30 protein-coding genes and 6 tRNA genes (1 of these 36 running past the window's edge) are annotated in these 57,671 nt (G+C 72.6%); 12 read left to right on the top strand and 24 right to left on the bottom strand.

The window, feature by feature from the left end:
- Positions 1-308: 308 nt before the first annotated feature.
- Positions 309-845 (bottom strand): MarR family winged helix-turn-helix transcriptional regulator, encoded by a 537-nt coding sequence (locus ACGFQ9_RS06640; protein ID WP_393572966.1) that lies wholly within the window; start codon positions 843-845, stop codon positions 309-311.
- 116 nt (positions 846-961) lie between these two features.
- Between ACGFQ9_RS06640 and ACGFQ9_RS06645 the strand changes: the two genes are divergently transcribed.
- Positions 962-2,431, top strand: coding sequence for an MFS transporter (locus ACGFQ9_RS06645; RefSeq protein ID WP_393572968.1), 1,470 nt, complete (start codon positions 962-964; stop codon positions 2,429-2,431).
- Here ACGFQ9_RS06645 and ACGFQ9_RS06650 read toward each other — a convergent pair.
- A complete protein-coding gene (locus tag ACGFQ9_RS06650; protein WP_393572970.1) occupies positions 2,334-4,031 on the bottom strand; it encodes a SpoIIE family protein phosphatase in 1,698 nt (565 codons plus the stop codon). The genes ACGFQ9_RS06645 and ACGFQ9_RS06650 overlap by 98 nt on opposite strands.
- Positions 4,032-4,230: 199 nt before the next feature.
- Positions 4,231-5,664, bottom strand: coding sequence for an NAD(P)/FAD-dependent oxidoreductase (locus ACGFQ9_RS06655; RefSeq protein ID WP_393571900.1), 1,434 nt, complete (start codon positions 5,662-5,664; stop codon positions 4,231-4,233).
- A 339-nt stretch (positions 5,665-6,003) separates the two neighbouring features.
- On the opposite strand from ACGFQ9_RS06655, the gene ACGFQ9_RS06660 reads away from it, so the two are divergent.
- Together ACGFQ9_RS06660 and ACGFQ9_RS06665 are read left to right on the top strand one after the other, a co-directional pair.
- Positions 6,004-6,774 carry a TetR/AcrR family transcriptional regulator gene (locus ACGFQ9_RS06660; protein WP_393571902.1) on the top strand — a complete coding sequence of 257 codons (771 nt, stop codon included), beginning with the start codon at positions 6,004-6,006 and terminating at the stop codon, positions 6,772-6,774.
- Positions 6,775-6,991: 217 nt separating this feature from the next.
- Complete coding sequence (locus ACGFQ9_RS06665) at positions 6,992-9,028, top strand: sigma-70 family RNA polymerase sigma factor (protein WP_393571904.1); 2,037 nt, start codon at positions 6,992-6,994, stop codon at positions 9,026-9,028.
- Positions 9,029-9,584: 556 nt separating this feature from the next.
- Here ACGFQ9_RS06665 and ACGFQ9_RS06670 read toward each other — a convergent pair.
- Positions 9,585-11,756, bottom strand: coding sequence for an asparagine synthase-related protein (locus ACGFQ9_RS06670; RefSeq protein ID WP_393571906.1), 2,172 nt, complete (start codon positions 11,754-11,756; stop codon positions 9,585-9,587).
- 598 nt (positions 11,757-12,354) lie between these two features.
- Here ACGFQ9_RS06670 and ACGFQ9_RS06675 point away from each other — a divergent pair.
- The 4 genes from ACGFQ9_RS06675 to ACGFQ9_RS06690 all read left to right on the top strand — a co-directional run bounded on the left by ACGFQ9_RS06675 (position 12,355) and on the right by ACGFQ9_RS06690 (position 18,062).
- The gene (locus tag ACGFQ9_RS06675) at positions 12,355-14,103 is read left to right on the top strand and encodes a sporulation protein (RefSeq protein ID WP_393571908.1); all 1,749 of its coding nucleotides are present in this window, start codon (positions 12,355-12,357) and stop codon (positions 14,101-14,103) included.
- A gap of 141 nt (positions 14,104-14,244) precedes the next feature.
- Positions 14,245-15,441, top strand: coding sequence for an L-2-hydroxyglutarate oxidase (lhgO, locus tag ACGFQ9_RS06680; protein WP_393571910.1), 1,197 nt, complete (start codon positions 14,245-14,247; stop codon positions 15,439-15,441).
- Positions 15,442-15,748: 307 nt separating this feature from the next.
- Complete coding sequence (trmB, locus tag ACGFQ9_RS06685) at positions 15,749-16,549, top strand: tRNA (guanosine(46)-N7)-methyltransferase TrmB (RefSeq protein ID WP_393572972.1); 801 nt, start codon at positions 15,749-15,751, stop codon at positions 16,547-16,549.
- A 103-nt stretch (positions 16,550-16,652) separates the two neighbouring features.
- Entirely contained in the window at positions 16,653-18,062 is a 1,410-nt protein-coding gene (locus ACGFQ9_RS06690; RefSeq protein ID WP_393572974.1) for a PrsW family glutamic-type intramembrane protease, read from the top strand.
- Here the strand turns inward: ACGFQ9_RS06690 and ACGFQ9_RS06695 are convergent.
- The 4 genes from ACGFQ9_RS06695 to ACGFQ9_RS06710 all read right to left on the bottom strand — a co-directional run bounded on the left by ACGFQ9_RS06695 (position 17,968) and on the right by ACGFQ9_RS06710 (position 21,213).
- On the bottom strand, positions 17,968-19,056 hold the full coding sequence (locus ACGFQ9_RS06695; protein WP_393571911.1) for a M23 family metallopeptidase: 1,089 nt from the start codon (positions 19,054-19,056) through the stop codon (positions 17,968-17,970). The two genes, ACGFQ9_RS06690 and ACGFQ9_RS06695, sit on opposite strands and share 95 nt — an antisense overlap.
- Positions 19,057-19,337: 281 nt before the next feature.
- Positions 19,338-20,477 carry a PP2C family protein-serine/threonine phosphatase gene (locus ACGFQ9_RS06700; protein ID WP_393571913.1) on the bottom strand — a complete coding sequence of 380 codons (1,140 nt, stop codon included), beginning with the start codon at positions 20,475-20,477 and terminating at the stop codon, positions 19,338-19,340.
- 116 nt (positions 20,478-20,593) lie between these two features.
- Positions 20,594-20,667, bottom strand: a tRNA-Met gene (locus ACGFQ9_RS06705).
- Between the two features lie 57 nt (positions 20,668-20,724).
- Positions 20,725-21,213, bottom strand: a complete 489-nt coding sequence (locus tag ACGFQ9_RS06710) for an FBP domain-containing protein (protein WP_393571915.1) — start codon at positions 21,211-21,213, stop codon at positions 20,725-20,727.
- A gap of 80 nt (positions 21,214-21,293) precedes the next feature.
- On the opposite strand from ACGFQ9_RS06710, the gene ACGFQ9_RS06715 reads away from it, so the two are divergent.
- Positions 21,294-21,875, top strand: coding sequence for a TetR/AcrR family transcriptional regulator (locus tag ACGFQ9_RS06715; RefSeq protein WP_393572976.1), 582 nt, complete (start codon positions 21,294-21,296; stop codon positions 21,873-21,875).
- A 95-nt stretch (positions 21,876-21,970) separates the two neighbouring features.
- Here ACGFQ9_RS06715 and ACGFQ9_RS06720 read toward each other — a convergent pair.
- From ACGFQ9_RS06720 to ACGFQ9_RS06785, 14 genes are all read right to left on the bottom strand, one after another.
- Positions 21,971-22,046: transfer RNA gene (locus ACGFQ9_RS06720), tRNA-Ala, on the bottom strand.
- A gap of 142 nt (positions 22,047-22,188) precedes the next feature.
- A tRNA-Lys gene (locus ACGFQ9_RS06725) sits at positions 22,189-22,261 on the bottom strand.
- Between the two features lie 77 nt (positions 22,262-22,338).
- Entirely contained in the window at positions 22,339-25,281 is a 2,943-nt protein-coding gene (locus ACGFQ9_RS06730) for an FG-GAP repeat domain-containing protein (RefSeq protein ID WP_393571917.1), read from the bottom strand.
- Complete coding sequence (locus ACGFQ9_RS06735) at positions 25,281-28,223, bottom strand: FlgD immunoglobulin-like domain containing protein (RefSeq protein ID WP_393571919.1); 2,943 nt, start codon at positions 28,221-28,223, stop codon at positions 25,281-25,283. Before ACGFQ9_RS06735 ends, ACGFQ9_RS06730 begins: the two co-directional genes overlap by 1 nt.
- A 142-nt stretch (positions 28,224-28,365) precedes the next feature.
- Positions 28,366-31,350, bottom strand: coding sequence for an FG-GAP repeat domain-containing protein (locus tag ACGFQ9_RS06740; RefSeq protein WP_393571921.1), 2,985 nt, complete (start codon positions 31,348-31,350; stop codon positions 28,366-28,368).
- Positions 31,350-34,292, bottom strand: a complete 2,943-nt coding sequence (locus ACGFQ9_RS06745) for an FG-GAP-like repeat-containing protein (RefSeq protein ID WP_393571923.1) — start codon at positions 34,290-34,292, stop codon at positions 31,350-31,352. Before ACGFQ9_RS06745 ends, ACGFQ9_RS06740 begins: the two co-directional genes overlap by 1 nt.
- Positions 34,293-34,484: 192 nt before the next feature.
- On the bottom strand, positions 34,485-37,439 hold the full coding sequence (locus ACGFQ9_RS06750) for an FG-GAP-like repeat-containing protein (protein WP_393571925.1): 2,955 nt from the start codon (positions 37,437-37,439) through the stop codon (positions 34,485-34,487).
- Positions 37,440-37,452: 13 nt separating this feature from the next.
- The gene (locus tag ACGFQ9_RS06755) at positions 37,453-40,455 is read right to left on the bottom strand and encodes an FG-GAP-like repeat-containing protein (RefSeq protein WP_393571927.1); all 3,003 of its coding nucleotides are present in this window, start codon (positions 40,453-40,455) and stop codon (positions 37,453-37,455) included.
- Positions 40,455-43,400: an FG-GAP-like repeat-containing protein gene (locus ACGFQ9_RS06760; RefSeq protein WP_393571929.1), complete on the bottom strand. Its 2,946-nt coding sequence runs from the start codon at positions 43,398-43,400 to the stop codon at positions 40,455-40,457. The genes ACGFQ9_RS06755 and ACGFQ9_RS06760 overlap by 1 nt, the downstream gene beginning before the upstream one ends.
- Positions 43,401-43,912: 512 nt before the next feature.
- Positions 43,913-47,044 carry an FG-GAP-like repeat-containing protein gene (locus tag ACGFQ9_RS06765; RefSeq protein ID WP_393571930.1) on the bottom strand — a complete coding sequence of 1,044 codons (3,132 nt, stop codon included), beginning with the start codon at positions 47,042-47,044 and terminating at the stop codon, positions 43,913-43,915.
- Between the two features lie 213 nt (positions 47,045-47,257).
- Positions 47,258-49,549 carry a DEAD/DEAH box helicase gene (locus ACGFQ9_RS06770; protein ID WP_393571932.1) on the bottom strand — a complete coding sequence of 764 codons (2,292 nt, stop codon included), beginning with the start codon at positions 49,547-49,549 and terminating at the stop codon, positions 47,258-47,260.
- A gap of 958 nt (positions 49,550-50,507) precedes the next feature.
- Positions 50,508-50,876 carry a fluoride efflux transporter FluC gene (locus ACGFQ9_RS06775; protein ID WP_393571934.1) on the bottom strand — a complete coding sequence of 123 codons (369 nt, stop codon included), beginning with the start codon at positions 50,874-50,876 and terminating at the stop codon, positions 50,508-50,510.
- A complete protein-coding gene (locus ACGFQ9_RS06780) occupies positions 50,873-51,367 on the bottom strand; it encodes a fluoride efflux transporter FluC (RefSeq protein WP_393571935.1) in 495 nt (164 codons plus the stop codon). The genes ACGFQ9_RS06775 and ACGFQ9_RS06780 overlap by 4 nt, the downstream gene beginning before the upstream one ends.
- Positions 51,364-51,714 (bottom strand): metallopeptidase family protein, encoded by a 351-nt coding sequence (locus tag ACGFQ9_RS06785; protein WP_393571937.1) that lies wholly within the window; start codon positions 51,712-51,714, stop codon positions 51,364-51,366. The genes ACGFQ9_RS06780 and ACGFQ9_RS06785 overlap by 4 nt, the downstream gene beginning before the upstream one ends.
- 105 nt (positions 51,715-51,819) lie before the next feature.
- Here ACGFQ9_RS06785 and ACGFQ9_RS06790 point away from each other — a divergent pair.
- The 3 genes from ACGFQ9_RS06790 to ACGFQ9_RS06800 all read left to right on the top strand — a co-directional run bounded on the left by ACGFQ9_RS06790 (position 51,820) and on the right by ACGFQ9_RS06800 (position 52,101).
- Positions 51,820-51,892 (top strand) — tRNA-Glu (locus tag ACGFQ9_RS06790).
- A gap of 38 nt (positions 51,893-51,930) precedes the next feature.
- Positions 51,931-52,004: transfer RNA gene (locus ACGFQ9_RS06795), tRNA-Asp, on the top strand.
- A gap of 23 nt (positions 52,005-52,027) precedes the next feature.
- Positions 52,028-52,101, top strand: a tRNA-Phe gene (locus tag ACGFQ9_RS06800).
- A gap of 130 nt (positions 52,102-52,231) precedes the next feature.
- Here the strand turns inward: ACGFQ9_RS06800 and ACGFQ9_RS06805 are convergent.
- Both ACGFQ9_RS06805 and ACGFQ9_RS06810 read right to left on the bottom strand, forming a co-directional pair.
- Entirely contained in the window at positions 52,232-53,059 is an 828-nt protein-coding gene (locus tag ACGFQ9_RS06805; RefSeq protein WP_393571939.1) for a cytochrome c biogenesis CcdA family protein, read from the bottom strand.
- Positions 53,059-53,886 carry a DsbA family protein gene (locus ACGFQ9_RS06810; protein ID WP_393571941.1) on the bottom strand — a complete coding sequence of 276 codons (828 nt, stop codon included), beginning with the start codon at positions 53,884-53,886 and terminating at the stop codon, positions 53,059-53,061. The genes ACGFQ9_RS06805 and ACGFQ9_RS06810 overlap by 1 nt, the downstream gene beginning before the upstream one ends.
- A 117-nt stretch (positions 53,887-54,003) precedes the next feature.
- On the opposite strand from ACGFQ9_RS06810, the gene hrpA reads away from it, so the two are divergent.
- Positions 54,004-57,671 carry the 5' portion of an ATP-dependent RNA helicase HrpA gene (hrpA, locus tag ACGFQ9_RS06815; RefSeq protein ID WP_393571943.1) on the top strand. Its footprint extends 280 nt past the window's final position, so 3,668 of the gene's 3,948 nt are visible here — the first part of the coding sequence; it begins with the start codon at positions 54,004-54,006; its stop codon lies beyond the right edge, outside the window.

The following is a 57,671-nucleotide window of genomic DNA, read 5'->3' on the forward strand; positions in this document are numbered from 1 at the left end:
TTCCGGTTCCGGCGCTTTCGCGCTTTTCCCTTCCGGCGGTTCCGACTCTATCAGATCCTTTCGGGCCTGACTCCCAGTCAGCGGGTTTGTCTTCCGGGCTGTTGGGCCCTTCCGACTCCCGAACTCTAGCGGATTTCCCGGGCGGCTCATAATCGGGCCTCGGAAATAAATTCGGGCATGCCGAATTCGTTCCCTGTCGGGGATCGTGCTGAGTTGGGTTGCCGCTACGAGGCGGCGGGATGCGCTGTCGCAGAACCGTTACGGCCCCGCGGCAACTCGGAGTACTTTACGGACCGCCCAGGGGTGTGTCAACCCCGGGTCTGGAGGTCCTCCACCCGGTCCAACAGGCGGGTCAGGATGTCGCCCAGCAGGGCCCGCTCGGTGGTGGAGAGGTCCTGGAGCAGGTCCTCCTCGAAGACCGAGGCCATGCGCATGGCGTCGAGCCACTTGCTCCGGCCCTCCTGCGTGAGCTCCACGATCACGCGGACGCGGTTGGACTCGTCGCGCTCGCGGGTGACCAGCCCCTCCGCCGTCATCCGGTCGATCCGGTGGGTCATCGCCGCCGGCGTCAGTCCCAGCTGCTTCGCCAGCTCGCTCGGGCCCATCCGGTACGGGACGCCCGCGAGGACGAGGGCCTTGAGGACCTCCCACTCCGCGTTGCTGATGCCCAGGGCCGAGGTCTGGCGGCCGTACGCGACGTTCATCCGGCGGTTCAGCCGGCTCAGCCCCGACACGACCTTCTCCACCTGCGGGTCGAGGTCCTGGAACTCGCGCTGGTAGGCGGCGATCTGCTCGTCGATGGTCGGCTCGTTGACGGCGCCAGCGCCGTCGGGGGTCTCACCCATGGCGATGAGTATGGCACGCCTCATTGGCGTCGAACTCCTTCGATGTGTACTCTTCAATCTCGAAGTTTAGGTGTGAAGTCTTCAGCTCTAAGGGTGGGTGAGAAGTGACCAAGGTGATGGGCGCTGCGCTGCGGCGGATCCAGGCCGGCAACGCGCTGACGGCGTTCGGCATCGGCTTCACGGTTCCGTTCCTCTACATCTATGTGGCGCAGGTGCGGGATCTGGGATCCGTGTGGGCGACGGGCGCGTTCATCGCCTTCGCCCTCGGTGCGCTCGTCGCGCTCCCCTTCACCGGTCGCGTCATCGACCGCCGCGGTCCCGTGCCGGTGGTGATCGGCGCCGCGGTCGCCGCCTCGCTGGGTGCCCTGTCCCTCGGGCTGGCGACGGGCGTGCTGCCGATCCTGCTCTCCGCCCTCGCCCTGGGCGCCGGCCAGGCCGTGATGCAGCCCGCGCTGGCCACGATGATCGTGTGGTGTTCCACCCCGGCCACCCGGACCCGGGCCTTCGCGCTCCAGTTCTTCATGCAGAACCTGGGCCTGGGCATCGGCGGCCTGCTCGGCGGCCAGATCGTCGACGAGAACCGCCCCGGCAGCTTCACCCTGCTCTTCGGCATCGAGGCCGTGATGTTCCTGGTGCTGGCCGGGGTCATCCTCTCCGTGCGGATGCCGCACTCGCCCGCCATCAAGGACGCGCTCCCCAAGGACCCGGCGCAGTCCGCCGGCAGCGGCTGGAAGAAGCTGCTGCGGCACAAGGCGATGGTCCAGCTGTGCGTGCTCGGGTTCGTGCTGTTCTTCGCCTGCTACGGACAGTTCGAGTCGGGTCTGGCCGCGTTCGGCACCGAGGCCGCCGGGATCTCCCCCTCCACCCTCGGTTTCGCGCTGGCCGCCAACACCGGCGCGATCGTGCTCGCCCAGTTCGTCGTGCTGAAGATGGTGGAGAAGCGCCGCCGGTCCCGGGTCATCGCGCTGGTCGGCCTGATCTGGACGGGGGCCTGGGTGATCGCCGGGTTCGCCGGCCTCGGGCACGGCAGCTCCGTGATGGCGGCTGCTGCGTTCATCACGACGTACGGGCTCTTCGGCATCGGTGAGGCGATGCTGTCGCCGACGCTGGCCCCGCTGGTCGCGGACCTGGCTCCGGAGGGCTCGGTCGGGCAGTACAACTCAGCCTTCGCCCTGGTGAAGCAGATGGCCCTGGCGCTCGGCCCGCTGGGCGTGCCGCTGGGTGCCGGGCTGCCGATGCTCTACATCGGGATCTTCGTGACGGTCTCGCTGGGCATCGCGTGGCTGGGCCTGCGGCTGGGGAAGCAGCTGACGGCGGCGCAGGACAACCCGTGGTCGGTGCGGGCCGCGAAGGCTCCGGCCGTCCGGCGTGTGGAGGCCGAGCCGGGGTCGCCGCGTAGGGCCGGACGGGAATCGGAGAGAGACGTGCGGGGCCCGCTCCTACTGGAGCGGGCCCCGCACGTTTCGTTGCCTCCGTGGTGCCGGCGTTCTATTTGTCCTTGTCCGGCAGGGCGAACTCGCACCAGACGGCCTTGCCGCCGCCCGGGGTGCGGCGCGAGCCCCAGGAGGAGGCGATGGTCGCGATGATCGAGATGCCGCGGCCGGTTTCGTCGCCCGGTTCGGCGCGGCGGCGCCGCGGAAGGTGGTCGTCCCCGTCGGTGACCTCGACGATCAGACGGTGGTCGGTGCGGCGCAGGCGCAGCCGCATCGGCGGGGTGCCGTGCTGGAGGGAGTTCGCGACGAGTTCGCTGGCCGCCAGGACCCCGAGGTCGCACAGCTCGACCGGGAAGCGCCAGGAGGCGAGGACGCCCTGTGCGAAGGCGCGGGCGCGCGGGGCCGCCTCGACGCCGCCGAGGAGTTCCAGGGCGGCGTTGTGGAACAGCTCGGCGTCCGGGCCGGTGCGGGTGGGGTGCTGGAGGACGAGGACGGCCACGTCGTCGTCGTGGTCGGCGTCCACGCCGAGGGCGCGCATCAGGCGGTCGCAGATGACCTGCGGGGTGCCCTGGGCTCCGGAGAGGGCGCGTGCCAGGGCGGAGACGCCCTCGTCGATGTCCTCGCCGCGGCGCTCGACCAGGCCGTCCGTATAGAGGACGGCGGTGGAGCCGGGGCCGAGGGCGATGGTGCCGGAGGAGTGCAGCCAGCCTCCGGTGCCCAGCGGGGGGCCGGTGGGGTCGGCGGCGCGGCGCACGGTGCCGTCGGCGTCGCGGACCAGGATGGGCAGGTGGCCGGCGGAGGCGTAGGCCAGCAGGCCCTCGTTGGGGTCGTGGACGGCGTAGACGCAGGTGGCGATCTGGCTGGCGTCGATCTCGGCGGCGAGTCCGTCGAGGAGCTGCAGGACCTCGTGGGGCGGCAGGTCGAGGCGGGCGTACGCGCGGACGGCCGTGCGGAGCTGGCCCATGACGGCGGCGGCGCGGACGCCTCGGCCCATGACGTCGCCGATGACGAGGGCGGTGCGGCCGGCGCCGAGGGTGATGACGTCGTACCAGTCGCCGCCGACCGCGGCCTCGGTGCCGCCGGGCTGGTAGGTGGCGGCGATGCGCAGGTCGTCGGGCTGCTCCAGTTCCTGCGGGAGCAGGGAGCGCTGGAGGGTGACGGCGGCCTCGCGCTGGCGGCTTTCGCTGGTGCGGAGCCGGTCGACGGCCTCGGCGTGGTCGGTGACGTCGGCGAGGTGGATCATCACGCCGGTGCTGTCGGGGCCGGGGTAGGCGACGGGGGTGCAGGTGACGGTGTAGGAGTTACCGCCGCCGGGGGCGGTGCGGTTCTTGGCTGTGCGCGGCTTGCCGCTGCGCTGGACCTGGTCGAGGAGCGGGAGCAGGCCGAGTTCGCCGAGTTCGGGGAGGGCCTCGGCGGCGGGGGCGCCGACGGGGCGGGGGCCGAAGCCCGCGGTGTACGCGTCGTTGAGGTAGGAGACGCGGTGGTCGGCTCCGTGGACGAGGGCGACGAGGGCCGGGAGCCGGCCCAGGACCTCGCGTACGGAGAGCTCGTCGGGGGAGGGCACCGCGGCGAATGGGCTGCCGGTGCCGGTGCCGGAGACGGTGGGGTCGGCGGGACGGCCGTCCGGCGTGGAGACGCGGGCAGCGGGGACGGAGCCTTCGCCTCGTTTGGCCTGGGCGGCGGCGTGTTCGGTCCGGGCGGCGGCGCGGCGTTGCGTTCCGGGAAACCGGGCGCTCCAGCGCGTGAAGTTCACTGCGTTCAAGCCTCGTGGTGTCGCTCGTGGTCGCTGTGTTGTTCAGGGACGGTCGCTGGGCGGTGGGGGTTCCCCGCCCGGGCGGATCCGGGAGCGGGGCGGTGTGCCGGCATGGTGCGCCGTCACGCCGTGGTCACTCTGCGCAGGTGTGGGCACACCTATGGTCACACGTCCAGTGTGGCCGACCGCACTGCCTGCGTCAGCCCTCGCCCGGCTTCTGGAGGTGCGGCCGGGGCCGGTGGTGGCGGATGCCCGCGGCGAGTTCGAATTCCGCGCGGGGGTGTTCGAGGGATCCGAGGGACACGATCTCGCGTTTGAACAGGCCGGCGAGGGTCCATTCGGCCAGGACGCGCATCTTGCGGTTGAAGGTGGGGACCCGGCTGAGGTGGTAGGTGCGGTGCATCAGCCAGGCCGGGTAGCCCTTGATCTTCCGGCCGTAGATGTGGGCGACGCCCTTGTGCAGGCCGAGGGAGGCGACGGAGCCGGCGTACTTGTGGGCGTACTCGGTGAGGACCTCGCCGCGGAGGGCGGCGATCAGGTTGTCGGCGAGCGCCTTGGCCTGGCGTACGGCGTGCTGGGCGTTGGGGGCGGTTTCGACACCGGGTTCCTTGGCGGTGATGTCGGGGACGGCGGCGGCGTCGCCGGCGGCCCAGGCGTGCTCGACTCCTTCGACGGTGAGGAAGGCGGTGCAGACGAGCCGGCCTCGTTCGTTCCTGGGCAGGTCGGTGGCGGCGAGGACCGGGTTCGGTTTGACGCCCGCGGTCCAGACGACGGTGCGGGTCGGGAAGCGGCTGCCGTCGCTGAGGACGGCCACGCGGTTCTCGCAGGAGTCAAGGCAGGTGTCCAGGCGTACGTCGATGTTGCGGCGGCGGAGCTCGCTGACGGTGTACCTGCCGAGTTCGGGGCCGACCTCGGGGAGGATGTGGTCGCTCGCCTCGACCAGCACCCACTTCATGTCCTCGGGCTTGATGTTGTGGTAGTAGCGGGCGGCGTAGCGGGCCATGTCCTCCAGTTCGCCGAGGGCTTCGACGCCGGCGTAGCCGCCGCCGACGAAGACGAAGGTGAGGGCGGCGTCGCGGATGGCGGGGTCGCGGGTGGAGGAGGCGATGTCCATCTGCTCGATGACGTGGTTCCGCAGGCCGATGGCCTCCTCGACGGTCTTGAAGCCGATGGCGTAGTCGGCGAGGCCGGGGATCGGGAGGGTGCGGGAGATGGACCCGGGCGCGATGACCAGTTCGTCGTACTGCAGGTGGTGCGGGCCGGCGCCTTCCTCGTCCGTGGCGAGGGTGTGGATGGTGGCGGTCCGCTTGGCGTGGTCGATGCTGCGGGCCTCGCCGATGACGATGCGGCATCTCGTCAGGAGGCGGCGGAGCGGGACGACCACGTGGCGGGGGGAGATGGAGCCGGCCGCCGCTTCGGGGAGGAAGGGCTGGTAGGTCATGTAGGGCTCGGGGGTGACCACCGTGACCTCGGCTTCGCCGGCTCTGAGCTTGTTCTGGAGCCGGAGGGCCGTGTACATGCCGACGTAGCCGCCGCCGATGACGAGGATGCGCGTGCGGGGCGGGGGTCCCCCCGGCGAAGCCTGGGGGAGGTTGTCGGGGGCCTCGCCCCGGGAGTTGGCAGCCTTCACCATCCCATGACGCATCGTGGCCGGGAGTTTGTCCACAGGCCCGTCCAATTGTGTGACCGGCGGAGGCTGTGGGGCGGTGTTGGCGGAAGGGGGCCAGGGGGTGCAAGGAGTGCAGGTCAGAGGCTCCGGAAGGGTCGGTTCCGGAGGGCCGAAACGGAAAAGTGGGGGTGAATGCTCCGATCGGGCGGTGGTCCGTACGGGGCTGCCTCTTCTGAATTGACTCTGGCTCAACTATGTTCGTAACTCGTCGAGAGTTGGACCGGGCCTCGATGACCACGGCCCACTCGACACGAAGGCGGGGAGTGTCTCCGGGGGGAGACGAATGATTACCGGGGGAAACATATGCACATTTCCGATTTCCATGGTTCTGCGACGGCGCTCTCGGACGGGGGCAGCCGCGTGATCGCGGGCGGCACCACCACCCATGGCGTGGGCCGTTCCACCCCGCTGCGCGTGGACGCGCAGCGCAATCTGGAGCACGTGCTGCGGGCAGCGCGTGAGGTCTTCGGGGAGCTGGGGTATGGGGCCCCGATGGAGGACGTCGCACGGCGGGCCCGGGTGGGCGTCGGCACCGTGTACCGGCGCTTCCCGAGCAAGGACGTGCTGGTCCGGCGGATAGCCGAGGAGGAGACCGCACGGCTGACCGAGCAGGCGCGGGCCGCGCTGGGCCAGGAGGAGGAGCCCTGGCAGGCGCTGTCCCGGTTCCTGCGGACCTCCGTGGCCTCGGGTGCCGGCCGGCTCCTGCCGCCGCAGGTGCTGCGGGTCGGCTCGGTGGCCGAGGAGGACGGCGCGGCTGTGACGGCCGTGACGGCCGAGGACGCCCGGGTGCCGCAGCAGCGGCAGCAGTCGGAGCTGCGGGTCGTCGGCTCGCGGCCGTCCGCGCCCGGCGAGCCCTCCGAGGACGCGGGTGCCGGAGCGCTGCTCGAGGTGGTCGGCAAGCTGGTGGAGCGGGCACGGGCCGCGGGTGAGCTGCGGGCGGACGTCACGGTGGCCGATGTGCTGCTGGTCATAGCGACCGCCGCGCCGGCGCTGCCGGACCCGGCCCAGCAGGCCGCGGCCTCGGCCCGGCTGCTGGACATCCTGCTGGAGGGTCTGCGCTCGCGGACGGCGTGACGGCACGCGCCTCGGCGTCACCCGTGCGTGTGGGAGCTGCCGAGGCGCGCCGGATCCCTCGAACGACCGACCGCTCGAACGAGTGAGGACACGCGGGGCTGTTCCCCGGGGCGTGCCCGGATGAGTGGAAGGCGCGGAGAGGGGTCCGGCGCGCGCCCCCCGTGTGCCACGCTTGCCGGCGTGTACCGGTTCAGGGTGTCGTGCGAGGGCTTCCACGATGGGCGTTGACGGTCGGAACGAACCACACGGTGGCGCCGGGGGCGATGTCGAGGCGGGCGGCCTGCCCGCACGGCAGGTACCGGCACAGCGGGAGCACGGCAGCGGAGCCACCTCGGCCGAACTGCCGCCGTCCGACGGTGACCTGATCGCCCGGGTGCGCGGCGGCGACGACAGCGCCTACGAGGAGCTGTTCCGCCGGCACTCCGATGCCGTGCGCCGGTACGCCCGTACCTGCTGCCGGGACGGGCACACGGCGGAGGACCTGACCGCGGAGGTGTTCGCGCGGACCCTGCAGGCGGTGCGCGGCGGAGCCGGTCCGGACCAGGCGGTGCGGGCGTATCTGCTCACCACGGTCCGCCGGGTGGCCGCCGCGTGGACGAAGACCGCCAGGCGGGAGCAGCTCGTCGAGGACTTCGCCGTGTTCGCGGAGCAGGCGGCCGCGGGCGCGGCGGGCACCGGCGGCGCGGCCGGGCTGTCCGGCGAGGACACCCTGGAGCCGGCCGCGGACGTCCGGGCCATGCACCTGGCCGAGCAGTCCCTGGCGATGCAGGCGTTCCGGAGCCTGCCGGAGCGGTGGCAGGCCGTGCTGTGGCACACCACCGTCGAGGACGCGTCGCCCAGCTCGATCGCGCCGTTGTTCGGACTGACCGCCAACGCGACGGCGGTGCTGGCGGGCCGGGCCCGGGAGGGTCTGAAGCAGGCGTACCTGCAGGCTCACGTCAGTACGGCGCTCGGCGAGGGCGGGGAGTGCGCGCGGTACGCGGACCGGCTGGGCGCGTTCGCGCGGGGCGGGCTGCGGATGCGCGCGGAGCGGGGGCTGCGCAGGCACCTGGAGGAATGCGCGAAGTGCCGGCTGGCCGTCGGCGAGCTCAGCGATGTCAACACGGGCATTCCGGCGCTGCTTCCGGTCGCGGTCATCGGGTGGTTCGCGGCGGGGTACGCCGCCAAGGCCGCCGGGGTGGTGGCCGGGGGCGCCGTCGCCGCAGGCGGCGCGGGGGCGGCGGCGGCCGCGACGGGGGGTGCCGGAGCGGGGGCCGGTGCGGGGGCCGGTGCGGGGGCCGGTGCGGGGGCTGGTGCGGGTGCGGGCACTGCAAGTGCTGCGGGTGCCGGAGCGGGGGCCGGTGCGGGAGCTGGTGCGGGAGCTGGTGCGGCCGGCGGGTCGGGGGCGGCCGGCGGGTCCGGGGTGGGTGCCGCCGCGGCCTCCGAGGGGCTCGGGCTGCCCGCGAAGGCCGCGCTCGCGGCCGGGATCGCGGTGGCCGCGGCCGCCGGGGTGGTGTTCGCCTTCGCCGGTGACGAAGTGGAGCCAAAGGCCGGGGCGAAGCCCGCGCCGAGCGCGGCGGCCCCCGCGCTGCCGGACCGCCCGGCCCCGCCCGTGCCCTCGCCTTCCCCCACGCCCTCACCGAGCCCGGCCGAGCCGGAGCCGCCCGTACCCGCACCGCGTGCCGAGCGGCCGTCACGCACGCAGAGCCCGAGTGCCCGGCCGGCGCCCCCGGCCCCGCCGAAGCGGTCCCCCCAGCCCACTCCTCCGCCCACTCCTTCACCCACTCCTCCTTCGCCTTCGCCGAAACCGGCTCCGCCGCCCGTCCCCAAGCCGCCGACGGGGTACCAGCTGGCCCGGCTCGGGTACGCGGTGCTCGGCGACCACAGCCGGCCCGAGCTGGACGCGTGGCGCAGCAGCTGGGTCTGGCAGCGGTGGGGGCTGCGGGTCGGCGGGCAGCGCTTCGAGCAGGGCATCACGGTCAACGCCCGCTCCCGGGTGGAGATCCGGCTCAACCGGCAGTGCACGGCATTCTCCGCGAGGGTCGGCGTGGACGACCTGTCGCTGCCGAGGGGGGCGGGATCGGTGCGGTTCTCCGTCTACGCGGACGGCAGACGCGTCTGGCGCTCCGCACCGGTCGGCCATGGCGACGGCGCCGTGCCGGTGGGGGTCGGGCTGGCGGGAGCGGAGCGGCTGCGGCTGGTGGCCGAGCCGGTCGGGGGGGCTGGGCGGCCGATGCTCGTCGCTTGGGCGGACGCGGTCATCAACTGCCGCTAGTCCTCGGCTCGGCCGAGGTGTGGACAGGCGTTCCGCAGGGCTCTGCCCCCGCCCTGCCGGGGCGTGGGCGCTGCTCCGCAAAAGGTGTGGGCAGGCGTTCCGCAGAGCTCTGCCCCGCCCTGGCCGGGGGGCGGCACCACCGAGGTGTGGGGGCGGCTCCGCTGAGGTGTGGGCAGGCGTTCCGCAGGGCGATGGGGGTCCCCCCTGCTCGAGCGAAGTCGAGAGCTTGGGGGAGGGTGGGCACACCGGAACGCCGCTCCGCAGGCTCGCTCCCGCCCCACCGAAGCCATGGCCGGGCCCGGCCGCAGCCGCTGCCCCGGGGCCCGGGCGGGGCTCCGCCAGGCCCGGCACCGCCCCGGAGCGGAGCTCCGCCCGGACGGGGTCCGACCCGTCTGCGGGGTCGGGGTGCGGGGACACGCTGCGCGTCCGGCGCGGGCCGGTGTGCCGTGTGCCCACCCGTGCCGCCCCAGCGGCACGACTGCCCACACGGCCGGTGGCGGCGCGGCACCGCCTGCCCACACGGCCGGTGGCGGCGCGGCACGCACGGTCGGCGGCGTCAGGACAGCGCGGCGCGGCGGAGGGGGACGCCTGTGGGGACGGCGCGGCGGCGGGGGGTGGAGGTGCCGGTCCAGCACGTGCCGCGCCGGGCCAGCAGGCGCCGCAGCCACAGCTCCATGGAGACCAGGTCGGCGAGGCCGTCCAGCGGGACCGGGTGGCCTTGCGCCGCGTCCGTCAGGGCCTGCTGGACGACCCGCGCGTCGACCAGGCCCGCGTCCGCGAGGTAGGGGGAGGCGAAGAGGAGCAGCAGGTCGGGGAGGGCGGTGCGCAGGCCGAGGCGGGTGGCCGTTTCGTTCGGGGTGTGGGTCACCGCGCCCCACCCGGGCGGGAGTTCGCGGACGCCGGTGCCCGAGAGCACCTCGCGCAGGATGGTCGCCCGGGCACCCGGCTGGACGCGCAGGGAATCCGGGAGGGCCCGGGCGGCCCGGACGACCTGGTTGTCCAGGAAGGGGGCGTGCAGGCGCTGGCTGCGGACCTCGGCGGCCTGCTCGAAGACGCGGTGGTCCGCCGCGTGCCGGGCCAGCGCCGAGCGGGCACGGGCCTCGCCGGGCCGGAGCGACAGCGGCGGCCGCCCGGCCGCGGCGCTCAGCCGGATCGATACTTCGGCCAGCGCCTCGCCGGTGAGCCAGCGTGCCGCCGGCCCCGGCCGGCACCAGGCGAGGGCGGAGAGGGAGGCGTTCACCGGGCCGTCCGGGGCGGTCGGCAGGCGGCCGTCGCGGAGTTGGCCGGCCACCGCCTCCACTCCCGCGCGGTACGGCGTACGGGCGAGGCGGCGCGCCGCGGAGTACACCGTCAGCGGGACCAGGAGCGAGGTGCCCTCGGCCGCGGCCGAGCGGGCCAGCGCGGCCACCGGGCGGAGGAGGGGCCGGCGGCGGCGGTCCATCAGCAGGTCGGCCAGCCGGGCCGGGTGTGCGTCGAGGACCTGGCGGGCGCCGTGACCGACGAGGTGGTCGGCGGAGCCGGCGGCCAGCCGGCGCCGTTCGCGGGCGGCCACGACCAGTCCGGGGCCGGGTTCGTCGGTGAGCGGGCCGTCCAGGTCGGCGTACGGGAGGGCCTCGTCGGAGGCGGCGACCACCACGTGGTGCAGGCGCGGGTCGGCGGCGATCGCGCGGGCCCGTTCCAGTTCCGGCTCCCGGCCCTGCGGGGTGGTCAGGTCGTTGAAGGTGACGGCCAGCAGCCGTTCGCCCGCGGCGGTGGCGCCGTGCCCGAGGAGGGTGCCGGGGGCGCCGGGGAGTCCCGCGGCGAGCAGCGCGAGGGTGGCGGAGGAACTGCCCCCGGAGAGGTCGGCGCCGATGCCGGGGACCGGCGCGGGCATGCCGCGGGCCGCCCGCCGGTCCTCCGGCCCCATCCCGGGGACCGGTCCGGGGTCGTACGGCAGGGTGTCGGGAGCATGCCGTGGCGCCGTGAGCCGGGCGCGCACCGCATCCACCAATGCCTCCCGTACGCCCTCCACCGCCGGCCCCGCCTCGAGCTCCGGCGCGGCCACGGCGAGGGAGGCGACCGGCTCGTAACCGGTGATCTCGCGGGAGCCTTCGCGCAGGATCAGCGCGTGGCCGGGCGGGATCCGCCGGACCCCGGCGTACGGGGTGCCGTCGCCCAGTGCCTCCGGGCTGTCCGGGCAGGCCAGGAGGGCGGCGAGGTGGCCGATGTCGAGCTGTGCCTCGATCAGGTCGGCGAGCGGCAGCGCGGCCGTCGCGTACGCGGTGCCGCCCGCCCAGGGGGTGTAGAACACGGGCCGGGCTCCGGCCAGGTCGCCGAGGACGGTGATCCGGCGGCCGGTCTGCACCACGACGGTGTGGCTGCCGGGCCAGGAGGTCAGGTGGCGCAGGGCGCCGCCGCGGGCGGTGTAGAGGGCGCGGCGGAGTTCGTCGTCGTCGGCGCCGCAGCAGCCGAGCACGGCGAGCCGGGTGAAGGGGTCGGCGGGGTCGGCGGTGACGGTGCGGATCTCGTCGGCGCGCCAGTCCCCGACCGCCCACAGCGGGTCGGGGTCGCCCCAGAGCAGCTGGGCGCCGACGGGGTGGACGGTCCGTTCGGCGTCCTCGGCCGGGTCATCGGGATGGGCGGCGTCGGCCAGGCCCCCGCGGAGCACGCCGTCGTGGCCGGCACCGGTCACGCGACCGGCCGTGCCGAAACTCGCGGCGATACTGCTCCACCCCACCAACCAGCGCATCGCCGCCTCCCCGCTACCAGCTTCGTGGGCACCTGTGGGACGGGGTCCATGCTGCCACGAGAGAGGCGCACAAGGGTCGGCAAAGGGGGCGCACAGATGAGTGAGTGCGCGCCGCTGATGCCGCATTTGACGCTCCGTGACCGGAATCCCGGCGCGCACCACCGTCGGGTTTCAGCCATTCTTCGGGCGCGCGACGGCCGGGTGTTGGCCGTAAGACGGCGGCGCGGGGCGCGGCCCGGGAGGCGCGGCCCACCTCCCGGACCGGTCCGCCACCCGCGGGGATTGAGGCGGCGGTGTCCCCCGGCCCACCGGATCCGCGCAGCGGGCCGACCCACGCACCGCACATCGAATCGCCGGGCTCTCGGCCGGGCCAGAGCGCACGGCCGGGCGCACGGCCACACAGCCGGAGCACGGGTACGGGCGTGCGCCCCCGGCGCTCGGACGGCGCGCGTCCGTGTGCACGGACAACAATCCCGCCATAGGGAAGGCAGGCCCTTAACGCTTGGCATGCGGCGAACTACGCTGGGTTTACGAATGCCGGGCGCCTATGCCCGGCGGCCGGCTTGTGTGGTGCGTTCCGCGTGACGAGGGGTGGCGCATGTCCAGGGAGCTCCGCGAGCCCAACGAGAAACTCGGCGCCGTCCTCGCCCTCGCCGGCATCAGCAACGCGGGGCTGGCCAGGCGGGTCAACGACCTCGGCGCGCAGCGGGGCCTGACGCTCCGCTACGACAAGACCTCCGTGGCCCGGTGGGTGTCGAAGGGCATGGTGCCGCAGGGTGCCGCCCCGCATCTGATCGCGGCCGCGATCGGCGCCAAGCTCGGGCGCCCGGTGCCGCTGCACGAGATCGGGCTCGCCGATGCGGATCCGGCGCCCGAGGTGGGTCTGAGCTTCCCGCGCGACGTGGGGGCGGCGGTGCGTTCGGCCACCGATCTGTACCGGCTGGATCTGGTGGGCCGGCGCGGCGGTGGCGGGATCTGGCAGTCCCTCGCCGGGTCCTTCTCGGTGTCGGCGTACGCGGTGCCGGCCTCCCGGTGGCTGATATCGCCGGCGGACAGTTCGGTGGCGCGGGAGCCCTCGCCGCCGACCGGGCCGACGGCGACAGCGGCGCCTGCGCCGACGGACGGGGCCGCGTCCGGACCGGTGCCCCTGCAGACGCCGCGGGCCGGGCGGATGGGCCGGGGATCCCGGCGGGCACCCGGACAGGCGCCTGCGCAGACGTCCGCGCAGACGTCCACGCAGACACCCGCCCACACGCCCGCGCAGACGTCCGCTCCTGCCGCTGCCCGTGCCGCCGCTGCTGCCGCCGCTCCTGCCGTGTCCACATCGCCACCGCCGTCGCCCGCGCCGTCGCCGACCTCCGTTGTGCCCTCGCAGCCGGGACCCGAAACGCGCGGCGGCCCGGCGCTGCTGCTGTCGGACGCGACACCGCAACGGGTCGGCCACAGCGACGTGGCCAAGCTGCGCGAGGCCGCCGAGGACGCCCGGCGCTGGGACTCCAAGTACGGCGGCGGGGACTGGCGTTCGTCGATGGTCCCGGAGTGCCTGCGGGTGGACGCGGCACCGCTGCTGCTCGGCTCGTACAGCGACGAGGTGGGCCGGGCCCTGTTCGGCGCCACCGCCGAACTGACCCGGCTGGCCGGGTGGATGGCCTTCGACACCGGACAGCAGGAGGCGGCCCAGCGGTACTACATCCAGGCGCTGCGGCTGGCCCGCGCGGCGGCCGACGTACCGCTCGGCGGGTACGTGCTGGCGTCCATGTCCCTGCAGGCCACCTACCGGGACTTCGCGGACGAGGGAGTGGACCTCGCGCAGGCCGCCGTGGAACGGAACCGGGGCCTGGCCACCGCCCGCACCATGAGCTTCTTCCGGCTGGTGGAGGCGCGGGCGCACGCCAAGGCGGGGGACTCCCAGGCGGCCGGCTCGGCGCTGCGGGCGGCGGAGGGCTGGCTGGAGCGGGCGCGCGAGGGCGACCCCGATCCGACCTGGCTGGGTTTCTACTCCTACGACCGCTTCGCGGCGGACGCGGCGGAGTGCTACCGGGACCTGAAACTGCCCCGGCAGGTACGGCGGTTCACCGAGCAGGCCCTGTCCCGGCCGACGGAGGAGTACGTGCGCTCGCACGGACTGCGCCTGGTGGTCAGCGCCGTCGCCGAGCTGGAGTCCGGCAACCTGGACGCGGCCTGTGCGGCGGGGACCCGGGCGGTGGAGGTCGCGGGGCGGATCTCGTCCGCCCGCACCACCGAGTACGTACGGGACCTGCTGCACCGGCTGGAGCCGTACGGGGACGAGCCCCGGGTCGCCGAGCTGCGGGAGCGGGCGCGTCCGCTGCTGGTCACGCCCGCCTGACGGGCGCGCCGGGGCCGCCTGACGAGTGGGCCGGGGGCCGCCTGACGGGTGGGCCGGGGGCCGGTTTTCGCCTGCTCCGTGGTGCCCCGGCGCTTGGCTGTCAGTGGCACGGTGCAGTATCAGGGGTGGGAGGTGGCGCGAGTGGGCAGCCTGGACTGCGATGTGCTGGTGATCGGCGGCGGGATCGTCGGCCTGTCGACCGCGCATGCGCTCTCGCGGCTCGCGCCGGGCACGCGGGTGGTGGTCCTGGAGAAGGAGGCCGGTCCGGCCCGGCACCAGACCGGCCGCAACAGCGGAGTGATCCACAGCGGGATCTATTACCGTCCGGGCTCGCTCAAGGCCCGGTTCGCGGTGCGCGGCGCGGCCGAGATGGTGAAGTTCTGCGCGGAGCACGGCATTCCGCACGAGGTGACCGGGAAGCTGATCGTCGCGACGGAGCGGTCGGAGCTGCCGCGGCTGCACGCACTGGTCCAGCGCGGCCGGGAGAACGGCATTCCGGTGCGGGAGCTGGGCCCGGCACAGATCGCGGAGTACGAGCCGGAGGTCCGCGGCCTGGCCGCGATCCACGTCGGCACCACCGGCATCGTGGACTACGGACGGGTCGCCGGGCAGCTGGGCGAGGCCTCGGGGGCGGACGTGCTGTACGGGGAGCGGGTGGAGCTGATCTCCCGCCGTCCGTCGGCGGTCGCGGTGCGCACCTCGTCGGGCCTGGTCGTACGGGCGAAGGCGCTGGTGAACTGCGCGGGGCTGCAGTGCGACCGGGTGGCGCGGCTGGCGGGCGACGACCCGGGCATGCGGATCCTTCCCTTCCGGGGGGAGTACTACGACCTCGCGCGGCCTTCGCTGGTGCGCGGCCTGGTCTATCCGGTGCCCGACCCGGCCTTCCCGTTCCTGGGGGTCCATCTCACCCGGGGCATCGGCGGCGGCGTGCACGTCGGACCGAACGCGGTGCCGGCGCTGGCCCGCGAGGGGTACGGCTGGTCGGTGGTCCGCCCGCGCGACGTGGCCTCGGAGCTGGTCTGGCCGGGGACCTGGGCGATGGCGCGACGGCACTGGCGGTACGGCGCCGGGGAGATCCACCGCTCGCTCTCGAAGCGGGCCTTCACCGAGGCCGTGCGCAGGCTGCTGCCGGGGGTCGAGGAATCGGATCTGCGGCCGGCCGAGGCGGGTGTGCGGGCGCAGGCCGTGCTGCGGGACGGCACGCTGGTGGACGACTTCCTGATCCGCGAGGCACCGCGGACGGTGCACGTGCTGAACGCGCCGTCCCCCGCGGCGACGGCCTCGCTCCCGATCGGCCGCGAGGTCGCCCGGCGGGCGCTGGACGCGTTGCGGGGCTGAGCGCGGCGCGGCCGGCCGGCCGGCCGGCCCCCGCGGTGTCGGGCTGCGGCCCCGGACCCCGCGCATCCGTTGGCTGGCCCTGCCCCCGTGCGGGCCGGCTGTGGCTGGTCGCGCAGTGCCCCGCGCCCCCAGGGGACAGAGCTCCGGCACCGTGCCGCGTCAGAGCCCGCGCCCTCCGGGGCGGGGGCGTCCAGCGCGCGCCGTCCCGTAGGGCGGAACGTAGAATCGACGCACTGTGTCTGAGTCCCTGAATCCCCAGCCCAGCGCCGACGGCGTGGAGCAGTCGAACCGCGTCGCGGACGTCGACATCGCCGACCTTCCCGTCGAGGCGCCGGAGGCGCCCCCGTACACGCCGCCCCGCTGGCGCACCGAGTCGCGCTTCGGCCCCGAGGGCCCCGCGCCCGACCCGGCCGGATCGCACCACGAGCGGCGGATCCGCAGCTTCCAGCCGCGGCGCAGCCGGGTGACCACCGGCCAGGAGGACGCCCTGCGGCGGCTCTGGACCACCTGGGGCCTGGACATCGACGGCCGGTCCGTCATCGACCTCGACGTACTGTTCGACGGCCTGCCCGTGGTCCTGGAGATCGGCTTCGGCATGGGCGAGGCCACCGCCCAGATGGCCGCCGACGACCCGGACACCGGTGTCCTCGCGGCCGACGTGCACACCCCCGGCCAGGGCAACCTGCTGGCCCTGGCCGAGCGGAACGGCCTCACCAACGTCCGCGTCGCCAACGGCGACGCGATCATCCTGCTCCGCGAAATGCTGCCGCCGGCCTCCCTCGCCGGGATGCGCGTCTACTTCCCGGACCCGTGGCCCAAGAAGCGGCACCACAAGCGCCGGCTCATCCAGCCCGAGTTCCTCTCCCTCGCCGCGACCAGGCTGGCGCCCGGCGCCGTGCTGCACTGCGCCACGGACTGGGAGCCGTACGCCGAGCAGATGCTCGAAGTCCTCACCGCGCACCCCGACTTCGAAAACACGCAGGAGGACGGCGGTTTCGCACCGCGTCCGCCGTTCCGGCCGCTCACCCGCTTCGAGGGGCAGGGGCTCGACAAGGGGCACGTCGTACACGACCTCCTCTTCCACCGCACCCCGAACGACGGGAACTGACCCCGACCGGCGAATCCGAGGTCTCGTCACCGCGCGTGTCAGAGGCGCTCGTTACTGTGATGGTGTGGAGGTCCGAGCGCTGGGCGGCGCGGCGGTCCGTGTCCTGCGTGCCGTCCGTGACGTTCTCGCGCGCCCGTCGGGCACGGTCCGTACGTGTGTGCTCCTCGGCCTGCTCGCCGTTTCCGGGGCGGCCATCCTGGAGCTGGTCCGGGAGGAGACCGGCACGCCCGGGTTCTTCGTCGGGCTGGGTCTCGCCCTGCTGCCGGTGCCGGTGCTCATGGCGGCGTTCCGGTGGCTGGGCCGGGTCACGCCCGGCCCCTGGCCTTACCTGCTGTACGCGTTCGGCTGGGGTGCCTGCGCCGCGGCGCTGATCGCCATACTGGCCAACAGCTTCGCGACGGAGTGGATAGCCGGTGCCACCGCCGACCCCTCCGACGCCGATCAGCTCGGCTCGATCGCGATCGCCCCGGTGGTGGAGGAGTCCGCGAAGGCGGCGGCCCTGCTGCTGGTGTTCCTGTTCCGGAGACAGCGGCTGTGCGGTATCGCCGACGGGATCGTCCTCGCGGGGTTCACCGCCACCGGCTTCGCCTTCACCGAGAACATCCTCTATCTGGGCAATGCCTTCGGTGAGGACCTCGGCAGCGGCATCGGCGTACTGGACTCGCTGACCGCCGCGACCTTCTTCGTGCGGATCATGCTGTCGCCGTTCGCGCATCCGCTGTTCACCGTGCTCACCGGTATCGGTTTCGGCGCGGCCGCGCTGTGCGCCCGGCGTCCGGGGCGGGTGGTGCTCCCCCTGTCGGGCCTGACGCTCGCGATGGGCGTGCACGCGCTCTGGAACAGCTCGTCGGAGCTGGGCGAGTACGGCTTCTACGTGGTGTACGGCTCCGTGATGGTCCCGGCCTTCGGGCTGCTGGTCTGGCTGGCCCTGTGGACCCGGCGGCGCCGGCTGCGCACCCTGGGCAGCGAGTTGGCGGTGTACGCGGCGGCGGGGTGGCTGGCTCCGGCCGAAGTCCCCGCGCTGGCCTCGATGCCGGCCCGCTCCCTGGCCCGCGTGCTGGCCCGGAACGCGGGCGGCCGTACGGCGGGGCGGGTGGTGGCGGCCTACCAGGCGGACGCGGCGGAGCTCGCGCTGCTGCGGCACCGCGCACGGCGAGGCGGCCCGGCCGGGGTGCCGGAATTCGTCGAGCGGGAGCGGGAGTTGCTGGACCGGATGTGGCTGTACCGGCCGGTGGCCGGTCCGGTGCTGGTCCGGGCGGCGGTGCTGGAGGAGCTGGTCCCGGCCCCGTCTGCCCCGTCGGGCCAGTCCGCTCAGGCGGGCGCCGCGGCGCGGCGCCTGCTGCCCGGCCCGCGGCCGGTGCCGGCCGCGGCCGTGCCCCTGGCGCGGCCCCCCGCCCTGCCCGTGGTGCTGCCCGTCGCTAGACGTTCAGGCCCCTGGACTCCAGCCAGGACAGCGGATCCATCGTCGAGCCCCCGGCCGTGCGCACTTCCAGGTGCAGATGGGCCCCGGTGACGTTGCCGGTCGCACCGACCCGCCCGATGGTCTGGCCGGTGCTCACCGCGCCGGAGGTCACCGACATCGAGGAGAGGTGGCAGTACCAGATCTGGGTGCCGTCCTCGAGCTCGAGCACGATCCGGTAGCCGTACGCCCCGGACCATCCCGCCGAGACGATCTTGCCGCCGTGCACCGCCTTGACCGGCGTACCCGTCGGCGCCGCGAAGTCGAGGCCGGTGTGGTGTCCGGAGGACCACATGGAACCGGCGTCGCCGTAGTGCGAGGTGAGCGTGTAGGAGGAGGTCGGCAGGGAGTACGAGCCCGTCGCCGGCTTCGGCGCCTGTTCCGCCGCCTTCTCCTCCGCCGCCTTCCGGGCGGCTTCCTCGGCCGCCGCGGCCTTCTGCGCCGCTTCCTCGGCCGCCTTGCGGGCGGCCTCGTCGGCCGCCTTCTGCGCGGCGTCCTGCTTGGCCTTCGCCTCCGCCGCGGCGGCGTCCTGGGCGGCGCGCTCGGCGGCGAGCAGTTCGGCGGCCGCGGCCGCGTCCTGCTGGGACTCGGCCTGCTGGAGGATGCGGTGGCGGAGCGCTTCACCGGCGTCGGCACCGGAGCCGGCGAGACGGTCGGCGGCGCCGTCCGCCTGCCGGGGGATGAACGGGGCGGGCCCGGCCTGCCGGCCGCCGGCACCGCTGTCGCCCGTGTCCCCGAAGCCGGCCTTGTCGGCCATGTCGGCGACCCCTCCGGCCACCTCTCCTGCCACGTCGCCCGCCACGTCACCCACGGAGTCCAGTGAGGGCAGGGATATCGCGACCTGGGGGCGGTCCTGTGCGGTGGCGATGCCGCTTGCGCCCACGGCCGCGATCACGCCGACGCCCAGAACGGTGGAGCTGCGGGCGAGTCCGCCGCGCTGGCGGGCCACCCGGTGCCGGCCGCGGACCGGACGGGCGGAGTCCTCGGTGGGGTTCCATTCACCCCAGGCACCGGCGGAGGGCTGCTCGGGGTTCTCGTTGCCTTCCACCGGGATGACTCCTTCCGGCGCGCACGCGCACGGTGCCGCCTGTTGCGACGGTTGGGACGACCGCGCTGCGTTATCGAACGGTAATAGACAGGGGTGCATGATTCCAAGCTGTTGCGATTGATCGTTCCCGCCAATCGGCCATCCCCTGGCGCAGTTTGGTCCGAACATTCCACCCATACCTGCCACCAATCAGGGCATTCGACCCCACCTTCCGGCACATTCCCGGCCATGAACAGCATCTGACGCAGCATCAGGCGTGATACCGGAGAGCACTTCTGCGACTACGCACCGTGTCGGGGCCGGGTGACCGCGAGCAGCGCCATGTCGTCCGTCGCCCCACCGCGCGTGTGCCGCCGCACGTCCGCACTGAGGGTCCCCAGCAGTTCCTCCGGCCCGGGGAAGATCCGCCCGCGCAGCCGGGCCTCCGGGTCGTAGAAGGCGCCTCGGGGGTCCCGCGCCTCGGTCACCCCGTCCGTGTAGAGCAGCAGCGTGGCCCCGGCCGGGAACTCCCACTCGCCGGCCCGGTCCGGCCAGGCGCCCAGCTCCCCCATGCCCAGCGGAAGGGCCGGCTCGTCCGGAGCCAGCCTCCGCACCCCCCCGTCCGCGCACAGCAGCAGCGGCTCCGGATGTCCCCGGTTCACCGTCCGCAGCACGGCCGCCCCCGCCGGGATCTCGGCGAGCAGGCAGGTCGTGAACCCCTCCACCGAGTCCAGCGAGTTCCGCCGGGTGCCCTCCCGGGCCAGCGCCCGCTCCAGCCTCCGCGCCACCCCCTCCAGGCTGGGCTCCTGTTCGGCGGCCTCCCGGAACGCGCCGAGCACCACGGACACGGCCTCGACGGCGCCCAGCCCCTTGCCCCGTACGTCACCCACCGCCAGGCGCACGCCGTACGGGGTGTCCTGGACGGCGTACAGGTCCCCGCCGATGAACGCGTCGGCCTCGGCGGCCTCGTAGCGGGCGGCGACCCGCAGCCCGCCGATGCGCTCGGCCGGCACGGGCAGCAGGGCCCGCTGCGCGACCTCGGCGATCCCGCGGGCGGAGGCGAGCCGCTCGCCGCTGCGCCGGACCACCCGGTTGATCAGGACCGCCAGCCCGGACACGGTGGCCACGGTGACCAGGTCGGTGAGCGACTCCACCGCCCAGGCGTCGCCGTAGTGCAGGTGCAGGCCGAGCACGGCGGCGCAGGCCAGCACTCCGGTCAGGACGGTCGCGCGCAGCGAGTAGAGGGGAGCGGCGACCAGCGGGGCGGCCGAGAAGAACGGCGATCCGGTGAAGCTGGGCGGGGACAGCAGGTCGAAGAGCAGTCCGAGCACGATCAGCAGGGCGGGCAGCACGCGGACGAGCCGCCGCGCCAGCCGGTTCCCGGCTCCGGCCCCGGTCCCGGCCTCACCACCCGCCACGGTCGCCTCCCATCCCTCGGTCAAGGCTGGGGCCACGGGAGGCGCGTGGGCGACCGGACGGGATCCGAACGAGTGATCACGAAAACGACGAAGGCCCGGGTCCTGATGCTCACGCATCGGGACCCGGGCCTCGTACTGAGTAGCGGGGACAGGATTTGAACCTGCGACCTCTGGGTTATGAGCCCAGCGAGCTACCGAGCTGCTCCACCCCGCGTCGGTGAACACCACCTTACGCCATCCGCGAGGCCTTCGTCGCCAATTAATGCCGCCGCTACAGCTTGGCCAGGAATCCGGCCAGGTTCCCGGTCATCCGGTCGACCTGCTGTTCCACGGTCAGCGACTCCTCGAACCGGCCGCCCGGCTCCGGCTGCTTCTTCCCCCGGACGTAGAGGGAGCAGGCCATGTCGGTGCAGAGGTAGATGCCGACCGAGTTCCCCTCGCGCCCCTCCTTGCCGCTCTTGCGGGCGGTCATCAGCGAGACCCCGCTGCCCGGGTGGGTGGTCAGACAGAGCGTGCACATGCTGCGGTGCAGGAAGCCGCGCTTCACCGACGGGAAGCGGAGCGTGATGCCGACGAGCCGGTCTTCGTGCTCGGTGACGAGATAGCTGCGGTCGGGTGCGGACAGATCGCGCCAGCCGAGGAAATCCAGGTCCTCCCAAGGGCGCTCGGCCAGGTCCCTGGGCATGGGCAGGCGGGCCGCCTCGCCCTTGGAGCAGTTGATGAACGAGCTGCGGATGTCGGTCTCGGTCAGTGCCTTCATGCCTGTCACGCTAGGCTGCCTAGGACCTCTAGGCAATTGATTAACAGGCCAAGCAAACACTCCAGGGAAGCGAGGTGTCCATGGCCGCACGGGCCGGACTCACACCCGAGCGCATCGTCGAGGCGACGGCCGGGCTGGCGGACTCCGCCGGCTTCGACAGGATCAGCGTCTCGGCGCTCGCCCGGCACTTCGGCGTCAAGGACGCCAGCCTGTACTCCCACATCCGCGGCCTCCAGGACCTGCGGGAGCGGCTCGCCCTCCGCTGCGCGGCCGAGTTCGCCGACCGCCTCGGCGCCGCCCTGGCCGGCCGCTCGGGCAGGGACGCCCTGGCCGGCTTCGCCACCGCCTACCGCGACTACGCCGCCGCGCACCCGGGCCGCTACGCCGCGACCCAGTTCCCGCTCGCGCCGGAGATCACCGCCGCCTCTCCCGGGCACCGCCTGATGACCGAGTACACGTACGCGCTGTTCCGCGCGTACGACCTCGCCGAACCGGACCTCACCGACGCGGTCCGGCTGCTCCGCAGCACCCTGCACGGCTTCGCCGCGCTGGAGGCCGCGTCCGCCTTCCTGGCGGCCCGCCCGGCGGACGCGTCCTGGCCGCGCGTACTGGAGGCGCTGCACCTGACGCTGACGAACTGGCCGCGGCAGGAGGCCGCCTGAGCACGGCACGGCCGCCGGAAACGCCGCAGCGCCCCGACCTGATCCCGGTCGGGGCGCTGCGGTGTGCTGCAGGAGTCCTGCTGCGAAGGAGTCGATGGGCGGGGCGGCCGGATTCGAACCGGCGTCCTCCTCCATGCTGTGTAGGCGCACTACCTCTGTGCTACGACCCCGCTTGCCGTGATCATCGCAGGCTCCCGGCCCGGGGTCCAGCTGTTTTCCCCCGCCCCCGCACGCGGAAGCGCCCCACCCGGAATACATCGGGTGGGGCGCTCCGGACGCAGGTCAGGGGAGGTGTCCCCCCGCCCGCGAGGTGTAGGCCATGTCGGACTCGAACCGACAACCAATGGATTAAAAGTCCACTGCTCTGCCAATTGAGCTAATGGCCCCTGGCGTGCTCTCCCCAGAGCATAGCCGGACCGCGCCCGTCAGCCGATTGGGTATCGGCTGACGGGTCGCGAGTGTGTCAGTAGAGGCGGTGCTTGGCGTAGCCGCCGGCCAACTTGGTGGTGGGGCCGAGGGCGGTGCCGCCCTTGGCGAGGTTCACCAGGAGATCGCCCGCGGAGTTGCGGGAGAGCAGGTCGGGGCGGCCGTCGCGGTTGATGTCACCGACGCCGATGACGGCGTTCCTGCCGCCGGCCCAGCCGGCGGCGTTCAGCTGGACAGGGGCCTTCAGGCTGCCGTTCTTGACGCCTTGGTGCACCCACATCGTGTTGGCCTTGTCGACGGTGACCACATCGCCGACGCCGTCGCCGGTCAGGTCGCCGGCACCGGCGATCTGGGTGTAGTTCTTCCACTTCGCGCCGATCCGGACCCGGTCGCCGAATCCGCCGGAGGCGTTCGACGCGTACAGGAAGAGGTCGCCGGTGACCGCCTGGCGGGCGATCAGGTCGGGGCGGTTGTCACCGGTCAGATCACCCGGGTGGCTGAGGACGTCGTACTGGCCCCAGCCCGGGCCGATCAGCCGCGAGGCGGACTCCTGGCTGAAGCCGTAGCAGCTGTCGTAGGCGCGCAGGTTGCCCTTCGCGTCGCGGACCAGGACCTCGTTGCACCGGTCGGTGTCGAGGTCGCCGAACGGGACGAAGGTCGTGCCGGCGGGCCAGTTGCCGAACGACCGGGACCAGACGTTCGGGTTGCCCTTGGCGTCGAGGGTGATGACTTCGTTCTTCAGTTCTCCGGTGGGGGTCGCCGCCAACAGCGAGGGGGACCCGTTGCCGCCCGCCGGGCTGTAGGAGCGCCGGGGTGGCGTGCCGGAGATCGTCACGGTGCCGGTCTTGGTCATGCCTGCTGCGAACTCGACCGGGCTCGCGGAGATGGTCCAGGTGTAGGTGCCGTTGGGGACGGCGGCGCCCCAGCCGGCGCCACCGCCGTGCCAGGTCGCCGTCAGGCGGCCCCGGACGTTGTTGTCGCTGCCGTCCTCGTCGTAGCTCTTGTACGTGTAGACCTGCTTGCCGGCCTTGTCCTTGATGGTCAGGGTCCAGGGTGTGATCGGCTGGTTGAGCCACCAGGTGGCCTTCCAGTCGCCCTGCTTGACCAGGTCCCAGGTGGTGGGGACGTCGGCGTCGACGGTGGCCAGGTCCGGCGGGGCCATCGCCGGGGTGACGCGGTGCGTGGAACCGCCCGCGTCGACGTAGACCAGCTTGTGCGTGTACCTGTCGACGGTCCAGCCGCGGCCGGCGGCCTGGTCGACCGGCTTGCCGACGTCCCTCGTGCCCCAGCTCCCGCGGAGGTCGGTGAACCGGAGGACGCCGCCCGCCTCCCAGGCCACGTAGCCGTTGCCGAGCCGCGCGCTGTTGTGGGCGGGCAGCTTCACGTTCTTCTTGGTGCCGGTGTCGTAGACGCCGGTGTCCTTGTCGCACTTCCAGTAGACGGAAGTGGCCCAGGCCTCCAGGGCCTTGATGTCGCAGCCCGCCACGGTGTCCGTACGCATGACCTTGCCGGTGCGGACGTCGGTGGCCTCCAGGACGCCGGCGGACTTCTCCCGCCACACCCAGGCGCCGGCCAGCGCGAAGGTGCCGCCCAGGGTGGGCAGGGTCCGGTTCTTCGCCTTCCGGTCGAGGTCGTAGACCTCCACCGGGCGGGTGGCGTCACCGGCCGGCACGTAGGCGGCGAACCGCCCGGACACCTGGACGCCGTCCTGGGTGGCCGGCTTGGCGCCGGGATAGCGCTTCCCGCTGCTCATCAGCTCGGTGGCACCCCGGTAGACCACCTTGCCGTCGCCGGTGGCGTTCATCACTCCGCAGCGGCCGTCGGGCGTGCAGAGCTCCGGCGGGCCGTCCGGTCCCCGACCCCGGTACGACTGCACCACGCTGAGCTCGCCGTTGGCCATCGTCATGGCGTGGATCTTCGGGAGGGGCAGGGGCACGTTCGCCGACTTCGCCGCCGCGGCCTTGCCGTCCGCTCCGGGAGCGATCACGTACGCGCCCCAGGCGCCGCCCTGTGTGGAGGTGGCGACCAGCCGGCCGTCGGCCAGGACCACGGACTGCCTGTCGATGCCGGCGTCCAGCAGCGAGCGGTAGCTCCCTCCGGCCAGCGGGATGGCCCGGAGCCGGTCGCCCTCGTCCTGGTAGACGATGTCCGTTCCGATGACGGCCACCACCGTGCTGCCGCGCTCGCCGGTCTCGGGATCCCGCACGACCTTCTTGTTCTCCGGCCCCCAGGGTCCCTTCAGGTCCCACAGCACGAAGTCGTACTCGTAACTTCCGAGCTGCTCCTGCTTGACCAGCCACTCCCCCTTGACCTCACTGCCGTGGGGGGCTTCCCGCACCTCACCCGAGTGGTCCACCCAGAGCCGGTCGTAGTAGTAGCCGAGGCCCAGGAGCGCGCCGTGGGTGTTGCCGCTCGCCGCCTGGACCTTGGTCGCCGCGGGGACGGTGGTGGTGACGGTCCGGTCGCGCTGCCCGCCCTGCTCCACCGTCAGCCAGTGGAGGGTCAGGGTCGGCCCGCCGGTCGTCGAGGTGAGCACCGCGTCGCCGTACACCCCGAGGAAGGTGTGGCCCTCCGGGCGGTTGATCGTCACGGTGCTGCCGTTGCGCATGTCGCGCAGGTGGACGGTGGTGACCTTCGCGGGATCCGGAGCGTGGAAGGCGACGGTGTGCCGTCCCGCACGGTAGGGGCGCAGCCCCGCGGCGGGCAGGGTCACGGGCTGGGCCGCGGTCTGGCCGTACGCCCGCCAGACGTAGCTGCCGACGGTGTCGCCGTCGAGCAGGTAGCCGGCGTCGGTGGCCGCGTACACGGGCCGGGGCTGCTGCAGCGGGAGGGGCGGGGTGACCGACTCCCAGTAGCCGGGGAAGCCGTCTGCCGCGGTGGCCGGGGCCGCCGCGAGCGGGACGGTGGTGGCGAGGGTCGCGAGGACGGTGGCCGCGAGGGCACCGTGCCGGATCCCCCGGTGGTGACGAACCGGTCGCATCAGTAGATCCCCTTGTAAGAGCCGAAACCGGTGGCGATCCTGGTGGTGGCCTGGAGGCCGCCCTTTCCGTCGCCGTTGTTGCGCAGCAGCTCGCCGGCCGCGTTGCGGGAGATCACGTCCGCCCTGCCGTCGCCGGAGATGTCTCCGACTCCGATCAGCAGGTTGCGGCCGTTCGCCCAGCCGGCTCCGTTGACCTGCACCCGCGCCTTGAAGGCGCCCGAGTCCTGACGGCCGGTGCCGTCGAACCGCCACAGGGTGCCCGCGGCGTCCACCGCGAGCAGGTCGCCGTGGCCGTCGCCGTTGAGATCACCGGCCCCGGCCAGCTGCTTGTACTGCTTGAAGTTGCCGGCGAGCTTCACGCGCGGCTTGAGGGTGGTGAGCCCGTCGTGTGCGTACAGGTAGAGGTCGCCGGTGCTCGCCTGCCGGGCGAGGAGGTCGGCGCCGCCGGGCGAGGTCAGCACGTCGTACTGGTTCCAGCCGGTGCCGAACGCGCGGGAGCGGGTGGCCGGGGTGGGGCCGGTGCCGCAGGCCGGGTGGTACGAGCGCAGCTCGCCCGAGGCGTTGCGGACCAGCAGGTCGTTGCAGCCGTCCCCTTCCAGGTCGCCCAGCGGTACGACCGCGGTGGCGCTGGTCCAGCCGGTGCCGGTGGCCTTGCCGCCGAGGCCGCCCTTGCCGTCGCCCTGGTGGAGGGAGAGCGTGCCCTTGGAGTCCAGGGTCACCAGGTCGCCGAAGCCGTCCTTGCCGACGAAGTCACGGCGCACGGCCGTCCCGCCGGTCAGCCGGATGGTGCCGGTCGATTTCAGTTCCGGGCCCTGGCCGCCGGCCGGCTTGCCGGTCAGCGTCCAGTCGTAGGCCCCGGTGGCGAGGAGGTCGCCGGCGTTGTCCGTGCCGTCCCAGGTCAGGCGGACCGCGCCGCGGGCTTCGCCGCCGCTGGTCGTGCGGACCACCGCGCCGCCCGCCCTGGCCCGGATCGTCAGGGTCCAGGAGGCGGCGGTCCTGTTCAGGTACCAGGCTCCCGACCAGGTCTTCGTTCCCCCGGCCACGTCGAAGTCCGCCGGGGTCTCGCGGTCGATCGCGGCGAAGGTTCCGGCCGGCACACCGGAGTTGAAGACGTGTACGGCGTACTGCCGGTCGGTGTAGGCGATCCGGCCGGACTGCCGGTCGACGGTCCAGCCCTCGCCGGGCGCCGGGTGCCGGGGCTTGCCGAGCGCTCGGGTGCCGGATGTGCCGCGCAGGGCGGTGGTGTTCAGTACGCCGTCCTTCTCCCAGGCGATGAAGCCGTCGCCGACGCGGGCCGTGTTGTGCGCCGGGAGGTTCTGGGTCTTCCTGGTGCCGGTGTCGTAGACCCCGGAGTCCTTGTCGCACTTCCAGTAGACGGAGGAGGCCCAGGCGTCGAGGACCTTGATGTCGCAGTTCGCGACGGTGTCGGTGCGGACCACCGAGCCGGTGCGGACGTCCACGGCCTCCAGCACGCCGGCGGACTTCTTCCGCCACAGCCAGGAACCGGACAGCGCGAACGTGCCGCCGGGGGCCGTGATTTTCCGGCCGTTCTTCCGCCGGTCCAGGTCGAAGACCTCCGCGGGGCGGGCCGGGTCGTCGGCAGCGACGTAGGCGGCGTAACGGCCGGATGCCTGGAGGGTGTTGCGGAGCGGGTGGGCGGTCCGGTTCCCGAGGTGCCGGTTGTCGGTGGTGGGCACGGTCAGCATCTCCGACTCCACCCGGCCGCCGTACACGAGCCGTCCGTCGCCGGTCGCCACGATGTCGGTGCACTGCTCCACGCCCGGACCGGTGTCGCAGCCGGCCTGGGACCAGCCACGGCCCTTGCGGGGGCCCGCGGCCGGGGCGCCCGCGGCGGGCATCACGTACTCGGTGATGTCCGTGTAGTAGGTGTTGGGGTAGGTCTCCGCGCTGTACAGGCGGCCGTTGTCCATGGCCATCTTGCGGATCTCCTGGAAGACGGCGGGGATGACGGACCGCTTGACCGCCGCCGCCCGGCCGTCGGCGCCGGGCTGCACGGTGTGGACTCCGGTCGCCATGCCGCCCTCGCGGACGGAGACGGCCGCCCCGCCGTCCGGGCCGCCGGCGACGCTGGTCACGTCCTGCAGGAGCACGCGGGACGCACCGCCGTCCAGTGGCACGGCATGGATCTTCCCGGAGTGGTGGAGCAGCAGGTCGCCGCCGGCGACACCGATCGTGTCGCCGCCCGATCCCACGAAGGGTTCCGGGATCCGCTTCGCCGAGGCGTCGTCGAGGGGGCCCCGGACGTCCCAGGCCGAGTAGGACCAGGGCTGGGCGTCGCTCCCGGGGGCGTGCGCCACGACGATCCAGTCCCCGTGGACCCTGGCGCCCTTGGGAGCGGGTCGGACGGTGCCGTCCCGGCCCACCCACCAGGACTTGCCCGCGTCGTCCGCGACCAGCGCGCCGCGCTGGTTGGAACCGGACGCCGAGAACCACGTCTTCGCGGTCAGCCCGGGGACCTTGACGTCCTTCGGCACCCCGCCGTCGAGGGTGAGCCAGTGCAGGACCTTCTGCCCGTTCTCCGTGACCGAGGTGAGCACGGCCTCGCCGGCGACGCCCTGCAGGCTCTGGCCTGCGGGTGCGGTGATCACCCGTTCGGTGCCGTCGGCCGGGGTGTGGAAGGTGACCTTCCCCGTGGTCCATTCCAGGAAGGCCACCGTGTCCGGGCCGGCCGGCCGCATCGCCGTCCGGTGGGGCACGGTCCTGGTCGGCGCGTCCTCGCCGTACTTGGTCCACACGTGCCCGTAGCCCGAACGGTCGTACCGCAGGAACCCGCCGGCCGTGACCCCGGTGATCGACGTGTAGGGATCCTCCTTCTGCCGGGCGGGTATGACGAAGTCCGCGGCGGCCGGGGCGGCGGCGAACGCGGTGCCGGCCGTCAGCGGCACCGCGGTGGCGAGGGCGGCGACGACGGCTGCGGCCACGGTTGTTCTTCGAATCAAGGAATCCCCCGTCGGACGGATGAGCCGGGCGCGTACGCGAGTCGCGTACGCGCCACGGAGTCAGACTCATCTGCGACACAAGGGGATGTACCGAGGAATAAAGTGCAAGCCGGGCTTCCGGTTGTCAGTAGAGACGGGGCTTGGCCCAACCGGTCGTGTACTGCTCGGTGTTGCCGACCGTCAGGTTGCCCCGCCCGTGGTTGACCAGGAGCGTGCCGTCGCCGTTGCGGGACACCAGGTCGTGGTGGCCGTCGCCGTTGACGTCGCCGACGCCGATGAACAGGTTGCGGCCCGCGCCCCAGCCCTTGCCGTTCAGCTGCACCGGGGCCTTGAACGTGCCGTTGCCGGTTCCCGGTTGGATCCGGACGGTGTTGGCCGTGTCCACGGTGAGCAGGTCACCGATGCCGTCGCCGTTCAGGTCGCCCGCGCCGGCCACCTGCTTGTACTGCTTGAAGCCCGGGGCGGCCTTCACCCGCGGCTTGAGGCCGCCCTTGCCGTCGGCGGCGTGGACGTAGAGGTCACCGGTGGCGGTCTGCCGGGTGACCAGGTCGGGACGGCCGTCACCGGTGACGTCGCCGGGGTAGGTCAGGACGTCGTACTCGTTCCAGCCGGGCCCGAGCAGCTTCTGCGCCGTGGAAGCGGCGCCCTTGCCGTCGGTGGGCTTGTGATAGACGCGCAGTTCGCCCTTGGTGTTGCGGGCCAGGAGGTCGGAGCTCCGGTCGCCGTTCAGGTCACCGAAGGGGACCATGGCGGACGTGGCGGGCCAGATGCCGGCGTCCGTCACCTTCTGCCGCTCTTCCCTGGGTGTGCTGATGCTCTGGAACTGCAGTTTCCCGTCCCCCCAGAGCTTCGCTACGTCGGGACGGTCGGCCGAGGAGAAGGTGCGGCGGTTCGCGTTCACGGGAACGTTGACTCTGATCGTCCCCTTCTTCGTCATCGGGGCCCCGCCGGTCCGGGCGACTCCCTCGGCCGTGAGGGTCCAGGTGTAGGTGCCGGCCCCGAGCTGCACGGTCGTCTCGATCGGGAACGTGACGAGCGGAGGGTGCGACGTGCCGTCGGGGTAGTAACCGCCTCCCACACGCCGACCGGCCGCGTCCGTGATGGTCAGTTTCCACTGGGAGAGCGGCTGATTGGCCCACCACCGGAGCTTCCGGGCGCCCTGGCCCTCGGTCATGGTGACCGGGACGTCCGTGTCCACGACGGCGACGGGGGGCACGGGAACGCCGGAGCGCGTGGTGCGCACGTTGTGGTGGACGTCGGCGTAGGCGATCCGGTTGATGTACCGGTCGACGGTCCAGCCCCGGCCGGGCCGGGGGTCGCCCGGCTTGCCGATGACCTTGGTGGCGGTGCCGGCGGGAGTCAGGTCGGTGGAGTTGAGCACTCCGCCCGCCTCCCAGGCGACGAACCCGTTGCCGAGCCGTGCCGTGTTGTGGGCGGGCAGCGGGGTGCTCTTCTTGGTGCCCGTGTCGTAGACCCCGGACTCCTTGTCGCACTTCCAGTAGACGGAGGTGGCCCAGGCCTCCAGTGCCTTGATGTCGCATCCGGCCAGGGTGTCGGTGCGGACGGTCCGGCCCGAGCGCAGGTCGACGGCCTCGACCACACCGGCGGTCTTCTCCCGCCACACCCAGGCCCCGGACAGGGCGTACGTGCCGCCCAGTGCGGCGGGCAGGGTGCGGACCTTCTTGCGCTGGTCCAGGTCGTAGACGTCGATCGGCCGGGCCGGGTCGGCGGCCGACAGGTACGCGGCGAACCGTCCGGACACCTGGAGGTGGTCCGGGGTGGCGGGCTTGGCGTCCGGAAGCCGTACGGGCTCGGCCACGAAGTGGTAGTAGTCCCGGTCCCAGGAGAAGAGGTCGGCCCCCTTGCGGTAGACCACCCGGCCGTTGACGGCGGGCTGCAGGTCGGTGCAGGGTGCCGGCGCGGCGCACGGGCCGGGGAGATCGGTCCGATCTGCGGACGTCGCCCACGTGCGGCGGGCGACGTCGTGGATGTCGGCCCTCATGAGCACGGTGCTGTCGGCGATCGACGCACTCGCGGTCAGGAACCCGTTCTCCATCGTCAGGCTGTGGATCTTCCGGGCCGAGTCCGGCGTGTCACCGATCTTGGCCATGACGGCTTCGCCGTCCGCCCCGGCGGTGAACCGGTGCGCGGCCCAGCGGGAGCCGGTCTCCACCGCGGCGATCAGCCCGCCGTCCGGCCGGAGCTGCGTCGAGCGGACCGTCTTGGCGACGACCCGGGTCGCTCCGCCGGAGATCGGGTGGGCGAGCAGCTCATTGCCCCGGAGCACCAGCAGGTCCCCGCCGACCACGCCGGCCGTTCTGCGCAGCCACCCCGAGGTCTCGGGCACGGTGACCAGGCGGCCCGCCTCGTCACCGAGGGGCCCGTTCGCTTCCCAGACCTTGTACCCGACCATGTTCTCCGGAGCCTGCACCCGGGTGACGTACGAGGTGCCGTACAGCTCCGCGCCCGCCGGAACCGGGGTGATCTCGCCGGAGATGCCGACCCAGTACGAGTACGTCTCGTGGTGGCTGGTGGTGATCTTGATGATCATGCCCTGGCGGTTTCCGCCGCTGTCGGCCTCCAAGGAATAGGACCACGTGGGGGAGTTGGCCAGCGGACGGTCCTTGACCTTGCCGTTCTCCAGGCTCAGCCAGTGCAGCGCCTGCGGTGTACCGCTGGTGCCGACGGTCAGGACGTTGCTTCCGGCGACCCCCAGGACACGCTGGCCGGACGGGGACGCGAGCTTGGTGAACGCGCCGGTACGCACGTCGTAGAAGTGCACCTCGGCTTTGGAGTCGGCGATGAAGGCCAGGGTGTGGGGACCGGCCGCCACTGCCTTGGAGGTCTTGACCGGCGGATGGATCACCCTCCACTCGGCCGATCCGTAGCTCCACCACCGGTAGTCGTCGGTATAGGGCGGCCTGGTCAGCACCCCGTCCTCGGTGGCGACGTGGAGGTTGGACGGGTCGGCCAGCTGCTTCGCCTTGATGGTCAGGTCACTCACGACGCCGGGCGGCGTCGCGGCGGTGGCCGTCAGCGGGACGAGTGCCGTGCCCAGCGCGGCGAGCGCCGTGGCCGCGGCGAGGACGTGGTGCGTTCGCCTGTTCATCAGTGGATCCCCTTGTAGCCGCCGAAGCCGGTGGCGATCTTCGTGGTGGCCAGCAGGCCTCCCTTGCCGTCGCCGTTGTTGCGGAGCAGCTCACCGGCCGCGTTGCGGGAGACGAGGTCGGCCTTGCCGTCGCCGGAGAGGTCGCCGGTGCCGACGACCAGGGTCCGGCCGGCCGCCCAGCCGGCGCCGTTGACCTGGACGCGGGCCTTGAAGGTGCCGTTGCCGACGCCGTCGAACCGCCACAGGGTGTTCGCCGCGTCCACGGCCAGGACATCCCCGCGGCCGTCGCCGTTGAGGTCACCCGCGCCCACGACCTGCTTGTACGACTTCCAGCCGCCGGACACCTTCACGCCCGCCTTCAGGGCGCCCTTGCCGTCGTGCGCGAACAGGTACAGGTCGCCCGTGCTCGCCTGGCGGCCCAGCAGGTCCGCGCGGCCGTCGCCGGTCACGTCACCGGCCGAGGTGAGGACGTCGTACGCGTTGAAGCCGGTGCCCAGCCAGGTGTTGCCCGTGGTCGGGGTCACGGCCGTGCCGCAGGCCGGCTGGTACGAACGCAGCGTGCCCGCCGGGTTCCGGACCAGGACGTCGTTGCAGCGGTCCCCGTTGACGTCGCCGAAGGGGACGACGGTGGAGGTGGTGGGCCAGCCGGCGCCGGTCACCTTCGCGCCGCCGATGCCGCCCTTGCCGTCACCGGCGTGGAAGGCCAGGTTTCCGCTGCTGTCCAGGGTGACCAGGTCGCCGAAGCCGTCCTTGCCCGCGAAGTCGCGGTGCACGGCGCTGCCGCCGGTCAGCTGCACGGTGCCGGTGGACTTCAGGTCCGTGCCCTGCCCGTCGGCCGGCTTGCCGGTCAGCGTCCAGTCGTACGCGCCGTTGCCGACGAGGCGGCCCTGCGCGTCCTTGCCGTCCCAGGCGAGCCGGATGGCGCCGCGCGCCTCCGCGCCGTTGACCGTACGGACCACCGCGCCGCCCGCCTTCGCCCGGATGGTCAGCGTCCACGTCGAGGCGGGCTTGTTCAGGAACCAGGCACCGGACCAGGACTTCGTGCCGCCCGCGACGTCGTGGGCGGCCGGGGTCTCCCGGTCGATGGCGGCGATGTTGGCGCCCGGAACGCCCGCGTCCACCATGTGCACGGCCCAGCCGGCGTCCGCGTACGCGATCCGGCCGGAGTGCTTGTCGACCGCCCAGCCCACACCGACGGCCGGGTTGACCGGCTTGCCGATCACCCGGGTCCCGGTCCCCGTGTCGCCGCGCAGGTCGGTGGACTTGAGGACACCGTCCTTCTCCCAGACGACGAAGCCGTTGCCCAGGCGTGCGGTGCTGTTCGTGGGCAGCTGCGCGACGGTCGTCTTCGTGCGGGTGTCGTAGACACCCGCGTCGCCCTGGCACTTCCAGAGGACGGACGTGCCCCAGGCCTCCAGCTCCTTGATGTCGCAGAGGGCGACGTTGTCCGTGCGGACCACCGTGCCGGTCCGCACGTCCACGGCCTCCAGCACGCCCTTGGCCGCTTCCCGCCACAGCCAGTACCCGGACAGGGCGAACGTCCCGCCGGGCGCCGTGATGGTGCCGACGCTCTTGCGCTTGTCGAGGTCGAAGACCTCCACCGGGCGGGACGGGTCGGTGTCCAGCAGGTACGCCTGGAAACGCCCCGACGCCTGGACGGTGCCCGCGACGGGCTTCACCGAGCCGTTGGTGATGTGCGTGTTGCTGCCGGCGGGCAGGTAGGAGTTGCCCGAGCCGTAGACGAGGGCGCCTTCACCCGTGGGAACGAGCCGGTCGTCGCTCTGCGGCCAGCCCCAGCCCTTCCACGTGCCGGCCTGCGGGGCGCCCGCGGGGGCCATCGTGTAGCGGCTCAGCAGCGGCTTGGGCGAGGGGCGGCCGTCGCTGGTGACGAGGCGGCCGTTCTCCACGGCCATCCGCTTGAACTCGACCGGCTCCGCGGTCGACGCCACCCGCTGTGTGGTGAGGCTGCCCGCCTCGTTGGCCTGCACGATGTACGCGCCTTCGTCGCTGCTCGGCGCACCGCCGATCACCAGGACGCGGCCGTCCGAAAGGCTGGCCGACACGGGAGTCGCGCCGTCGAGGAGGACGCGGGTCTCGTTGCCGCCCAGCCGCTCGGCGGTGAGCTTGCCGTCCTTGTGCAGGAGCAGGTCCTTGCCGGCGGCGCCGACGACGTCCCAGCCGCCGGTCTCGCTGGACTTGGTGACGGACCTCTCGCCCGACATGGTCTGGGTGTCCAGGGCGGTGTACTTGTACACGCGGTTGAGGTCGCCCTCGGCCCACGATTCCTCGCGGACGAGCCAGTTGCCCTTGACCTTGCCCGCGGCGGGAAGGGAGATGACCGACCCGTTGTAACTCACCCAGTGCGCCTTGTCCCCGACGAGGACCTGCGCGCCGATGGCGTTGCTGCCGTCCACGCGGATCGTGCCGGCCGGCAGCAACGTGATGACCGCGTCCTTCAGCCGGCGGTCCTCGCCCACGGTCAGCCAGTGGAGAACCTCGGACCCGCCGGACTTGGTGACGGTGAGGACGGCCTGTCCGGCCACGGCCCGGTACTCGTGGCCCTGCGGAACGGTGATGACCGTGTCGGGTGCGTTGGCCGTCTGGCGGAAGACGACCGTGGTGCCCGTGTCCTTCCTGTCGACGAACGCGATGGTGGCGTGGTCGGCCGGCTCGGGCCGGCCGGCGGGCGGGTTCGGGAAGGGCGTCCCCTTGTCCTCGCCGTACTTGGTCCACAGGTACGTACCGGCATCGCGGCCCTGACGGAGGAAGCCGTCCTGGGTCGCGGCGATGAGCGAGGCCCCGGTGCCCAGCGTCCGGGCCGGGATGACGTACTCGGAGAGGGGCGGTACCTCGACGGCGACAGCCGTGGTGGCCACGGCCAGCGGAAGAGCCGTGGTGACGGCCGCGACGACGGCGACGGCCACGGTTGTTCTACGCAGCAAAGCGATCCCCTGATGGTCACGTTTGACAGCGCTCGTACGCGAGTCGCGCACACGCTCGCAGGGTCTGACTCGCGTGGATCGCCCAGGGATGTACGCGATCAGGAAAGTGATACGCGACTTTCCGCTTTCATCGCATTCGGGTACGGAAAGGCCCGTACGACACCGGTGTGCCGTACGGGCCCTTCGGGGCTTCTAGTAGAGCCCCTTGTAGCCGCCGAAACCGGTAGCGATCTTCGTCGTGGCCCCCAGGCCGCCCTTGCCGTCGCCGCTGTTGCGCAGCAGCTCACCGGCGGCGTTGCGGGAGACGACGTCGGGCTTGCCGTCGCCGGTGATGTCGCCGACGCCGATGAACTGCACCCGGCCGTTGGCCCAGCCGGCGCCGTTGACCTGGACCCGGGCCTTGAACGTGCCGCCCCAGGCGCCGTCGAACCGCCACAGCGTGTTCGACGGGTCCACCGCCAGCAGGTCGCCGTAACCGTCACCGTTCAGGTCACCGGCCCCGACCAGCTGCTTGTACGCCTTCCAGCCCCCGGAGATCTTCTGCCGGGCCAGGGGCCGGTTCAGGCCGCCGTCGACGAACCGGTACAGGTCGCCGGTGGCGGCCTCCCGCCCCACGAGGTCCGGGTAGGCGCCGTACGTCACCGTGCCCGGCGAGGTGAGGACGTCGTACGCGTTGAAGCCCTTGCCGAGCGGCCTCGAGGGGGTCGCCGGCGTGACGGCCGCCCCGCAGGCGGGCTGGTAGGAACGCAGCTCACCGGCCGCGTTCCGCACCAGCACGTCGTTGCACCCGTCCTTGTTCACGTCGCCGACCGGGACGAGGGACGAGGTCGCCGGCCAGCCCGAACCGGTCACCTTGGCTCCGGTGAGGCCGCCCTTGCCGTCGCCTCCGTGGAAGGTCAGTGCCCCCTTGGCATCCAGTGTCACCAGGTCACCGAGGCTGTCGAAGCCCGCCATGTCCCGGTGCGACGGCGTGGCCAGGGTCATCCGGAGGCTGCCGGTGGACTTCAGCTCCGGGCCCGCCCCGTCGGCCGGCTTGCCGGTCAGCGTCCAGTCGTAGACGCCGTTGGGAATCACCTTGCCCTTCCGGTCCCGGCCGTTCCAGTGGGCGTCGACCACACTGCGCGGATCGCTGCCGGAGAGGGTGCTGACCACCTCGCCGGTCGCCTTCCGCCGGATGGTCAGCGTCCACGAGGACGCGGGCTTGTTCAGGTACCAGCGCCCCCTCCAGGTGTACTCCGTGGCGACGTTCATGGGCATGACGGAATCCGGGGTGTCCCGGTCGATCGCGACGATGTTCCCGTTCACCACGCCGGCATCCACGACGTGGACGCCGTGTCCGGCGTCGCGGTAGGCGATCCGGCCCGAGTACCGGTCGACCGTCCAGCCCCGCGCGTAGGCGGCGTGGGCCGGCTTGCCGATGTCGCGCGTGCCCGTGGTGCCCCGCAGATCGGTCGACTTCACGATCCCGTTCGTCTCCCACGCCACGAACCCGTTGCCGAGACGGGCGGAGTTGTGCGTGGGCAGCTGCACGGTCTTCTTCGTCCCCGTGTCGTACACCCCGGCCTTGGTGTCGCACTTCCAGTAGACCGAACTCGCCCATGCCTCCAACGCCTTGATGTCGCAGTCGGCCACCGTCTCCGTGCGCACCGGCTTGCCGGTAAGGACGTCCACGGCCTCCAGCGCACCCGCGGACTTCTCCCGCCACAGCCAGTAGCCGGAGAGCGCGAACGTCCCGCCCGGCGCCGAGACGGTCCGGACCTTCCGCTCCGCGTTCAGGTCGAAGACCTCGGCGGATTTCTGGGGATCCGTGCCCAGCGTGTACGCGATGAACCGGCCGGACGCCTGGAGGGTGCCGGGCACCGCCTGCACCGCTTCGAGCGCCTCGTTGACCCCCGACGCGCTCCACCCGAAGTAGACCGGCCGGCCCGTCGAGAAGAGCACGCCGCCGGCGCCCGTGGGGACCGGTGTCGGGCACGCGGCCTCATCGCAGGTCATCGATCCGAGGGAGCTCGCCCAGGTGTCCCACCTCCCGGCCTGCGGAAGACCCGCGGACGGCATGGCGTACCTGCTCAGCACCCTTTTCGGGCCCGGAACGGAATCGGCCGTGTGCAGCACCCCGTTGTCCATCGCCAGGCCGTGGACCTCGCGCGGGACCAGCGGGGTGTCGAGCAGCTTCGTCAGCTGCGCGCCCGTGCCCTGCGCGGGCTTGTGGACCAGTTGGACGGCGTGCCGGCCGTCCGGGGCCTTGGCCGCGACGACCAGCCGGTCGCCCGGCAGCGCGTGGCTCCAGGCGGCCTCGGTGAACACCTGCCGGCCGGCGCCCGTGTCCCAGTCGTACGAGTACCAGTCCGTCAGCAGCGTGCGTCCGACGAGGGCCAGGACGACTCCCTGGCTCTCCTTGCCGTCCTCCTCGGCGAGCGACCCGCGGATGTCCCAGGTCTTCGAGGCGTCTTCCCAGGTGTCCCGGTCGGGGCTCCAGCCCCGGTCCTGGACCAGCGCGTCGCCCCTGAGCACCCCCTGCGGTGCCGGACGGGTCCGGCCCTCGGGCATGAGGAGGAAGTGCTTCCCGCCGACCTCGACCAGTGCGCCCGAGGCACTGTGGCTCTTCAGGGTGGCGGCGCCGGCCGGAAGCCCCGTCACGGGCCGGTCCGCGGTCTTGCCGTCCTCCGGGGCGAGCCAGTGCATCAGCACGCCGCCGTCCGCCTCGGTCGAGCTGAGCACGGCGTCCCCGACGACGGCCTGGAAGGTGTGGCCGGCCGGCAGGACGACCACCGACTCGGCGCCGTTCCGCATGTCGCGGAAGGTCACCGCCGCCTGCTCTGAGCCGGTCGCCTTCTTCACGAACGCCAGCGAGTTCGGCCCGCCCTCGGTCAGCGTCGTACCGGCCGGCACCACCAGTGGCGTCCCCTGCGCATCGGTGTACGTGCGCCAGATGTGGCTGCCGGGTTCCTTGCCCGGCATGACGTAGCCGAGCGAGCTCGCCAGGATCGGCTTCACCGTGATGTCCGCGTCCGCCCGGGCCGGGATGACGTACTCGGCCGGGGCCGCCGGAGCCGCGGCCGTGGAGCCGGCACTGGCCACGGTCACGGGCAGTGCGGTGGCGGCCGCCGCCACGACGGCGACCGCCACGGATGTCTTCCTGCGCACGTCAGGCTCCCCCTCAGTAGATTCCCTTGTAGCCGCCGAAGCCGGTGGCGATCTTCACCGTGGCCTGCAGGCCGCCCTTGCCGTCGCCGCTGTTGCGCAGCAGCTCACCGGCCGCGTTCCGGGACACGATGTCGGCCTTGCCGTCACCGGAGACGTCCCCGACACCGATGAACTGCACGCGGCCGGAAGCCCAGCCCGCACCGTTGACCTGCACCCGCGCCTTGAACGTGCCCTTGCCCGTGCCGTCGAAGCGCCACAGCGTGTTCGCGGAGTCCACGGCCAGCAGATCACCGTGGCCGTCACCGTTCAGGTCACCGGCGCCAAGGACCTGCCGGTAGGACTTCCAGCCGCCGGACACCTTCACGCCCGGCTTGAGCGCGCCCGAGCCGTCGTGGGCGAACAGGTACAGGTCACCCGTGGCCGCCTGGCGGCCCAGCAGGTCGGCCCGACCGTCCCCGGTGACATCACCGGCCGACGTCAGCACGTCGTACGCGTTCCAGCCCGTGCCCAGCCAGGTGCTGCCCGTGGCCGGGGTCACCGCCGTCCCGCAGGCCGGCTGGTACGAACGCAGCGTGCCCGCCGAGTTCCGGACCAGCACGTCGTTGCACCGGCCACCGTTGAGGTCGCCGAAGGGGATCACCGTCGAGTTCGTCGGCCAGCCCGTGCCGGTCACCTTCGCGCCGCCGAAACCGCCCTTGCCGTCACCCCCGTGGAAGGTCAGCGCGCCCTTGGCGTCCAGCGTCACCAGATCGCCGAGGCCGTCGTTGCCCGCGAGGTCGCGGGGCTGTTCGGTCGCGCTCCTGAGCGGGACCGTGCCCGACGCCTTCAGATCGGCGACACCGGCGTCACCGTGCTTGGCGGTCAGCGTCCAGACGTACTCCCCGGTGGGGGCGAGCTTGCCGGCTTCGTCCCTGCCGTTCCAGACGGCCCGGATCTCACCGCGCGCCTCCGTGCCGTTGATCGTCCGGACCACGGCGCCGTTCGCCTTGCGGGTGAAGGTGAGGCTCCAGGACGCGGCCGGGTGGTTCAGCCACCAGTTCGCCTGCCACCCGAGCCCTCCGCCCTTGTTGACGACCGCCTCCGCCGGCATGTTCCGGTCGTACGAGGACAGGCCGACCGCCGGCACCCCGGCGTCCACCACGTGGATCGCATCGCCGGCGTCGGCCCAGCCGATCCGGCCGGACTGCCGGTCGACCGCCCAGCCCTCGCCGGGGCGTACGCTCGCCGGCCTGCCGATCTCCCGGGTGCCGGAAGTCCCGCGCAGCGCCGTGGAGTACAGGACGCCGCCCTTCTCCCAGGCGACGAAACCGTTGCCCAGCCGCGCACTGTTGTGGGCGGGCAGCGGCTCGTTGGCCCTCGTCGAGGTGTCGTACACGCCGGACTTGGTGCCGTCGCACTTCCAGTAGACCGAACTGGCCCACGCCTCCAGGGCCGTGACATCGCAGTCGGCCACCTTCGCGGTGCGGACCACCGAACCGGTCCGTACGTCCACCGCCTCCAGCGCACCCGTGGACTGCTCGCGCCACACCCATGATCCGGACAGCGCGAAGACGCCGTCGTGCACCGGGACGGGGGCCGGAGCGGGTGTGGTCCACGCGTAGATGTTGAACAGGCCGACCGTCTTGCGGTCCTCGGCGAGCCAGGCCGCGTACTGTCCGGACCCCTGCAGGGTCCCGGGGGCTTTGGCGATGTTCGTGTGCGGGGTGGTGCTGTCGTTGTTCTGGATCCGCAGGAACGCGTTCCCGGGGGCGTCGGCCAGCAGCTGGCCCTCTCCCACGGGCAGCAGATCGGGGCAGGAAGCGGGCACCTCGCAGCGCTTCGGGAAGTATTTCCCCACCGAGGTCGGGCGATTCCGCCAGGTACCGGCCTGGGGTGCCCCGGCGGGAGCCATCACGTACTGGCTGAGCCCGGCCTCCGGCAACGGATAGCGGTTGATGACGTGCACCCGGCCGTTGTCCATCGCGATCCGGGCGATGGACTGCGAAACCTCGGGCAGGGTGGAGCGGCGGACGACGGCCCGGCCGTCCTCACCGGGTACGACCGCGTGCAGGGCATGGCTGCCGTCGGATTGCAAGGCGGTCGCGACGACGGTTCCGCCCGGGCCGGCCGTGGCCGTGGTGGCCTTGTCGGCCAGGACCCGGGGGGCGCCGCCGTCCAGCGGCAGCGCGTACAGCCTGCCGTCGGCGGCCAGCTGCACGGCGTCCCCGCCGACGACCCCGACGAGGTTCCCCCCGGAGTGCAGGTAGGGCTCGTTGACCTGCTTGGCCGCACCCGGGTCCAGGGAACCCTTGGCGTCCCAGACCTTGAACCAGCGGGCCAGGGTGTCATCGGACCGGTCGGTGGTGAACAGCCAGTCGCCGACGACCCTCATGTCCTCGAACGCCGCCGACTCGCTGACCTTTCCGTCCGGGGTCACCCAGTAGAACGTGTCCGAGACCTTCAGGAGCGCACCGTGCCGGTTGTAGCCCCGGACCTCGGTCCAGGAATAGGGCACACCGTGCACGACGCGGTCCACCAGCCGCCCGTCCTCCAGGGTCAGCCAGTGCACGGACGATTCGCCGGTCGTCCTGGTGAGGACGCTCTCGCCGACGACCGCCTGGAACGCCTGCGCCGCGGGGACGGTGAGGGTCTTCGCCGAACCGTCCCTCATGTCGCGGAAGGTGACGGTGGTCCCGGAGGCCTTGGTCTGCACGAAGGCGACCGTGTGCTCCCCGGCCCGGTGGACGGTTCCCGGGAACGGGCCCACCCGCTTGGCCTCATCACTGCCGTACGCCGTCCACGTGTAGGTGTCCGCCGTGGATGCCTTCCGCAGGAAACCCTCGGCGGTCGTGGCCACGGGGGCCGGGTACGGGTCGGCCGTCTTCCGGGCCGGAATCACGTGCTCGGCGGCCGAGGGGGGCATCGCGGCGGACGCCGCGGCTCCGCCGGCCATGGCGAGCGGTACCGCGGTGGCCGCCAGCACCACGGCGCCGGCAGCCGCGGCGCCCCGCATCCCGTTGCCCTTCGTCTTCTGCATCAGTAGATCCCCTTGTAGCCGCCGAAACCGGTGGCGATCGTGGTGGTGGCCTGGAGGCCGCCCTTGCCGTCCCCGCTGTTGCGGAGCAGCTCACCCGCCTCGTTCCGGGAGACGATGTCCGCCGCGCCGTCGCCGGAGATGTCCCCGACTCCGATCAGCTGGACCCGGCCCTTGGCCCAGCCCGCGCCGTTCACCTGGACCCGGGCCTTGAAGGTGCCGTTGCCCACGCCGTCGAACCGCCACAGCGTGTTCGCCGCGTCCACGGCCAGGACGTCACCGCGGCCGTCGCCGTTCAGGTCACCGGCGCCGACCACCTGCCGGTACCCCTTCCAGCCGCCGGAGACCTTCACGCCCGGCTTCAGCCCACTCAAGTGGTCCTGGGCGAACAGGTACAGGTCTCCGGTGCTCGCCTGACGGCCCAGCAGGTCCGTCCGCCCGTCGCCGGTCACGTCGCCGGCGGAGGTCAGCACGTCGTACGCGTTCCAGCCCTTCCCCAGCGACTTCGGGTTCCACAGGCCCGGGTTCTCGTAGCACAGCCCCTGGTAGGCCACGAGCTCACCGGCCGCGTCCCGCACGAGGACGTCGTTGCAGCGGTCGTCATCCAGCTGCCCGAACGGCACGAAGGTGGCGGTGAGCGGCCAGCCCCTGGTGACCGATGCCTTCGTGCCCAGGCCGCCCTTTCCGTCGCCCTGGTGGGAGACGAGTTCCCCCTTGGCGTCGAGGGTCAGCAGATCACCGAAGCCGTCACCACCCGTGAAGTCCCGGCGGGGCGCGTCACCCGAGGTGATCAGCACCGCCCCGGTCTGCTTCAGCTCCGGGCCGGCACCATCCGCGGGCTTGGCGGTCAGCGTCCACTCGTACGTGCCGTTCGCCACGGGCTTGCCCGAGGAGTCCTTGCCGTCCCAGGACACGCGGAGGGCGCCGCGCCCGTCCTGGTCCCCGAGCGTCCGCACCACGGTGCCGCTGCCCTTGGCGCGCAGCGTCAGCGTCCAGCCGGAGACGGACTTGTTCATGAACCAGCCCGCCTGCCAGGGCTTGCCGCCGCCGACATAGGCGGCCGTCGGGACCTCCCGGTCGATCGCGGACAGGTTCGGCGTCGCGGAGATCCCCGCGGAGGCGACGTGGATGTTGTGGCCGGCGTCGCGGTAGGCGATCCGGCCGGAGTACTTGTCGACCGTCCAGCCCCGGGAGTGGACGGCGTCGGCGGGCCGGCCGATCTCACGGGTGCCCGTGGTGCCCCGGAAGTCGGTGGACTTCACCACCCCGTCCTTCTCCCAGGCCACGAATCCGAGCCCCAGGCGGGCGGTGTTGTGGGCCGGCAGCGACGCCACGTTCTTCTTCGCCGAGGTGTTGTACACCCCCGACTTCCCGTCGCACTTCCAGTAGACCGCGGTCCCCCACGCGTCGAGTGCCTTGATGTCGCAGTCGGCCGGCTTCTCCGTCCGTACGACGGCGCCGGTGCGGACGTCCACCGCCTCCAGCACACCCGCGGACTTCTCCCGCCACAGCCAGTAACCCGACAGCGCGAACGTGCCGCCGGGGGCGGCGATGCTCCGCAGCTTCGCCCCCGTGTCCAGGTCGAGGACCTCCGCCAGCGGCTGGGTGGTGCCCTGCCTCAGGTAGGCCAGGTAGCGGCCGGACGCCTGGGCGCTGCCGGGCTGCGCCTTGGCCCAGTACAGCATCTTGGGCGCCTTCCCCGGCGCGATGTGGAAGGGGGATCCCTCGGCGAAGACCACTCCACCGTCGCCGGTGGCCACGGTGGGCGCACAACGGCTCTCGGTGCAGGACAGTCCCTGGCCGTTGTCGAGGACCCTGGTCGTCGAGGACCACGCGCCGGCCCGCGGCACGCCCGCGGAGGGCATCAGGTACTCGCTGAGGACCGGGGTGCCCTTGGTGCCCGAGTCGGCCGTCTGCAGCCGCCCGTTGTCCATCACCATGCTGTTGACCTTGCGCGGCACCTGCGGGACGTCCAGCTGCTTGGTGACCACCGCCTTGCCGTCGGCGCCCTTCGTGACGAGGTGCACCCCGTACCCGGCCCCGGACTCGCCGACGACGAGGATGCGGTCCCCGGGCAGCGCATGGCTCCATCGCACACCCGCGCCCGTGAACAACTGCCGGCGCGTCTGGGTGTTCTCCCAGGTGAACGCGGACACGCCGGCGAGCACCTCGCTGCCCACGAAGCCGTGGACGGTGCCGTAGACGGTCCTGCTGTCCTTCGCGGCAAGCGACCGCCGGGTGTCCCAGACCACCTCCCACGAGTAGGTGCTGTCCCCTGACGAACCGCTGTGGCTCTGGAACAGGGCGTCACCCGCCAGGGTCCCTCCCGGTGCGGGGCGGACTGCGCCGGCGGGAGTCACGAAGAAGTGCTCCCCACCGGCCTTGAGCAGAGCCCCTGAAGCACTGTGGCCGGCCAGCGTGGCACCGCCCGCCGGCAGCACGGTGATCGGCTTGTCCTTGATCTGCCCGCCCTCCAGGCCGAGCCAGTGCATCAGCGCACCGCCGGTCTCGGCGGTGGAGCTGAGCACGCTGTCCCCGACGACCGCCTGGTACGTGTGCCCGGCCGGCAGGGTGAGCACCGACTCGGCGCCGTTGCGCATGTCGCGGAAGGTCACCACGGCCGGATCCGCACCCGACGCCTTCTTCACGAAGGCGAGGGAGTTCGGCCCGGCCTCGACCATGGTGGTGCCGGCCGGCACCACCAGCGGGGTGCCGTCAGCCTGTCCGTAGGTGCGCCAGACGAGGCTGCCGGGCGTCTTCCCCTTCACGACGTATCCCGACGCGGCGGCGAGGACCGGAGTCCAGGTGAAGTCCGGCTCCATCCTCGCCGGGATGACGTACTCGGCGGCAGCGGCGGCCGCGGCCGCGGGTGTTTCGGCAGCGACCACGGAGGTGGCCGTGGTCAGCGGGACAGCGGTGGCGAAGGTCGCCACGACGGCGACAGCCACGGAAGTTCTGCGCAGCAAAATTCCCCCTGGGATCAGGCTCATGAGGGGCGAAGGCACGCGTGCAGCGCGCGACCCCGCAGGGTCTGACCCACGTGGAACGCCCAGGGATGTACGCGATCAGGAAAGTGATATGGATCTTTCCGCTTTCACCGCATTCGGGGTACGGAAAGGGCCCGTACGGCACCGGCCTGCCGTACGGGCTCCTCACCAACCGCCGCGCCAGAAGAGGCCCTTGTACCCGCCGAAGCCGGTGGCGATCTTCACGGTGGCCAGCAAGCCGCCCTTGCCGTCGCCGCTGTTGCACAGCAACATGCGTGTCGTACATGCGTGTTCGGCTGTCCGGACGCACCACGGGATCCGACTCGCCCGGGACACAAAGGGATGTACGGGATCAAGAAGTGCAAACACTTCTTCCGCTTTCCGTCCCGCCTCTCGCACCCCCTCCCCGGCGTGGACATGCGAAGGGGCCCGTCACGGCACCCATTTGCCGTGACGGGCCCCTGCAGGACCGGCTAGAAGAGGCCCTTGTACCCGCCGAAGCCGGTGGCGATCTTCACGGTGGCCAGCAGGCCGCCCTTGCCGTCGCCGCTGTTGCGGAGCAGCTCACCGGCCGCGTTCCGGGAGACCAGGTCGGCCTTGCCGTCCCCGCTGATGTCCCCGACGCCGATGAACTGCACCCGGCCGTTGGCCCAGCCGGCACCGTTGACCTGGACACGGGCCTTGAAGGTGCCGTTCCCGGCACCGTCGAACCGCCACAGGGTGTTGGCGGAGTCCACGGCCAGCAGATCCCCGCGGCCGTCACCGTTCAGGTCACCGGCGCCGACCACTTGCTTGTACGTCTTCCAGCCCGCCGAGACCTTCACCCGCGGCTTGAGCACCGCCCCCGCGTCCTGCGCGAACAGGTACAGGTCCCCGCTCGCCGCCTCCCGGCCCAGCAGGTCCGCCCGCCCGTCACCGGTCACATCGCCCGGCGAGGTCAGCACGTCGTACGCGCCGAAGCCCGTGCCCAGCCACTTCGAACCCATCGAGGCGGGCACGCCCGCCCCGCACGCCGGCTGGTACAGCCGCAGCGTCCCGGTCGAGTTCCGCACCAGGACGTCATTGCACCGGTCACCGTTCATGTCCCCGAAGGGGACGACCGTGGACGTCGTCGGCCAGCCCGCGCCGGACACCTTCGCCCCGCTCAGACCACCCTTGCCGTCACCACCGTGGAAGGTCAGCGCACCCGCCGCGTCCAGGGTCACCAGATCCCCGAACCCGTCCTTCCCGACGTGGTCCCGGCGCACCTCGGCCCCGCCGGACACCTTCACCGACCCGGACACCTTCAGGTCGGCGCCCTGCCCGTCGGCCGGCTTCGCCGTCAGCGTCCACCCGTACTCCCCGTTCGGGACGTACTTCCCGGCCGCGTCCTTCCCGTTCCACACCTGCTGGACCAGGGCGCGCGCCTCACCGCCGCCGTACGTCCGCACGGTCGCGCCGGTCGCCTTGCGGACCAGCGCCAGGCTCCAGGAGGCGGCCGGCTTGGACAGGGCCCAGCGGGCCTGCCAGGTGCCGGTGCCGCTCACGTCGGCGGTGGCCGGAGCGTCCTGGGCGGCCGCGCCGAGCGCCGAGGCCGGCGTCTCCGGCGCCAGGGTGTGCATGCGGTTGTCGCCGTCCACGTACGTGATGCCGCCGCCGAACCGGTCGACGGTGTACGAGGAACGGATGACCAGGGCGCCGCCCCGCCACATCAGCGGCAGGGACAGGTCCCGCGACGCGGGCGCGCCCGCCTGGAAGGAGGTGATCCGGAGGTAGGGCCAGGACTGGGTCTGCACGAACCAGCCGTCGCCGAGCAGGCCCTCCCCGCCGGGCAGGGCCGCGGTCCCGCCGGTGACCCGGTTGAGGGCCCCGCTCTTCCGGAACGACTCGCAGGACCAGGAGAGCCACGGGCCCGAGGTCTGGAGGTCGATGGGCACGCAGGACTGGCCGGTCTTCAGCGTGCCCGTGTCCTTGCCGGTGACCAGGTCGGTCACGGTGATCTCGCCGGGGACCGCGGACGAAGCCGAATACAGGGTGGTGCCCCATACCGACGCGGCCGCCTTCGGCTTCTTCAGGACCACCTTCGCGGTGTCGAAGTCGACGACGAGCAGCGAGCCCGTGGTCTCCGGCGTCCCGCGCATCCGCCCGCCGCTGGTGACCGCCGCGTAGCGCCCGAAGGCGTCGAGGACGGTGGCCGAGGACACACCGGTCGGGACCCGGGTCACCTTGCCGTCGGTGCCGCGGGCCACCACCTCCCGCCCGTAGTTGACGGCCGCGACGACCCGCCCGTCACCGGTCGCGACCAGGCTGTCGCACGTCCGGTACCCGCAGGAGTACTGGCTGTTCGCCTCCCGGCCGAGGAACTCCGGCCTGCCCGAGGCGGTCGGCACGCCGGCCGGCGTCAGCGTCCGGCTGTAGAAGCCGGGTCCCGAGACCCCGCCCGTCTCGGCGGCGAAGACGGTCCCGCGGCCGGCCGCGACGGCGTCGACCTCCACCGGCACCGGCTCGACCCGCATCAGCTTCCGCAGCTCCGGGGCACCGTCGGCGGCGGGCACCACCCGGTACGCGTTCCAGTCCTCGGCGTTGCTGCCGCCGATGGCGAAGGCACCCGAGTCCGGGAACTGGGCGGTGTCCCGCTGGACGCTGTCCAGCAGGACACGGCGCTGGGTGCCGTCCGCCGACAGCGCCACCAGCGCCCGGCCGATGGCCAGGGATCCGCCGCTGTCGGTCTCCGGGAGCACGATCCAGTCGCCGACCAGCGTGAACTCGTCCGGGTTCAGGTCCTCGGGGACGGTCGTGGACCTCGGCGTGGCGGTGATGTCCGCGCGGTTCACCACGTGGATCTCGCGCCCTTCACGCCAGGCGAAGCGGTCGCCGTCCAGGGCCGAGACGTCCCAGGTGCCGGCGGCCCGCCACTGGAGGGTGCCCGTCGCCAGGTCGATCAGGCCGAAGCGGTCGGCGTTCCACTGCTCCCCGCCGGGGGCCGCGAACTTCACCACGGCGGACCGGGCGTCGCCGCCCGCCGCCTTCACCGTGGCCGGGTCGGTGCCCTCGGGCCATCCGGTGACGGGGACCTTGGTGACGGTCCCGTTCTCCACGCGCAGGAGGTACAGGCCCACCACCCTGCGGCCCGAGCCGTTCTCGAGCTCCGCGGACTGCCCGACCAGGACGGACGAGCCGAACGTGCCGTAGTTGATGTCGTACGCGGGCACCTCGACCTTGGTGCTCAGGCCGGTCGCCATGTCCTTGAGCGTGACGCTCTCGCTCAGGTGTTCCGGCAGTGCCACGGTGTCGGAGCCGGTGCCGAACCGGTGGGGCACACCCCTGTCATGGGTGGACGTCAGCGGCGTGCTCGCACCCGTCGCGTAGCTGGTCCACATGATCGGGCCGTTGCCGTCCCAGAAGTCCGGGTCGTGCGCGTACCCGGTCGGGCCCACGTTCAGGATCGCCCCGAGACGCGGCTCGCTCCGCCAGTTCGGCGCGACGTCCACCTGCCCGGGCGGCGCGGGTGTCTCCGCGAAGGCCGGCGCGGGGACGAGTGCTGCCGCGGCCACGGCGGTGGACAGCGCCAGCAGCGCGGCCTGAGCGGTGCGGACGGCTCTCTTCCGTCCAAAAGCGGATGACATGGGCTCCTCCACCGAAGCGGTGCTGTCGCTTCTCCTGCATGGGTCGACGCGTTATCGCCATGCATGACCCACGGGTAACCGGAATGGATGTACGAGCCCGCGCACGGATTTTCCGAGCCCGGAAAACGACCCCTGAAACGACCCCGGAAACGGGACAGGGCCCGTACGACACGAGGTGTCGTACGGGCCCTGTCCGCGGGTCAGAAGCTACCGTCAGCCGTTGCGCTTCCAGCGCGGCTTGTCGTCGCGGCGGCCGAAGGAGCCGGAGCCGGAGCCGGACGGGCGGTGGTCGTCGCGGCGGCCGTAGGGGCGGTCACCGCCGCCGGAGCGGAAGCCGCCCGAGGGACGGTCGTCGCGGCGGTCGCGGTTGAACGGACGGTCGCCACCGCCGGAGCGGAAGCCGCCGGACGGGCGGTCGTCGCGGCGGAAGCCGCCACGGTCACCGCGGTGGTCGTCGCGGCGCTCGAAGCCACCGCGGTCGTCACGGCGGTCACGGTTGAAGCCGCCACCACGGTTGTCACGGTCGTCGCGGCGGAAGCCACCGCCACGGTTGTCGTCACGGCGCTCGAAGCCACGGTCACCACGGTCGTCCCGGCGGAAACCGCCACGGTCGCCACCGCGGTTGTCGTCACGACGGTCGTCGCGGCGGAAGCCACCGCCACGGTTGTCGTCACGGCGCTCGAAGCCACGGTCACCACGGTCGTCCCGGCGGAAGCCACCACGGTCGCCACCGCGGTTGTCGTCCCGGCGGAAGCCGCCGCGGTCGCCGCCGCGGTCGCCGCGGTTGTCGTCGCGGCGGAAGCCGCCACGGTCGCCGCCCCGGTTGTCGTCACGCCGGTCCCGGCGCTCGAAGTTGCCCCGCTCGTCGCGGCGCTCGGCGCGCTCGGCACGCTCGGCACGCTCCGCCTCGGCGGCAGCGGCGGCAACCGCCTCGGCCAGCTCCGCCTCGGCGGCCTCAGCCACCTCGGCCACCGCGGCCTCCGGGTCCTCGCCGCGCTCACGGGCGGCGCGGGCGACCAGGCGCTCGGCCTCCTCGCGGAGCTCGACGGCACGCTTCTGGAGCCGCTCCAGCTGCTTGGTCAGGTCGGCGACCTCGCGCTCGGCCTGCTTGGCGGCGTTGTTCGCGGAGTCAGCCTGGACCTCGGTGAGCGAACGCGCGCCGGTGATCTCGGCGACCTCCGGGTCGAACGCCCCCGCCCCGCCGACGATGTGGCGCGAGGCGTCCACGCCCGCGTCCTCCATCAGGCGGAAGATCTGGCGGCGCTGGTGCGGCAGGGCCAGGGAGACCACCACGCCGGAGCGGCCGGCGCGGGCGGTACGGCCCGAGCGGTGCAGGTAGTCCTTGTGGTCACCGGCCGGGTCCACGTTCAGGACCAGGTCGATGCCGTCGACGTGGATGCCGCGGGCGGCGACGTCGGTGGCGACGAGCGCGTTGACGTAGCCGTCCTTGAAGTCGGCCAGCGTGCGGGTACGGGCGCCCTGGGTCATGCCGCCGTGGAGCGCGTCCGCCTTCACGCCGGCGTCGCGCAGCTGCTCGGCGATGCGGTCGGCGCCCAGCTGGGTGCGGACGAAGATGATGGTGCGGCCCTTGCGGGCGGCGATGGCCGCGGTGACCGGGGCCTTGTCCTTCGGCTTCACGACCAGCACGTGGTGGGTCATGGTGGTGACCGCGCCGGCCGACGGGTCGACCTCGTGGGTGACCGGGTTCACCAGGTAGCGCTTGACCAGGGTGTCGATCTCGTTCTCGAGGGTGGCCGAGAACAGCAGGCGCTGGCCGCCGGTCGGGACCTGGTCGAGCAGCTCGGTGACCTCGGGCAGGAAGCCCAGGTCGGCCATCTGGTCGGCCTCGTCGAGGACCGCGACCTGGACCTCTGCCAGGGAGCAGGCGCCGCGGTTGATGATGTCGCGCAGTCGGCCCGGGGTGGCGACGAGGATGTCGACACCGCGCTCCAGGGCGTAGATCTGGTTGCCCATGGAGGTACCGCCACAGACGACCTTCATCTTCAGGCCGAGCACGTCGCCGTAGGGCTGGAGGGCGTCCGCGACCTGCATCGCGAGCTCACGGGTCGGGGTGAGGATGACACCGCGGGGCTTCTTCTTCTCCGTGTGGCCGCCGGCCAGGGTGGCCAGCAGCGGGAGACCGAAGGAGAGGGTCTTGCCGGAGCCGGTGCGGCCGCGGCCCAGGATGTCCTTGCCGGCCAGGGCGTCCGGGATGGTCGCGGCCTGGATCGGGAACGGGGTGGTCACACCGTTCTGACCGAGCTTGCGGACGACACCCTCCGGAAGACCGAGGTCCCCGAAGGTGATGGTCGGCTCGGCCGGCTCCTCGGCGTCGGCATCGGCGTCGATGTCGTCGATGTCGGCGTCGGCCTCGACGTCGATGTCGGCCTCGGCCGCGATCTCCGCCTCGTACGCCTCGATGGTCTCGTCGACCACAAGGGCCTCGACGGCCTCAGCGGCGTCGTTCTCGGGCATGACGGCACGGTCAGAACTGGAAATGGACATGCGAATGCGAAAACCTTCCGGAGTCTCGGCACGCGCCCAAACTCCGTGAATCGCAAATTCGACCGCCTCATGCGGTCAGCCACGGCAAGGGAGAGTACGCGCCACGCGGCGCTCTTCGGGTTCGGCGCCGGGCAATGGGATCAAACGATCTATAACCATACGCACCTCTCCCCCACCATGGCAAATCCGCAGGCCGGAGGGCAGCCGGGCTCGCATCCCGGCCGGACCCGCCCCCGCCCCGGCCCGCATCCGCCCAGGTCAGCCCGCGGCCTGGGGCTGGGGGTCGGGTCCCGTGCTGGGCCCGGGGTCCACCGGCGGCTCCGGTGTGGGGTCCGTCACAGGCGGCTCCGGCGTGGGCGGCTGGACCGGCGGGGTGGGATCACCACCCCCGGAGCCACCGGAATCACCGGGTCCGGGGGGCGGGTCCTTCGGCCCCTGGCCCCCGCCGCCCGAGCCCCCACCGGGGCCCGTCCCGCCTGCCACACCACCGGGGCCGGCCGGCCCGGCCGATGGCGAGGGCCCGCCGGGTGCGCCGGGCGAAGCACCGGGGCTGGGCGTGGCCCCGGCCGGCGCGGGCTTGCCCTCCTCGCCCGGCTTCACGTCCTTGCCCTCCGCGCCGGTCCGCTTGCCGTGCCCGGAGGCGTGACCACCGGACCCGCGCCCGGAGCCGCCGGCACCGCCCGACTCGGCGGCCGCCCCCCGGCGGTCTCCGGACGAGGACGGCGAGGGCTTCGCGGAATCGTCGCTCACGCTCATGCAGCCCGCCGCCGCCGCGACCGCGATCGCGGTGACGGCCAGTCGGAGGGACGTGGAGAACTGGCGCACGGGTGGCACCTCCGGGGGTGGCGAGTGCGACGGAGCGCCCGCGGACAGCGGGTCAGTGTGCCCAACTCCCTTCGCCCCGCCGGGGACACGCCCCTGCGGACACGACCTGTCCTCGAACACCCGCGCCCAGCGCTCAGGCCCGGCCCGCCAGTTGCTCCGCCAGCTGCCACCCCAGGTGTACGGCGCCCAGCCCGACCAGCACCGACGCCGCCACGTTCGCCGCGGCCAGGAAGCCCCGGCCGAGCTCGGCCAGCCGCAGGGTCTCGTACGAGAAGGTGGAGTACGTGCTCAGCGCCCCGCACAGTCCCGTCCCGAGCAGCGCGTACGGACCGGCCGAGAGCGAGGCCCCGGCCAGCGCGCCGAGCACCAGGCAGGCGGCCGCGTTGACCGTGAACGTCCCCCACGGGAACGCCGAGTCGTGCCGCAGCTGGACCGCACGGTCCGTCAGGTACCGCAGCGGGGCGCCGACCGCCGCCCCGGCCACCACCAGCAGCCAGTTCATCCGGACCGCCGCCGGTCCCCGGCCGCCCGTCCCCGGACGGCCCGCCGGGTCAGCACGGCGGCCGGCCACACCGCGCCCAGCGCCCCGGCGACCGTCCCGCCGGCGTACGCCAGCGCCGTGGCGGCCTCGCCCTCGTCCAGCAGCCGCGCGAAGTCCAGGGCGTACGCCGAGAAGGTGGTGAAGCCTCCGAGCACACCCGTCCCCAGGAACGGCCGCACCAGCGCGTGCGCCGTCCGCCCGCCCTCGCTCACCAGCACCATCAGCACGCCGATCAGCGCGCAGCCGGTGACATTGATCCAGAAGGTGGCCCAGGGGAACCCGCCGGGCGCACCCGGCCACAACAGCGAGACCCCGTAACGCGCCACCGCCCCGAGGGCGCCGCCGACCGCGACCACGGCCAGCACCCGCCCCTGCGGCTCGGCGCGCTGCGCGGGCACATGGAGGTCGACGTCGGGATCGATCGCCTCCGCGTCCGGTACCGGACGGGTCACCCGTACCCCAGGGCGTGCAGCCGGTCGTCGTCGATCCCGAAGTGGTGGGCGATCTCGTGCACCACGGTGATCTCGGTCTCCTCGACCACTTCCTCCCTGTTCTCGCAGATCCGCAGGGTCGGGTTGCGGTAGATCGTGATCCGGTCCGGCAGGACCCCGGCGTACCACTCGCCGCGGTCCGTGAGCGGAGTCCCCTCGTACAGCCCGAGGAGTTCCGGATCGTCCGCCGGCGGCTCGTCCTCCACGAACACCGCCACGTTGTCCATGAGCCGCGTCAGCTCGGGCGGGATCCGGTCCAGGGCTTCTGCGACGAGCTCCTCGAACTCCTCACGCGTCATCTCCAGCACCCGGCCATTCTCCCTCCGGCGGGAATCGTTTTGGCGATAGCTCCCCGCATCCCATATGCTTCTCACGTCCCCGACGCGCTGGAAAGCGCCCAGGCGGGCCTCTTAGCCCTCATCGTCTAGTGGCCCAGGACGCCGCCCTTTCAAGGCGGTAGCACGGGTTCGAATCCCGTTGGGGGCACGCACAACCCTGTGCGAGACTTGTTCTCGCACGAACATGGTCCTGTGGAGCAGTTGGTTAGCTCGCCACCCTGTCAAGGTGGAGGTCGCGGGTTCAAGTCCCGTCAGGATCGCTGAGGCTCGAAAGAGTCCTCGTGGCTGGGTAGCTCAGTTGGTACGAGCGATCGCCTGAAAAGCGATAGGTCGCCGGTTCGACCCCGGCCCCAGCCACAAGAAGGAAGGCCCCGTCCATTGGACGGGGCCTTCCTCGTTCTCCCTGCGCCTTGCCTGCGCCTTCCCAGTGCTCCCGGCACACCCGTCCGGACGGGCGGTCACCCGTCCGGACGAGTCCCGGCAACGATCACTCCTCCGGACGAACCCCGTCACGGCGCCACCGCACCACGCCGGCCCCGAGGCCGCCCAGGGCCACCAGCCCCAGCACCGCCCAGTCCGGCACCCCGTCCGCCGCCCCGCGCACCCACTGCTCCACCGCGAACGAGTCGTCCACGTCCAGCAGCCCCGGCAGCGCGCTCGCCCCGTCGTACGCGAGGAACATCGCGCCCAGCGCCACGAAGAACAGCCCGGACAGCAGCGAGGTGGTGTGCAGCTCCAGCCGGCCCACCGAGAAGGCCCGCCCGCGCAGCCAGCGCCGCCGCCCCAGCTCGAACCGCTCCCAGAGCAGCGCCAGCAGGAACAGCGGCACGGCCATCCCCAGGGCGTACACGGCCAGCAGCAGGCCTCCGTAGACCGGGGAGCCGGACACCGCGGCCACCGTCAGGACGCTGCCCAGGATCGGGCCGGCGCAGAACCCGGCCAGCCCGTAGACGGCGCCCAGGGCGTACACGGACAGCACGGTGGTCGGGCGGATCCGGCCGGAGAGCTCGGAGAGCCGCCGGGAGGCGAAGCCGAGGCCCAGGATCTGGGCCAGGCCCAGCGCGATGATCAGCCAGCCTCCGGACAGCACCAGGGCGTCCCGGTGCCCGTGGAAGAACCGCCCGGCGGTCGAGGAGGCCGCGCCCAGCGGTACCAGGGTGCTCGCCAGGCCGGCGTAGAAGATGCCGGTACGGGCGAGCAGCCGCGAGGCGGAGTCGATCGAGTAGGCGAAGAAGGCCGGGAGCAGCAGGGCGCTGCACGGCGAGAGCAGCGCGAGGAGGCCGCCCAGCAGCGCGGCCAGGTACCCGATCTCCATCAGCGGGCCGCCGGGGGCACCGCCGACGGCGTCCCGGACGGGGCCGCCGGGGACTTCCCGGCCGCCGCCCTCGCCGCGGCCCGCTCGATGGCCGCCTCGAACTCGCCCGACGGCAGGGCGCCCGCGATGGGCTCGCCGTTGACCAGGAAGGACGGGGTGGAGGAGACCCCGATCCGGTGGCCCTCCTCCTGGTCCCTGGCCACGGCCTCCCCGGCCGCCGTACCGGCCGTGTCGGCCCGGAACCGCTCCAGGTCCGGGACACCGGCCTGCCGGGCCAGCTCGACCAGCCGGTCCGCACCGAAGCCCTTCTCCTTCTCGCCCTTGGCGTAGGCGGCGGAGTGGAAGGCGTGGAAGCGGCCCTGCTGCGCGGCGGCCCAGGCGGCGCGGGCGGCGGCCTCGGACTCCCCGCCGAAGATCGGGAAGTTCCGGTACTCGATCCGGAGGGTGCCGTTGTCCACGTACTTCCCGATCAGCCCGGGTTCGGTGTCGCGCGCGAACTTGCCGCAGTAGCCGCACCGGTAGTCGGCGTACTCGATCAGCACCACCGGGGCGTCCGCCCGGCCCACGGCCAGCTTGTCCCCGGCATCCCGGCGGGCCAGGGCGAGCAGGTCCGACCGGGCGCCGGTGCCGCTGCCGGTGCTCCCGGGGGCCGGGGAGGACTGCGCCGAGGAGGGGAGCGGCTCGTAGGCGAACCAGCCGCGGTCCTCCTCCGGGGCGGTGGCCTGCCAGGAGGCGAGTCCCATGACGACGGCGAGCAGCGCCACCCCCGCGGAGATCAACAGCGGCTTCGGCGGCTTCTTGGACGCGGGCGTCCCGGGGCGGGGCATGACGGGCCTCTCACTCGTACGACAGGGCGTTTCAGGGGATCTCGTCCGCAAATGCTACAAGTGGGGCACTCAATTGGTTCGCCAGTCGGCGGGCCCGGGTGAGATCCTCGGTTACGTATGTCTACTTCCTTCGCCGCCCTGCAGACGCTGCTCGGTGAGACCTCGCTCCGCGACGCTCACCGGCTCGGCCGTCGCCTCGAAGGCGCTCGACGCATCCGCAAGCCCGAGGCCAAGCAGGCCGTGCTCGACGAGATCGCCGCGGAGGCCGCGAAGGCCGCCGAACGGCTGGCCGGCCGTGCCGCCCGCATGCCCGGGGTCACCTACCCCGAATCGCTGCCGGTCAGCCAGAAGAAGGACGAGATCGCCGAGGCGATACGCGACCACCAGGTCGTGATCGTCGCCGGTGAGACCGGTTCCGGCAAGACCACGCAGATCCCCAAGATCTGCATGGAGCTGGGCCGCGGCGTCCGGGGCATGATCGGGCACACTCAGCCCCGCCGGATCGCCGCCCGCACGGTGGCGGAGCGGATCGCCGACGAGCTGAAGTCCGAGATCGGGCAGACCGTCGGCTGGAAGGTCCGCTTCACCGACCAGGTGGATCCGGACGCGACCTTCGTGAAGCTGATGACGGACGGCATCCTGCTCGCCGAGATCCAGACGGACCGCGAGCTCCGCGCCTACGACACGATCATCATCGACGAGGCCCACGAGCGCAGCCTCAACATCGACTTCCTCCTCGGCTACCTCGCCCAGCTGCTGCCGAAGCGTCCCGACCTCAAGGTCGTGATCACCTCGGCGACCATCGACCCGGAGCGCTTCTCCCGCCACTTCGGCGACGCCCCGATCGTCGAGGTCAGCGGCCGTACGTACCCGGTGGAGGTGCGTTACCGGCCCCTGCTGGAGGAGGATTCCGAGGAGTCCGACCGGGACCAGATCACCGCCATCTGCGACGCCGTCGACGAGCTGCAGAAGGAGGGGCCCGGCGACATACTCGTCTTCCTCTCCGGCGAGCGGGAGATCCGCGACACCGCGGACGCCCTGAACAAGCTGAAGCTGCGCTTCACCGAAGTACTGCCGCTCTACGCCCGGCTCTCGCACGCCGAGCAGCACCGGGTCTTCCAGCCGCACACCGGCCGCCGGATCGTCCTCGCGACGAACGTGGCCGAGACCTCCCTGACGGTCCCCGGCATCAAGTACGTGATCGACCCGGGCAACGCCCGGATCTCCCGCTACAGCCACCGCACCAAGGTGCAGCGGCTGCCCATCGAGCGGATCTCCCAGGCCAGCGCCAACCAGCGCAAGGGCCGCTGCGGCCGTACCTCGGACGGCATCTGCATCCGGCTGTACTCCGAGGACGACTTCGACGGCCGCCCGGAGTTCACCGACGCCGAGATCCTGCGCACCAACCTGGCCTCCGTCATCCTGCAGATGACCGCGGCCGGCCTCGGCGAGATCGAGAAGTTCCCCTTCATCGACCCGCCGGACCACCGCAACATCCGCGACGGCGTGCAGCTGCTCCAGGAGCTGGGCGCGCTGGACCCCGCCCAGAAGGATCCGAAGAGGCAGCTCACCCCGCTCGGCCGGAAGCTCTCCCAGCTCCCCGTCGACCCCCGCCTGGCCCGGATGGTCATCGAGGCCGACAAGAACGGCTGCGTCCGCGAGGTCATGGTGATCGCCGCGGCCCTGTCCATCCAGGACCCGCGCGAGCGCCCCTCGGACAAGCAGACCCAGGCCGACCAGCAGCACGCCCGGTTCAAGGACGAGACCTCCGACTTCCTGGCCTTCCTCAACCTGTGGCGGTACGTCCGCGAGCAGCAGAAGGAGCGCGGCTCGTCCTCGTTCCGCCGGATGTGCAAGCAGGAGTACCTGAACTTCCTGCGGATCCGGGAGTGGCAGGACATCTACTCCCAGCTGCGTACGGTCGCCAAGACCATGGGCATCCACCTCAACGAGGAGGACGCCCCGGAGCAGCACGTGCACGTGTCGCTGCTGGCCGGCCTGCTCTCGCACATCGGCCTGAAGGACACCGACAAGAACGAGTACCTCGGTGCCCGGTCGGCGAAGTTCGCGGTCTTCCCGGGCTCGGCTCTGTTCAAGAAGCAGCCCAAGTTCGTGATGTCGGCGGAGCTGGTGGAGACCTCGCGGCTGTGGGCCCGGGTCAACGCCAAGGTGGAGCCGGAGTGGGTCGAGCCGCTGGCCCAGCACCTGATCAAGCGCACGTACAGCGAGCCGCACTGGGAGAAGGACCAGGCGGCCGTGATGGCGTACGAGCGGGTCACCCTCTACGGGGTTCCGATCGTCGCCCAGCGGAAGATCAACTACGGGCGGATCGACCCCGAGGTCTCGCGCGAGCTGTTCATCCGGAACGCGCTGGTCGAGGGCGACTGGCGGACCCACCACAAGTTCTACGCCGACAACCGCAGGCTGCTCACCGAGGTCGAGGAGCTCGAACACCGGGCCCGGCGGCGGGACATCGTCGTCGACGACGAGACCCTCTTCGACTTCTACGACCAGCGGATCCCCGAACACGTCGTATCGGGCGCGCACTTCGACTCCTGGTGGAAGCACAAGCGCCACGAGGAGCCCGAACTCCTTGATTTCGAACGGGAGATGCTGCTCACCGAGAAGGCGGCCGGGGTCACCAAGGCCGACTACCCGGACACCTGGCGGCAGGGCGCCCTGAAGTTCAGGGTCACCTACCAGTTCGAGCCGGGTGCGGACGCGGACGGCGTCACCGTGCACGTTCCGCTCCAGGTGCTGAACCAGGTCACCGAGGAGGGCTTCGACTGGCAGATCCCCGGTCTGCGGGAAGAGGTCGTCACGGAGCTGATCCGGTCCCTGCCGAAGCCGGTCCGCCGGCACTACGTGCCCGCGCCGAACTTCGCTGGCCGCTTCCTGTCGACCGTGGCGGCTTCCGCCGCCGAGGGCGGCGGGGCCCTGCAGGAGCCGCTGACGGCGGCCCTGGCCCGGGAGCTGCAGCGGATGGTCGGGGTGCCGGTGTCGGCCGGGGACTTCGACCTCTCCCGGATCCCGGACCACCTGAAGATCACGTTCCGGATCGTCGACGAGCGCCGCAAGAAGCTCGCCGAGGACAAGGACCTGGAGGCCCTGCGGCTGAGGCTGAAGCCCAAGGCCCGCCAGGCGCTCTCCAAGGCCGCCGCGGCCACCGCCGAGCGCTCGGGCGGGGAGTCCCTGGAGCGCACCGGCCTGACCGCCTGGACGATCGGCTCGCTCACCCGGGTGTTCGAGACCCGGCGGGCCGGGCAGCCGGTGAAGGCGTTCCCGGCGCTGGTGGACGCGGGCGACAGCGTGTCCGTCCGGCTCTTCGACACGGAGGCCGAGCAGCAGCGGGCGATGTGGCTGGGCACCCGGAAGCTGATCATGCTGAACATTCCGGTGAACCCGGCGAAGTTCGCCTCCGAGAAGCTGACCAACCAGCAGAAGCTCGCGCTGTCCCGCAATCCGCACGGCTCCGTCCAGGCGCTGTTCGACGACTGCGCGACGGCGGCGGCCGACAAGCTGATCGCCGACCACGGCGGCCCGGCATGGGACGAGGCGGGCTTCGCCAGGCTCTTCGACTCCGTACGGGCCGACCTGGTGGACACCACCGTGCGCACGGTCGGGCAGGTGCAGCAGATCCTGGCCGCCTGGCAGGCCTGTGAGCGCCGCCTGAAGGCCACCAACAGCCTTGCCCTGGTGAACAACCTCCAGGACGTCAGGACGCAGCTGGCGGCCCTCGTGCCGGCCGGTTTCGTGACGCTGACCGGGCTGAAGCGGCTGCCGGA

It is taken from the genome of Streptomyces sp. NPDC048603 (assembly GCF_043199475.1).
GTDB lineage: Bacteria > Actinomycetota > Actinomycetes > Streptomycetales > Streptomycetaceae > Streptomyces.

Excerpts from the sequence above, each read along its gene's own strand:
- ACGFQ9_RS06640 (WP_393572966.1), bottom strand. The coding sequence starts at position 845 with ATGGGTGAGACCCCCGACGGCGCTGGCGCCGTCAACGAGCCGACCATC.
- ACGFQ9_RS06645 (WP_393572968.1), top strand. The coding sequence starts at position 962 with ATGGGCGCTGCGCTGCGGCGGATCCAGGCCGGCAACGCGCTGACGGCG.
- ACGFQ9_RS06655 (WP_393571900.1), bottom strand. The coding sequence starts at position 5,664 with ATGGTGAAGGCTGCCAACTCCCGGGGCGAGGCCCCCGACAACCTCCCC.
- ACGFQ9_RS06660 (WP_393571902.1), top strand. The coding sequence starts at position 6,004 with ATGCACATTTCCGATTTCCATGGTTCTGCGACGGCGCTCTCGGACGGG.
- ACGFQ9_RS06665 (WP_393571904.1), top strand. The coding sequence starts at position 6,992 with ATGGGCGTTGACGGTCGGAACGAACCACACGGTGGCGCCGGGGGCGAT.
- ACGFQ9_RS06670 (WP_393571906.1), bottom strand. The coding sequence starts at position 11,756 with ATGCGCTGGTTGGTGGGGTGGAGCAGTATCGCCGCGAGTTTCGGCACG.
- ACGFQ9_RS06675 (WP_393571908.1), top strand. The coding sequence starts at position 12,355 with ATGTCCAGGGAGCTCCGCGAGCCCAACGAGAAACTCGGCGCCGTCCTC.
- ACGFQ9_RS06710 (WP_393571915.1), bottom strand. The coding sequence starts at position 21,213 with ATGAAGGCACTGACCGAGACCGACATCCGCAGCTCGTTCATCAACTGC.
- ACGFQ9_RS06715 (WP_393572976.1), top strand. The coding sequence starts at position 21,294 with ATGGCCGCACGGGCCGGACTCACACCCGAGCGCATCGTCGAGGCGACG.
- ACGFQ9_RS06730 (WP_393571917.1), bottom strand. The coding sequence starts at position 25,281 with ATGCGACCGGTTCGTCACCACCGGGGGATCCGGCACGGTGCCCTCGCG.
- ACGFQ9_RS06740 (WP_393571921.1), bottom strand. The coding sequence starts at position 31,350 with ATGAACAGGCGAACGCACCACGTCCTCGCCGCGGCCACGGCGCTCGCC.
- ACGFQ9_RS06755 (WP_393571927.1), bottom strand. The coding sequence starts at position 40,455 with ATGCAGAAGACGAAGGGCAACGGGATGCGGGGCGCCGCGGCTGCCGGC.
- ACGFQ9_RS06765 (WP_393571930.1), bottom strand. The coding sequence starts at position 47,044 with ATGTCATCCGCTTTTGGACGGAAGAGAGCCGTCCGCACCGCTCAGGCC.
- ACGFQ9_RS06770 (WP_393571932.1), bottom strand. The coding sequence starts at position 49,549 with ATGTCCATTTCCAGTTCTGACCGTGCCGTCATGCCCGAGAACGACGCC.
- ACGFQ9_RS06775 (WP_393571934.1), bottom strand. The coding sequence starts at position 50,876 with ATGAACTGGCTGCTGGTGGTGGCCGGGGCGGCGGTCGGCGCCCCGCTG.
- ACGFQ9_RS06805 (WP_393571939.1), bottom strand. The coding sequence starts at position 53,059 with ATGGAGATCGGGTACCTGGCCGCGCTGCTGGGCGGCCTCCTCGCGCTG.
- ACGFQ9_RS06810 (WP_393571941.1), bottom strand. The coding sequence starts at position 53,886 with ATGCCCCGCCCCGGGACGCCCGCGTCCAAGAAGCCGCCGAAGCCGCTG.